Consider the following 57,671-nt stretch of genomic DNA (forward strand, 5'->3'; position numbering starts at 1 on the left):
TTCAAATAGGTTAAAGTGACGAACGTGACCCCCGCTATTAAGAGTAGTCCTATGACGATACCGCCTGATACATATGGGTTTTTGAGTTTGGCTAGAAACTGCCTCATATCCAACTTTCTTTACTGTTATTCTACCCTTACACGCTTTTGCTTATACTAGGTAAATTATACATGCCCAAATATCCGTGTCAACGATTCTAGTGCTCTTTAATAATCTTTTGGGTGTAATTTTGTCGGGTGTCGTCACTAAATCAGTTAATATTGTACGTCAAACACGAAAGCCATGTACTTGCTAAGTTGTTTTACCTACTGGAATAAAACATAAAAAAACTGTATAATATTCAGGTTATGCCAGAGGTAATACGTGTTACTGGCGCGCGTGAACACAACTTGAAGAACATCAACGTTGAAATTCCGCGCGACAAACTAGTCGTCATCACAGGGCTGTCCGGTTCGGGCAAGTCCTCGCTTGCGTTCGACACGATTTATGCCGAAGGCCAGCGACGCTATGTCGAGAGTCTTTCTAGCTATGCACGGCAATTTCTTGGCACCATGGACAAGCCCGACGTCGATCAGATTGAGGGTTTAAGTCCTGCTATTAGTATTGATCAAAAATCTACTAGTCGTAACCCTCGTTCGACCGTGGCGACCGTTACTGAAATCTATGATTACATGCGTTTATTATTTGCGCGCATCGGTGTGCCTCATTGTCCAATTGACGGTCAAGCGGTGCAGCGCAGGACTCCGCAAGATATCATCGACACAGTGCTGCAGTATGACGATGGCAAGCGTTTGATGATTATGTCACCTATCGTAAAAGATAAAAAAGGCGAATTTGCGCACATACCGGAACAATATCGTCGCCTTGGCTTTGCGCGCGCCCGAGTGGACGGCGTAGTATATGCGCTTGATGAGTTTCCGGAATTACAAAAGAATTATAAACACAACATTGAAATTGTTGTTGACCGCATAGCAATAAGCGATGACATGAAAGGCCGGGTATCGCAGTCTGTAGAGCAAGCGCTCGATATCGGTGGTGGTATTGTCGAAATATTACGAGTCGATGACGATGAAGTGGATGTGTATTCGCAACGCTATGCCTGCGTGGATCATCCTAACGAAGAGATTCCTGAGCTTGAGCCGAGACTGTTTAGTTTTAACGCGCCACAAGGTGCTTGTCCGGTTTGTACTGGACTAGGTAGTCGTCTAGAAGTCGACCCTGATCTTGTCTTTAACCCAAATTTGACCATCAGCGAGGGGGCTATCCGTCCGTATAACCGAGTAAATAGTGACGCTTGGTATATGAAACGTTTAGCGGCGGTTGCCGACAGGCACGGATTTAGTCTGAAAGTGCCAGTGCGTGAATTGTCGGACGAGGCGTTGCAAAAAATATTGTATGGCACGGGTGAAGAAACGTATACCGTTAGCATCGGCGAGGGACGTTCGTATACGTCAACATACGAGGGCGTCATCCCGAATCTAGAGCGCCGACATAAAGAAACAGACAGTGATTTTATGCGTCGTGATATTGAGCGGTTTATGCGTGAACGTGAATGTCACGCATGTCGTGGTGCTAGGTTAAAGCCTGTGGTTTTGGCAGTGACAGTACATGACAAAAACATCATGGATATCTGCCGTCTTGCCGTCGATGATGCGCTAAATTTCTTTAATAATAAATTCAAACTGACCGAGCAAGAAAAAATTATTGCAAATCAGATTCTCAAAGAAATTGTTGCCAGACTTAGCTTCATGAGCAATGTCGGTCTGACGTATCTTGAGTTGACGCGCGCGGCGAATACACTCAGTGGTGGTGAGGCCCAGCGTATTCGCTTGGCAACGCAGATCGGTAGCGGCTTGCAGGGTGTGCTATATGTACTCGACGAACCGTCAATCGGCCTGCATCAGCGTGATAATGACCGCTTGATTGAAACATTGAAGCACCTACGCGATCTTGGCAATACTGTTTTGGTCGTTGAACACGACGAAGACACGATTCGTCATGCGGATTACCTACTTGATATAGGTCCCGGCGCGGGTGTTGCGGGTGGAAATGTCGTGGCTGCTGGTACGCCAGACGAAGTTGCTAAAAATCCTGACAGTATTACTGGCCGCTATTTGGCTGGCGTCGATAAAATTGCTGTACCTAAAAAGCGTCGCGTCACGAATAAAGACAGACGGCTCATCGTAAAGGGCGCGCGCGAGAACAATCTCAAAAACATCGATGTTGTATTTCCGCTTGGCGTCATGACGGTTGTCAGTGGCGTGAGCGGTAGCGGCAAGTCGACGCTCGTTAACGATATTTTGGCAAAAGAGCTATCTGCTCGATTGCATCGTAGTCAGGAAGTGCCCGGCCATCACGATAGCATCGAAGGCATAAGTCAGCTCGACAAAGCGATTGTCATCGATCAGTCGGCCATCGGTCGCACCCCACGATCAAATCCCGCTACCTATACTGGTGTCTTTACTCCTATTCGTGAATTATTTGCCAGCACTCCCGAAGCTAATATTCGTGGCTACAAAGCTGGTCGATTCAGTTTTAACGTTAAGGGTGGCCGTTGCGAAAATTGCCAGGGTGATGGCGTTATCAAAATCGAAATGCACTTTTTGCCAGATGTTTATGTTACATGTGACGTATGCCATGGCAAGCGCTATAACCGCGAAGCGCTCGAAATCAAATACAACGGTAAGACTATTAGCGACGTACTTGAAATGACGGTCGAGCAGGCGGCGGGATTCTTTACTAACATTCCGGTAATAGCGCGAAAACTAGATACTCTTGTTGAAGTTGGTTTGGGTTATATACGTTTAGGTCAGCCGGCCACGACGTTTAGCGGTGGTGAAGCGCAGCGTATTAAGCTTGCAAGTGAACTTAGCCGACGAAGCACTGGCCGTACTATGTACATACTCGACGAACCAACGACCGGTCTTCATAGCGCTGACGTGAAGCGCTTACTGACAATTTTGCAAAAACTTGTTGAGGGCGGCAATACCATGGTTGTCATCGAACATAATCTTGATGTCATTAAGACAGCTGATTACATCATTGATATGGGGCCCGAGGGCGGTAATGGCGGTGGTCAAGTAATTGCCGCTGGTACGCCAGAAGACATAACGAAAGTAGCAAATTCGTTCACTGGCGAATACTTGAAGTCACTCGTAAAATAATTGTCTGTTAATTTTTGCGTAGTCGAGCGAGTAGTTTTTCTCTGGTCTGTTTGTTGCTCAGAGCATGAATTGCCGGGCCGGCAAAAGAGATGATGACGACTAAGATAAAGATAGGCATGACGAGCAGTTCAATACTTATGCCATGATCTTCGAGCCATTTGCCAGCAAAATAACCGACGAGCGGCACACTCGTAGCCCAAATGAAAGCACCTATAGCGTTATAAAACATTAGATGTCGGTAGTTCATATTGGCAACGCCGGCTATGACTGGTACGAACGAGCGTACTGCCGGTACGAAACGCCCTAAGATGATGGCTTTGCCCCCGTGCTTGGCATAAAATTTCTCGGCTTTTTCTACGTATTCATGACGGAAAAGTAATTTGCTTTCTTTCTTGACGTAGCGTTTACCCAGACCTTTGCCGGTCCAGTATCCTATGGTGACACCGGCGAAGTTTGCAATGAAGATCATAGTGATGGCTAGCGAGATGGAAAATTGACCTTTAGCAGCGAAGAGTCCGGCGGCAAATAATATAGTGTCGCCTGGTAAAAAGAAGCCGAAAGGAAAGCCGCTTTCGATAAAAACTACCGTGACAATACCGGGAAGTCCGAGTGAGAGAACGATGTCACTTAATTGATGCATTGTGCTTTATTGTAGCATGACGATTGATCGTTACGGCCGTTCGGGCTGAAACCCATGGTATAATAGTTATGATAGAAGAAACGGAGGAATATGAGCGAAATTACCCTACAGCTGAGTTCCCGGGAAGTCTCCGGAAAAAAAGTTGTCAAATTACGTAAACAAGGCTTGGTGCCAAGTGTTGTCTATGGTGGAAAGTCAGAGCCTTTGAGCACGCAGTCGGGCCTCGTCGAAACAACAAAAGTTGCCCATCAGGCAGGCAAACACTCACCGGTACATCTAGTAATTGACGGCAAGAAAAAGCTGGCAATTATTAAAGACATCGATATCGACCCAGTGAAGCACCAAGTGCGTCATGTCGCTTTTCATACCATCAAGCAGAATGAAGCCATCGTTACGGAAGTACCGATTCATTTGGTGGGCGTGGGCGAAAGTGTTGCCGAAAAAGCAGGGCTTGTCGTACTACAGGCGCTGGAGCATGTAGAGATCAAGGCAAAACCGGCTGACTTGCCGGAGGCTTTGGAGCTTTCCGTTGCTGAACTGGCGACAGACGAAGACAAACTGACACTCGGGGATATTAAACTACCTGAGGGAGTTGAATTTGCTGACCATGAGCAGAATCTAGACTTGGTCATTGCGAATGTTTACGAACCAGGAGCATTGCAGGCCCAAAACGAGGCTGCAGCTGGCGACGCAGAATCAGCTGATGCTGGTGACGTGGGTGCCGATAATGGTGGCGATAGTGATCAAGAAAGCCAAGCTGGAGAGTCTATGCCTGGCGGTAAAGCTCAGGATGAGCCCAAGCAACAAAACGTTGACGCTAACAAATAAAGTCAGAACAGATGAAAATCCGCCCGAAAGGGCGGATTTTTGATTGTCGGTATGACCCGGTATGGCCTGTTATTAATACAGGCCATACCGGGTACGGGTCAGGCGGCAACGTGCTGTGGAAATCGTCCACGGTCTCGACCGGGTCGGCCATGGTATGGCCGCTGATCGAATTTTTTTCTTCTCTTCGGGCGACGTAAGTCACCGTCAGCTGCATTTGCTGGCCAGACAGTCGGGTGGACAATATGTCCATCCGATGTGAGAATTTTGCCACTGCTGTATAGCAGGTGAAAAGCTTTATAGATCATGCGACGTCGACGATGTGCTTTTCTAGATGAATGACGTGAAGTACTGCAGACCATTTGACAGTAGTAACTGTCCGTGAACACTAGGTATTCGAAAATCATGGTGAGATCTGGTCCCATTACGTTTGCAACGTCAAGTTCTTGGAGAACGAGGCGCAGACTTTGTGGCGGACGTGAAAGTCGCCAAAGTATCTTGCGTGTAACTCGTTCAAGCTCTTGTCGGTCATTTGTACATGACGTAGAAGACAATGTGTCACTTCCTGACTCGTTGGGTTATTAGGTGCTATCGCAGGGATATCCTCGCTGATCCTGAGATCATTGCGATGGCGTTATTTTAACCTAATATCTATATAATTGCAAATTAAATGAGTCGGTTCCACACGTGACGTTATGTGTGGAACCGACTCATATCGGCTATGCAGCTTGAAGCTGCCGACGAGCTTGTCTGCCGAAGATAAACAGTTCGTCTTCTGCAAAGTTTGCAGTGCAAGGTAGAGTTGAGAAGTGGTTTACGAGCCTCCTCTTTCCGTCTACCTGTGTGATTGAGATTATCTTTCGGGCTTGCGCTACGCACAGTGCTTCAGATATGAAGCTGTACTCCTTGGCTGTAGGTTCAGACCCTCGATGACGCGGCCACGACATGACGCCACGGATTGCGAGGAATCTGACCAGTTCTTTGAAGTCTTTGAACTCGCCTTCGTCGTAGAATGCGCACTCATCTGCGATTGCCTGAATGTGGCAGATGACACGGTCCATTTTGACCTGGCGGTTTGACGTTCGTTTCCTGGCGGAATCCTGCCTGCTTTCTTCGAGCATGAGGTGCTTGATGAGGCGATCTTGCCGTGCGAGACGACGTTGTTTCTCGCGACGTACGGAGCGAAGATTGCCAAACTCGGAGTCAGTACTGCGCTTTGCCACTGACGTGCCCTTCTCTCGTAATGTACTACTGCCTGGCTAGTATCAACCAGTTGCGCCATCTGGACGCAGCAAAAGTATGCCTTCTTTATACCACATAACGCATAAAATATCAATGTACACTTAAATGTATCCGTTAAATGATTAATTTTGGTCTCGGCAAAATATGGTTGCATTCTGGTTAATGTGCGGTGTTTTAAAGGGGCTGAAAGAAAAAGCCGTCTGAAAATTTAGGAAATAAGTGTTATAATATTTCCTAATGCAAAAGATATTGCTCTATTACAAATTTACGCCAATTCATGACCCAGAAGCGGTAAAGTTGTGGCAAAAAACCCTATGTGAAGGGCTTGATTTACGTGGTCGGATTCTAGTAAGTCGTCATGGTCTTAACGGTACGGTTGGCGGCGATATGGATGATTTAAAAAAGTACATCAAAGCTACTAAGCAGTATCCTGGATTTAAAGATATCGTATTTAAATGGAGCGACGGTAGCCGAGAAGACTTTCCGCGTATGAGCGTAAAAAGTCGGCGCGAGTTAGTCGGTTTCAAAAATTCAGATGATGAATTTGAAGTTGATGAAAACGGCGTAATCGGCGGTGGCAAACACTTAAAGCCTGAACAAGTTCATGAATTGATCGAAAAATATGGTGACGACGTAGTGTTCTTCGATGGTCGCAATGAGCATGAAGCAAAAATTGGTAAATTTAAAGATGCTATCGTGCCGAATACAAATACATCTCGTGATTTTATCTCTGAACTTGAAAGTAGCAAGTATGATGACATCAAAGATAAAAAAATTGTAACGTACTGCACTGGCGGTATTCGTTGCGAAGTTATTAGCGCTATGATGAAAAAACGCGGCTTTAAAGACGTATACCAAATTGATGGCGGTATCGTGAAATACGGTGAAGCATTTGGAGACGATGGCTTATGGGAGGGCTCGCTGCGAGTATTTGATGACCGTATGGTCTTAGATTTCAGCGATCACGCTAAAACAATTGGCGAATGTACTCATTGTGGCGGCCCGACGAACAACTTCGAAAATTGTGCTCGCGCCGAGTGTAACGACCTAGTGCTGATTTGCCTAAATTGTAAGCAAGATCCTGACCTGCTGTATCATACAGTTGCTTGTAGGGCTGTCGTAAAATCTTGACGAGCCGAGCGGGCGGTGCTACCATCGCTGAAGCATGAGCGAAAAGATGAAATCGCAAGAGCACGAGAGCGCGGAACAAGAGCGGCCGGTCGGCCGTTTTTTATTAGAACCTGAAAGTGAAACAGTCGCGAGTTGCTCGTATGAATATGCAGTGCTATTTGCCAATGACAACAAGGACCTGCTTAATCATAGGTGGCGTGCGTCGCGCGTGTCTACCGAAGAGATAAACGGACAGCGTGTCGAACTGGAGTTTGTAGCTAATGACAATGCAACTAATCAATATGTTTGGCATTTATGTGCCAATGACGAACAATACGACTTTTATTGTAATGAAGCTGGTGAGTGCCGTGCGACACATTACGAATTTACATCACAACGAGCAGTGATGAAACGACGGGAAATCACGGAGCCTACAGCACTTGAAGTTCTGCAGGACATTGTAGAATACATGACAAATACAGGTGATTTTTTTAAGAACATGTTAGCCATTCGTGAAGATCTAGAAAGGACACAGTCTGCCATAAAGGAACTTGATGCGAAAAAGAGCGTTAAGACGATTTCGCATGGCGAAGAAAAGAATTTGGCGGCTTTGAAAAGTCATTTATTTATCGCAGGTTTTCCGGTTGGCTCTCGCGACATTAGTAAACGAGGGCCGTTGATTCAATAGATGCTTTGCGCGTCAAAAAGGGCCACCCATTGATCAAGGGTCAATTGGGACGGTTTTGTACCGGAAGTGATTCCGACAGCGCTTTGTGGCATCTTGGCAAAAATCTTGGGTGCTTCGTAACAATGGGCCGTAAATTGACGATAGGCCGGCATGCGATCTGGCACTATGAGCGGTTCGTCTCGTAGTAATAATTCTATGAGTACCGTGTCGACGGCGGGATGCGGCCAATAGTCGGTTCGCTCTAAACGCATGCGGATTCGGGTAGTGTAGAGCGGAGCTATCTGTGCACCAAGCAGGCCCGTAAAACGCTCGTCGTCAATCAGCAATTTATGTGCGAATTGTTTTTGTACAATTAAGTAAATTGCAGTTGGTCTGTTGTCTGATTCGGTCAATTTTCGCAAAATTGGCGAGCTGAGATGAAATGGGATGTTCGAAAATACTTTGTATGGCGTGTTGGGGAGATCTGACTTCAAAAAGTCTTGTTCTATTACTGTAACATTAGAAAATTGCCCGACATTTTCGCGTAGCTTCGCCACTATGCGTGAGTCGTTCTCGTAGGCTATTACCTGCGAGGAGCGCGTAGCTAAAATAGACGATATCACTCCACTGCCAGCGCCGATATCATAAACCGTGTCGGATGATTTGATGTTAGAGTGACCAATCATCTCCTTCATACGTCTAGGACTTCGTAGGAAATATTGAGATTTGTGAGCAATTCGCTTCATACATTGATTATAACCAATTAGGGGCTTTTTACAGCAATCGGAATGGTATACTATTTATAGTTATGGAACAAAAAATTACTCATGCTAGTGAATTGTTAGCTAGGCGTGCTCTACAGGTTCAAAGGGGCGGTGCTAGGGCTGCCGTATTAGGTGTCAACGACGGACTTGTTAGTACACTTTGTCTGGTAATTGGTGTTGCAGCGACTGGTGCCGAGGCTAAGGCTGTGTTAATAGCGGGCTTTGCTGGATTGCTCGCGGGTGCAATCTCTATGGCGGCAGGTGAATGGATATCGGTTAAAGCTCAGGTTGAACTTTTTGAAGGCGTACTGCAAGACCTAAAAGGCATTATGGAAACCGATGGTGATCTTTTGGCAAAAAATTTGGCAAAGAATTTTGAAGATCACGGTATTGATGCGAAATCCGCAAAAAGTGCCGCCGCAGACGTATCTCGAGACAAGAAGTTGTTTACATCTATGTACTCGTCGCAAGTTATAGGTATTAATGACGACGAGCTTGGTTCGCCATGGGTTGCTGCCGTGTCGTCGTTCTTGCTGTTTACCGCGGGTTCTATCGCGCCACTCTTTCCTTGGATGATTGGTCTTCATGGGGTCGCGGGTATTATGTGGGCGGTTGGACTAACGGTGGTTGGCGGCTTATTAGTTGGCGGGTACACCGCACGATCAAGTGGTAAAAGTGTCGTTTATGGCGCTATCCGTCAGTTACTTATTGTTGTATTTGCTTCTATCGTGACATATGGCATCGGTCATCTCTTCGGTGTCGCAATCTCATAGCGGTATAATAGATACGATGAACAAAAAACTTGAGGCCAAGTTAAAAACGCTCCCATTAAGTCCGGGTGTATATTTTCATAAAAGCGCTAATGGCGAGATTATTTATGTTGGCAAGGCGGCGGTCCTGAAAAACCGTGTGCGCCAGTATTTCCAATCGCAACGAGATATGGATGTAAAAACTCGAGCATTAGTAGCGGAAATCGATGATACGGACTGGACAGAAACTGAGTCAGAAATCGATGCGCTATTTTTGGAATCAGAGATGGTGAAACGATACATGCCGCGTTTCAATATACTTTTGCGCGACGACAAGTCTCAAATATACGTGCGTATCGATATGAAAAGTGAATGGCCGACGGTTAGCTTTACTCGTAATCCAGCCGATGACGAAGCGGAGTACTTTGGTCCGTACTACAATGGTTTCGCTATAAAAAAAGCATTACGATATTTACGCCGCGTGTTTCCGTATTACACGAAAGTGCCAAAAACCGGCCAGCGTGAAGACCTAGACACGCACATAGGCCTAAGTCCAGCTCCTAGTACAACGAGCGGCGAATATAAAGCGACGCTTCGCAAGCTTATTCGTTATTTCGAGGGTGGCCGCAAGACTTTGGCAAAGGAAATAGAGAAGGATATGCGTCTTGCTGCCAAAATGCATGATTTTGAAAATGCAGCTCGACTACGTAACCGTTTGAATGATTTGGCGGAACTTCAGCGCAAGATTATGTTTGGTGACAGAGAGTTTTTGGATATAAGTAAGGATCGCGCTCTCGGTGACCTGACTAGCTTGTTGGCACTTCCAAAGGTTCCGGCGCGTATCGAAGGTTACGACATCAGCCATATGGGGGGCGTTAACGTAGTTGCTAGCATGGTGGTGTTTACGAATGGTGTCAGTAATCGCAGTGAGTATCGTAAGTTTAAGATGAGAATCGAGCAAAATAACGACACGGCCAATATGCACGAAACAATCTTGCGGCGATTTAGCCCAAAGAACGTTAAAGAGTGGGGCACGCCTGACTTGATACTGATTGACGGCGGCAAAGGACAGTTGGACGCTGCTATTAAGGCCTTGGAATCTCGTGAACTTCACGTGCCGATTATCAGTATTGCAAAGCGCGAGGAAGAAATCATTGTTCACCAGACACGGTCGAACATTGACACGAAGGTGCTTGAGAGTCTCATAAAAAACCCGACTACGCATGAATATGTAGAAAGATCGGGTGCATACTATGTCGTAAATCTACACCCAGGTCAGCTTAATGCCGGTGCGCATTCGCGTAATTTACGAGGGGGTTCACTTACTAATGCTCATTCCGATGTCGTGAAACTATTCCAACGCATTCGTGATGAGTCACATCGCTTTGCTGTTAGCTACCATACGGTACTTAAACGTCAAAAGCAGACTGCTAGTGATTTAGAAGAGATACCTGGCATAGGTCCAGCCACACGACGTAAACTCATCCGCACGTTTGGTAGTCTACGCGCAGTCAAGTCTGCAACTCCTGAGCAAATCGCCAGTGCAATAGGTGAGTCGAAAGCCAAAAAAATTCAACCATATCTATGATATGCTGGGTCTATGACTGCATTGGACAAGTCTTTTTTTACAGGAAATCGCGAACGGGTTTACGATGAACTGAAGGGCGGCATACTAGCCGTACCTGCGTATACTCAGATGCAGCGCGGCAACGATGCAGCAGCGCATTTTGAGCAAGAAGGCAATTTTTGGTATCTTACGGGCGTCGAACACCCTGACTGGTGGTTACTTATGGATGCAAAGCGACGTCGTTCGTGGCTGGTTGCACCAACCGTAGAGCAGCATCATGAGATTTTTGATGGAAGCTTATCACCTGAAGATGCTAAAAAAATCAGTGGTGTTGATGAAATAATTGATCGACAGGAAGCCGATAGTTGGTTGCGTCAGGTGGCTCGTTCTCATAGGCTTGTTCATACTGTTGATGCGCCTTCCGGTGCCGATAGGTTTGGCTTTACTTTAAATCCGGCGGCGCATGAAATGCATGACAAATTAGAGCGAATTTTCACTAGCGTCAGCGATTTTCGTTTGGAGCTTGCTCGTCTGCGTGCCGTTAAGCAGCTGGTCGAAATAGCTGTTATGCAATCCGCTATCGACCTGACCGTCAAAAGTTTTGCCGACGTTAAGAAAAAAATCGACAGTTATAAATATGAATATGAAGTAGAAGCCGACTTTACATATGATTTTCGTAAATCGGGGGCGCAGGGTCATGCATACGACCCAATTGTTGCTTTTGGTAAAAATGCCTGCACGCTGCACTACATACATAACAATGACAAGTTGAACAAAGGTAAGCTGCTGCTGATTGATATCGGTGCTCGACAAAATGGCTACGCGGCAGACATTACACGCACTTATGCCGTCGGCAAGCCAACAAAGCGCCAACAAGCAGTACACGACGCTGTTCGAGAAGCACAGAAGCAAATTATCGAGCTCATCGAACCCGGGCTTCAGGCGGAAGCCTACTTTAATAAAGTAGACAACATTATGCAGGAAGCTCTGATAAGTCTTGGCTTAATTAGAGATGCTAGCGATCCTGACTATCGCAAATATTTCCCACATTCAATCGGTCACGGTCTTGGTATAGACGTGCATGATGCTCTTGGGCGGCCCGACGCATTTAAGCCGGGTATGGTCATGACGGTGGAGCCCGGTATATACATACCCGAAGAAGGCATTGGCGTTCGGATAGAGGATGACATCTTGATTACCGACAATGGGTATAAAAATCTGAGCGCAAAGCTGTCAACCGACTTATAAACATGCGCTCGACATGCTACAATAACGACAGTTATGCGTAAACAATTCGCAGTATTTCTAGTCCGCTGGCTACTGAATTCATTCGGACTTTGGCTGGCTGTCCGATTATTAGGCACCGGCTATAGCGACGTACAAGTTAATGCTACTCTCAGCGCCTTTTTGCTAGCCGGATTGATTTTTTCTCTGGTCAACACCATCTTGCGACCAATCATTGTCATACTCTCATTACCGGCAATTCTATTGACGCTCGGTTTGTTTATGTTGGTAGTTAATGGCATTTTGGTTTACGTATCGCTCAAACTGGCACCGGGGTTGCAAATGTCATTCTTTAACTCAATTCTTACCGGTATGATACTAAGTCTGATAAACTATATAGTGAGTAGCGTACTAGAGATGAGTACGCATCGAAGGGAGACAACATGACAATCGACGGAATTCTACAATATGTAATGATCGGATCTGGGGTGCTGATGATAGCAAGTATCTTACTACAGCAGCGAGGTGCATCTCTTGGCGCCGGTTTCGGCAGCTCCGGTGAACTCTACACCACAAGGCGTGGGCTCGACAAAAACTTATTTGAAGCAACCATTGTGCTGGCAGTGATTTTTATATTATCAATACTGGCAGGACTGCTGATCCCAGCTTAATTTATTGGTGGAATTTATTGTATGGACAGCAAACGGGCATTGAAGCGGTTCAAACTTAAGAGGCATTCTAAAAAGCTTAAAAAGCATGCTCAAAATATCGAGGAAGCGACTACTCGTCATGCTCATCGGTTCTTAATTAGTCGCTGGGACAAAATTCGCGAAGTTCGCCTACATATCATCATATGGATGGCCGGTGTCGGAGCGTTAATTGCTCTCGTCGGCGTGCAGATGGTGTGGTTTCAACAGAGCTACATTACAAATGCTGCAATAAGCGGCGGTACGTACGCTGAGGCAGTAAAGGGGCCGATTCAGACGCTTAACCCTCTTTTTGCAACAACATCAGCAGAGGTGTCGGCGAGTCATCTGATCTTTTCATCACTCTACGCAAATGACACGACAGGTCATTTAAAAGGCGACCTCGCAGCGAAAATGACCAACAAGTCTGATAAGGTATTCACGGTTAGCATGAAGCCAGGCGTAAAATGGAGCGATGGTAAGCCACTCACTGCCGACGACGTTATTTATACGGTCGAACTTATGAAAAATCCGTCAACTCGTTCGGTACAGGGTGTCAGTTGGCAGGGTATAGGCGTAGTTGCACTTAATAAATATACTGTGCAATTCACGCTGCCGGCAGCGTATGCCGCCTTTCCGCAAGCACTGACATTTGCAGTATTGCCTAAGCACGTACTCAGTAAGATTGACGTGGTGCAAATGAGAGAATCGAAATTTAGCACGGCCCCTGTCGGCAGTGGACCGTTTATTGTGACTTTAGTGCAAACTGTCAGTCAGACAACTGGCGAAAAAATCGTTCAATTGGACACTAATCCCTACTACTATGGCGGCAGACCGCGACTTGACCATTTTCAGCTACACGCATACCCTGACAATCAAAGCATTGCTACCGCCCTCAAAACCGGTGCCGTGACCGGAGCTGGCTCTGTGACAAGCGATATTACTTCCGGTTTGAACGAAAAGGCATACGACACGGTACTTCGTCCGGTGGACGACGGCGTATATGTCATGTTTAATCTTTCACAGCCTTCGTTGAAAGACTCGGTTGTCCGTCGTGCGTTACAACTTGCAACTGACACTAACGCTATTCGTAATCAGGTTTACGGACACCCAGGCGCGCTATATTTACCGTTTATACCAAATCAAGTCATGGGAGCCGACAAAATTACTGCGCCTAAAGTAGACGTTGCCGCTGCTTCTAAGCTGCTGGATGATGACGGCTGGAAAATGCAAAATGGTGTACGTGTAAAGAACGGAACGCAGCTACGTCTCCGCGTGGTTATTCGTGAAAATCCGGACTATGAAGCAGCCTTGCAGCAACTTGCCTCGCAGTGGCAGAAAGTCGGCGTGCAGGTAGACTCGCAGATATTTAACACGTCTGATCCTAGCCAAAACTTTACTACTGATATCTTGCAGCAGCGTAATTACGACGTGCTCATCGACGATCTTGTTATAGGAGGGGATCCGGACGTCTTTGCTTACTGGCACTCGCAGGGTTTGCTGAACTTCTCGGGTTATAACAACAAGAATAGTGACGATGATTTGTCGAGTGCGCGTACAACGTCCGATCAGACGCTGCGCTCGCTTAAATATGTAGCGTTTGCCAAGCAGTGGTTAGCGGATGTCCCAGCTATCGGACTATATCAGCCAAATCTTATATATGTTCATAGTAAAAATACCCAAGCCGTTCAGCCGGAGAATACGGTTGTTAGTGCCGACGACCACTATGCAAACATATTGTACTGGACGGCGTTGCAGGGCTTGGTATATAAAACGCCATAACGACATGGCGGAGATTCGCGATTTTTCACATTTGACTGACCGTCCTGAAATAGAGGACAGGTTGTTTCGTAGTGAAGTAGTAGAGGAAGCTATCGAGGACGTATCGATACGAATTCACGACAAAGAACTTCGACGAATGTTTCGGCAGTGCCTGCCAAATACGCTAGACACAACTACAAGCTATCGTGAGGATGCTGACGGCAAACCAGATACCTTTATTGTAACGGGTGACATACCGGCCATGTGGTTGCGAGATTCAACTAATCAGGTGTGGCCTTATTTACGATTTGCCAAGAGTGAACCTAAGCTTCAGAAAATGTTCACCGGACTAATATTTCGACAAGCAAAATGTGTGTTGATTGACCCATATGCCAATGCGTTTGTCGATCCGCACCTAAAGAATCCACCTGAAACTCCTCACTGGCCACACGGTGACAATTGGCATCCCGGTGTGTGGGAACGAAAATACGAGCTTGATAGTTTGGCGGCTTTTATGCGACTCGTCGTCGGCTACTGTAGAGAAACTGGTGACGAAACGGTTTTGACCGACGAAGTTTTAGAGGCGATTAGATCAGCGGAAGAGGTTATAAGATCCGAACAAAAGCCCGTTACGCCAAAGAACCTTTCCGGCCTTCACAGAGCGATCATGCCAAACGGAGAACCTTTTCGTGTTGGGCGCGGTGAGTTGTTTGGCTATGGTGAACCAGGGTGGGGCGATGGCTTGAGTCGTAATCTTTTCCGTCCGTCGGACGACGAAGCTGAACTGCCGTATCTTATACCAGCAAATGCCATGGCGACCGTTGCCCTAAACGGTATTTCCAGGGTACTTAAGTCGGTAACAAATGAAAGCGAATTGGCGTACGAAAGCGGCTTGCTCGCTCGAAATGTATACGAGGGCATAAAAAAGCATGGCTTTACTAATCATCCCAAATACGGCAGAATCTTTCGGTATGAAACCGACGGATTTGAATCGCAACGGTTGATGGACGATCCAAACGTACCGAGTTTGTTGAGCTTATCATATCTTAATTTTTGCGAATCGACAGATCCGACGTATCTAGCCACTCGAAGTTTTATTTTGAGCCGCGACAACCCGTATTACGCAAGGGGCAAGTACGAAGGGCTTGCTAGTCCGCACACCGGTTTGGGTCGTTTTTGGCCGATCGCGACCATTATGCAAATCATGACAAGTAATGACGATGCAGAAATCAGGTCGTGTTTGAAAACATTGAAAGAAACGCACGATGGTACACACTTTATGCACGAAGCAATTAATGTGAATGATCCGAGTGATTATAGCCGTCCATGGTTTGGTTGGGCGAACTCATTGTTTGGTGAGATGATTTTGGATTTAGCTGAGCGGAAGCCAGAGGTTTTAGTGGGAGAGATTTAGGCAAAATTTTCGTGGAGGTTCGAGGCAATCGAGTCGACCAACGAAAAGACCGACCACTAGGGTCGGTTTCTTCGTTGGTGCGCGCGAGAGGACTTGAACCTCCACGCCCTTGCGAGCACTAGCACCTCAAGCTAGCCTGTCTACCAATTCCAGCACGCGCGCGCATCAATCTCGATAAATTATACACAATATTGCCGGATATTACCATATCTGTTATAATCACACACAAGAGGAGCGCCCGTATGGGCACTATTTTTATGAAAGATCCAAAATTTATACGAAATGTTGCGATTATTGCTCACGTCGACCATGGCAAGACGACGCTTGTTGATGGTCTTTTGAAACAATCCAACACTTTCCGCGACAACCAGGCTGAAATGTCACAAACTCTCATCATGGACAGTGGCGATCAGGAACACGAACGTGGCATCACGATTACTGCAAAGCAGACGTCTATTTACCATGGTGATTATAAAATTAATATTATCGACACACCCGGCCACGCCGATTTTAGTGGCGAAGTAGAGCGGACGCTCAACATGGCTGATGGCGTGCTATTGATCGTTGACGCACAGGAAGGTCCTATGCCACAGACGAAGTTCGTGCTCAGTAAGGCTTTGGAACTTGGCCTCAAGCCTGCGGTTGTCATAAATAAAATCGACAAACCGTCACGTCGCATAGCTGAAGTTGAAGACGAAGTAGCCGACTTGTTTTTGGAGCTAGCTGTAGACGACTCACAGCTGCACTACCCAACATACTTTGCAATTGCCCGTGAAGGCAAAGCGTGGAATGAATTTCCTGAAAATCCTAGTGAAGATGCTGACCTAAATCCTATTTTTGATGCGATTGTTAGCGACATACCCGCACCTGACGTCGACACGGCAGGCACGCTGCAGCTTTTAGTAACATCCCTACAATATGATTCATTTCTAGGTAAATACGCCATAGGCCGCATATCACGCGGCTCTATAAAGCCTCGTCAGCAGGTGACGCTTGTTAAGCGTGACGGCGCACACGTGTCTGCGCAAGTCGATAAACTTTTTGGTTATCGTGGCTTATTGCGTGAAGAAATCGAAGGCGCTAGCGCTGGCGACATTGTGGCGCTCACGGGTATCGCCGCTGCGCACATAGGTGAGACGATTGCTGATAAAGACAATCCTGAGGCATTGCCAGTTCTTGAAGTTGAAGCTCCGACATTGAGTATGTATCTAGGTCCTAACACTAGTCCTATGAAAGGCCGCGAAGGTGAATTTTCGACAAGTCGTCAGATTGGTGATCGTCTGCGACAAGAGCTTGAAACGAACGTAGCTCTACGTGTCGAAGACGACGGTATCGGTTTTGTCGTAAGCGGTCGTGGTGAATTGCACCTAAGCGTACTTATTGAAACGCTGCGCCGCGAAGGTTACGAGTTTGAAGTTGGTCGTCCGCAAGTTGTGACTATTGAAAAAGACGGCAAGACTCAAGAGCCTGTCGAGGAATTGGTCATAGAAGTCGGCAACGAGTTTGTCGGTACTATCAGCCAAGAAATGGGCACGCGCCGCGGTGAATTGACGCATCAAGAGACGACGTCGAGTGGGGCTATACGTCAGACATACATCATCACCACTCGTGCCATGATCGGTTTGCGTAATCAGTTACTGACTGCAACTAAAGGGACGGTTATTATGAATAGCCTGCCTCATGGCTACCAGCCGCTCGGAGCTAAGCTAGCTGGTACGCGTAACGGCGCATTGATAGCATTTGAAGCAGGTACGACAACGCCGTATGCGTTGCAGACGGCTGAGTCGCGTGGCGAGCTATATGTTGGCCCGGGGACTGATGTGTACGCTGGTATGATCATCGGTTTGAATCGACGTTACGAAGATATGGAGATTAACGTATGCAAAGCGAAGCATCTGACTAACATGCGCTCTAGTAGTAGTGACGGTGTAGTACAGCTAACTCCATTTACGGAGCTAAGTCTGGAACAGTGTATCGACTTTTTGAATGACGATGAATTACTTGAAGTGACACCAAAAAATCTACGACTTCGTAAACGAGAACTTGATCCAAACAAGCGTAAACGCGCTGCAAAACAATAATAAAATCTCCGCATTAAGCGGAGATTTTATTATTGATGCAAATTACTTAACTAGTGTTTTCTTGACACGGACTGACTGCTTGAAGTAGAGCGCCCATGCGGCGTATATAGCAGGACCAGTTACAAATCCTATGAACCTTAAGCCGTTATCGACACCGTCGCCAGCAACAATGTTGTTAATTATTCCAGCTACGGCCATTGTACCGAGAGTGATATACACAACCTGTAGGGCGGACTTTTTCATCGAAAAAATCAGCGATGCTGATACGAATAATTCAAGTGCTAGTAGGGGTGCGAATAGCAACTGCATCAATTCCTGAGTGTTATTGGCTCCGCCGCTAAGCGTACTAAAGAATAAGTAGACTTCACCGACGCCAGATAGAAGAAAAACAATGGCGAAAAATAATAACCATCCTCCGACTTTGTTGGATTTAGATTTCGATTTAACCATGAGACATGTCTCCTCTTATTTCTATACTGATGTCACAAGTTTAGTATAAGCTTTTTAATTTGTCCAATATACATTAAGCATAAGCTTTACAATACGTCAATATCTTAATCATATTTTAATTGATTAGTCCAGACATAACCTCTATAATGGAGCCACGAATGGCAAAAAAGATTTCAAAAATACCGATAAGGATCCCTAAAGAAGAGGCGCTTAAGTCGGCACTCGTAAATACCGCCGGAGCTCTCATGCTAACTAAGCACAGTCCAGACGAAGCGCTGGGCGACTTATTTACTGATGTCCAGAGCAGGCAAGTGTACGACGATGGTATGACGTTCGTGGATCTTATACCACGTGAACGAATGCAGCATATCAGAAAGCAATACCACATCGCTAAAAGTGATCCTGACTTTGATTTGCACGAATTTGTAACCAGGCATTTCTATGCGTACGAAAATTCAAACGGCGAGTATCACACTAACTCCAGTCATACACCGCGTGAGCACATACGCGAGCTATGGAAGGTGCTCGAACGACGTAATCGTGTAGACAGGGGATCGCTCATAGCTATACCGTACACATATGTCGTGCCGGGTGGCAGATTCAGCGCTCAATTTTATTGGGACAGTTACTTTACTATGCTTGGTCTTGCCGCGGATGGTCGCTGGGATATGGTCGAAAACATGATCAAGAATGCTACGTACATGATTCGTAAGTTTGGTTTTGTTCCGACGGCAAATAGGACGTATTTTCTCTCTCGCAGTCAGCCGCCGTTTCTTTCGCACATGGTGCGTTTACTCGCTAGGCATCAAAATCGCACTTTGACACTGCTTGAACACCTGCCTTATTTACTGGGTGAGTATCGTTTTTGGATGAATGGACGAAAGATGCTTGGTAAACTCGATGAATCTGCAGCTGTACGTCGAGTTGTGTTGATGCCAGACGGTACTATGCTTAATCGTTACTATGACAACAAGCGAACGCCACGGCCGGAATCGTTGCGAGAAGACGTTGAAACGGCTCGAAGTAAGGATACTGAAAAGGCAGAAAAGCTTTATCTTGACTTACGTGCTGCAGCTGAAAGCGGCTGGGACTTTAGTAGTCGATGGTTCTCTGACTCTCACGAGCTTGGCTCTATCCATACTACCGACATCGTTCCGGTTGACTTGAATTGTTTGATGTACCATTTGGAAATGACGATTTCTGAAACGTATCAACTAATGTATCAACCTCTGCTAGCGCGTAAATACAGAAAGCTTGCAGAAAAGCGTCAGGCAGCGATTAGTCGATACATGTGGGACGAAAACGAGCAGTTTTTCGTTGACTATGATTTTCGTACCGGCAAAAAGACAGGAAGATTAACGATAGCTGGAGTGTTCCCGTTGTTTACAAAAGTTGCTACGCCGGCTCAAGCTAAAGCTGTGGCGAAACGCTTAGAAAAAGACTTTTTGAAAGATGGTGGGTTAGTCACGACACTTATAGAAAGTGGTCAGCAGTGGGATTGGCCAAACGGCTGGGCGCCCATGCAGTGGGTGGCAATACAAGGACTACGCGAATACGGGTACTATACACTTGCCGATAAAATAAAAAAGGCATGGGTTGAAGCTTGCCTATATACCTATAAAGAAAAGCAGAAAATGGTCGAGAAATATAACGTCGTGCATCCACGTAAATTAAGCGGCGGAGGAGAATATTCACTGCAAGATGGCTTTGGTTGGACGAACGGAGTATTAGCCGCGTTGCTTGCAGAGGATGACAAGCCTGAAGCTAGGAATTGAGCAGCCGTTTAGATATACGGATGACTTTTTGGCTAATTCTAGCGGGAGTACCCTGGTCGGGCTGAGGTTTTTTTGGTTTAGCATTTTCGCTTACTATTCGCGTAAGCACTTCTTCGTAGCCGTCAATCATAGTGGTTAATGAGAAGTTTTTGACTACATGATCTCGGCAATCTTTGCGTTTAATTGTCGGAAGTTTTTCAATCGCTAGTATCATTTCAGCGCTGTTGTTGACTATGAACCCAGTTTTTTCATCCTTAACAACCTCTTGTACCGATCCTCGGTTGAAAGCGATTACTGGTGTGCCGCAGGCTCCCGCCTCGACCATCGCCAGGCCGAACGGTTCTTGCCATTGGATAGGCATAAGTAGTCCGCCGGAATTTTGGTAGTATTTAACCAGTTGGGCACGTTCCAGCATGCCGAGGAATAATATTTTGTTGCTCAAATATGGTTTTACATGCTCATCAAAGTACCATTGGTCAGATTTAGAAACCGATCCAGATATCAATAGTTTGCGATCAGTCTGCATGGCTATTTGAACTGCTTCTTTGACGCCTTTGTCGGGCGTGACGCGGCCAGAAATCATCAGATAATCTTCTGGTTCACCGTCAGTTGTAAATAAATCAGTATCTATGCCGTTATATACAGTTGCGGCATAGTTTATGTCGGGCGCGTCTCGGCGCTGACTATCGGAAATAGAGATGAAATGCTGGTTTGGCGTGCTGTGCATTTCTATGGCTTCGCGACGATCGCTGTCTATGAAGTCATGAACGATGTAGACGACGGGAACTTTAGGGAATAGGCCGGCTATCGGTAGTGCGGATTCAAAGTGGTGGAACAGTACGCAATCGAATTCCCCGCTTGCTGCTCGTTCTAAGATTTTCTTTACGAAACTTGCGTCATAAAGTGCCGGTCGGTAATCGCTAAAGAGTTCAGTCGTGCCCACAAAGTCATCAAGCTCCGCCTGATCTTTAGCTACGGAGTGCATGCCGTACGTTTCGATGGTATCAACATCAAGCTTTGTACCCTCGGGTCCAAAAAACGTCACTGTGTGGCCTCGTTGCTGTAGTCCTTCTGCAAGGGTTTGAGCAATAATTGCTGGAGAATAAGCAACGTTGCCTGGTGGGGGGGTCTCGAGAAACGCTCGGACCATCATTGCAATTTTCATAAATTGTGATGCATCTCTGCAATATATTGAGTATAACACGAATAAAGGATATTGTAAATTTTACACCCTTTTTCTAGCTGAGGATTTGTAGTGCTTTTACTGCCAGTATGAACTTCGCGTGCGACCAAGCAAGAGGCAGAACCCCCTTACCTTGTCGCTCATCGTCAGGGTAAATTTGCTCCGGCAATATGTTTTCGGGCAGTAGACCGCGTTGATATTCGCGATCAAGTCGTTCGATTGTGTCATGAAACATATCTCGCGCTTCGTCAGGTGCGCCTATTGCGTCGAGGGCAATTGATTGCCAGAAGGTTAGCAGGGGCCAGGCGCCGGCGGTTGATTCACGAGATCCTTCGCGGACGATGCCGTCGTATGTATCGCCTCGGTAGCGATAAACACCAAGGCCAGGTCGATAGAGTTCATCGCTGATGGCAGTAATTGTGGATGTTGTTCTGAGACCATTTTTTTCAAATGGGTAGGCAAGGCTAGATAAGCTGGCGTCAAGTGTATTGTCTGAATTGAAATGCGCTGAGTTTTGATAAATTTTCCTTAAGAAAAATCGCGTATCTACAGAATCGATGACACCTTGCATTTCGGTTTGAGCTTGCTGCCAACTGCTTGTGTCGAGGTGTTCGAAGCGCTTGATTGCTCGTCCGAGGCCGTGAGCTACCGAGGCGATAGTGTAGGTAAATACGTCATTGTCGCGCTGGGTCGTTTCGCGGTTTTCCCATAAGTCTTGAGTTGGTCCAAAGCTTTGCCCGTTCCATTTGCCAACTAGTCCATTAGCCATTTTATTGATGGCAGTGTCGACTTTTTCATTTGCTTCCGGTACAACCACGTCAAGAGCCCCCATGAGAGACCCTGCTTGATCTGGTTGGTGTTGTTCGCCGTAACGCACGTCCAGAGCGCCGTTTGTTCCGTAGCGTTTGATATATAGACCCGTTCGAGCGAAGCCCTGGACGTTATTTAGCCAGCCCGCGTAGTTAATGGCTCGCTCTGCTGCTTTGTCGGGGTTGATCGCATGTGCGGCTAGTAATTGATATGCTGCGTCACGCGCCCAGGAAAATCGATAGTTTTCAGCTGTCGATGGATAAATCGGCAGGTCTGAGTTGGCTGCCACCAGTGCGCCATTCGGCAAGGCGCATGCATCAAGCTGGTTCTCACTCTGCGTATACAGCTGCTCTATACGTCCTTTCAAACTCTTCATAAGTCCATTATGCGCCGGTTTGTGTGTGGAGGCAAGGTGGTATAATGGTTATGTAACAGTATAGCTAGGGATAAAATAAACATATGTCCGAAGAAGATTCATCATTCAGCCAAACCACTGCAAGCCAAACTTCTTCGCAGATTCTTGACGAGCAGAATGAGCCCCAACTACAGTCCAAGCACTTATCGATTGAGGAGATTATTAAGAACGTACCCAAGCGTAAGACGCACTGGAAACAGTCTGTCGTGTATCAAATTTATCCGTGGACGTTCAACGAAGACAAAGGCCGAAATCCACAAAGGGGTCATGGATCGATTCTGGGTATAGCCGAAAAGATGCCGTATCTGAAGGACGATCTTGGCGTTGATGCTATTTGGCTGTCGCCGTTTTATCCGTCACCAATGAAAGATGGTGGCTATGACGTTAGTAATCTTACGGACGTGCACCCAGATTTAGGCACGCTTGATGATTTTGATGAAATGATGAAAGCGGCGCACCGTCATGGCATTCGCGTGATGGTCGACTTTGTACCAAATCACACGTCAGACCAGCATGAATGGTTTCAGAAATCTCGCAATCGCGAAGAAGGTTTTGAAGATTGGTATATATGGCATCCCGGACACACAGGAGAGAACGGCGAACACTACCCGCCAAATAATTGGGCGTGCGTATTTTCAATCCCCAATCGTCAAGCCCGCAACCGCGGTGAGATGTCTTGGTTGCAGCCCCATGAATGGACGCCGCCGATTTCTGCATGGCAGTGGGACGACGTTCGTGGCGAATATTACATGCACAGCTTTGCAGTAGAGCAGCCTGACCTCAACTGGAGCAACCCCTATGTTCGCGAAGCCATGAAAGACGCTATGCGTTTTTGGATCGACAAAGGTGTCGATGGTTTTCGCGTTGACGCAGTCAATCATATCGGTAAAAACATGGACTTTCCAGACGAAGGGGTCAACACCGCCTATGACGAAGCATGGTGCGACAATCCTTACGATCAGGTGCTGCGCCACAATAGCGCGGATTATCCCGAAGCACTCGACAAATACGTGTGGGAAATGGGGCAGGTACTGAAGGACGACAGATACATTGGTCGTGACCTGCGAATGGTACTCGAGGCCTACATAGGCGAGTCGCAGCTTCGTGATCTCGATGCAATTGCACCGTCATATGCTAATACGTTCAATTTTGGTCGTATGCTACTTGATTGGAACGTGCAGAATCATAAGATCCAACTAGACTATTACTACTCCCGACTTAATCAAAACGCCATCGGTAATCAAGTTAACGGCAACCACGACAAGCCTCGACTAGCTACTCGCATGGGCGATGAGCGCGCACGAACAGCGATTGTGATCAACATGTTTTTGCCCGGCATGACGTTTATATATAACGGCGAAGAACTTGGTTTGCACGACGCAGAAATACCAGAAGATCGTATACAAGATCCGAACGGTCTGCGCGATCCGGCGCGAACACCTATCATATGGAACGACGAAGAGCCGAACGGCGGTTTCAGCAATGCCGATCCAAACAACCTATGGTTACCGACAAATTTGTCGGACATGCACTTGTCGTTGACAAAACAAAAGCAAGACAATAAGTCGTCATACTCACTTTACCGAGCGGCAAATATCTTGCACCATGAGCTGCCCGTCATCCAGCGCGGTATGTACAGTAGTCATCATACAGATAACGATCAAGTGCTAGCCTATGGGCGTAGCTACGATGAAAACTATGCGGCGGTTCTAGCAAACTTTTCTGAACACGAACAGTTCGTAAAAGTTTTAGACAGCCCGTTTGTCATTGGTACCGCAGTGCTTTCAAGTATCTCAGTTGTTGAAAATCAAAGAAATGTTGACCTCCGTGCTGGCGTTAAGCTTGCGCCGCATGAGGCACTCGTAATACTCTCTGCGTAGTATGATACTGACATGACACATTTTAAACCCTGGAATCAAACTATCCTTTACCAGCTCTACCCATGGAGCTTCAACGAAGACAAGCAACGACAACCACAGAGGGGTGTCGGTTCAATCCGAGGTATTATCGAAAAAATTTCTTATCTGGCGGATGTTGGCATTTCGGCTGTATGGCTTTGCCCTCCGTATCCTGGCCCCATGTATGACAACGGCTATGACATTGCAGATTTTATAGATATCCACCCAGAGCTCGGAACTATGGATGATTTTGACGAACTTGTGAAAGCCTGTCACGAAAAAGGCATTCGTCTTATGTTGGACTTTATCCCGAATCATTCGTCGGAAACGCATGAATGGTTCCAAAAATCACGTCGTCGATTAGACGGTTACGAAGACTGGTATATTTGGCACCCTGGCAAAAAAGATGACGAGGGCAATACAATTCCGCCAAACAATTGGCCTGCAATATTTTCGGCACCAAATCGTCAGGCGCGAGATGAAGGAAAGATGCCGTGGTTAAAGGAAGACGAACCAACTCCGGCAGTTTCTGCCTGGAGGTGGGACGAATTACGCGGTGAGTATTATCTTGGTTCTTTCTCGAAAGAGCAGCCGGATCTCAACTGGGAAAATCCAAAAGTACGCGAAGCGATGAAAAACAATATGCGTTTTTGGATTGATCGCGGCGTTGATGGATTTCGTATGGACGCAGTTAATCACATGGCGAAAAATCGTAGTTTCGAAGACGAAGAACGAGACCCAACATTTAACGAAAAAGAAGGCAGCAAGCACTCACGCAATCCGTACTATCAATTCAAACATGTAAATAGTAGTAATTATCCAGAGCGACTATTCTTTTATGTCAGGGAATTTTGTTCTGTTGTTCGAGATGAGAAATACAAAGACAGAGATTTGCAGATGGTTCTTGAGTCGTACCTTGACGACGAACAACTTGCTGAAATAAATAACATTGATCCTGAAAAGACCTTTACGTTTAACTTCGGTCCGTTTTATATGTCATGGGATGCTCAGACTCGTCAAAAGCAAATGGATGAATATTATGCGAACTTTCCTGAAAACGGAATTCCAAATCAGGTGTTTGGCAATCACGACAATCCCAGGCTTGCGACGCGCTTCGGCGACGGTGTTGCGCGTGCGATGGCGGTTATGGGCATGTTTGCGCCAGGTATGAATATTATTTATAGCAGCGAAGAGCTTGGGCTCCACAACGTCGATATACCGCCAGAAAAATGCATGGACCAGCTTGCGTATCGTGATGGCCAAAGAACCCCTATCGTATGGGACGATACTCAGCCAAATGCAGGCTTTTCCAACGCTGCGCCCGAAGAACTATGGCTGCCGATAAATGAAAAAGATCTGCCAATTGCAGTAAATCGACAGCAGAATGATCCAAAGTCGTTTTATGCGCTGTATAAAACGTCCATCAAAATGCGATGGGATTTGCCTGTATTCCGAGATGGTAAATATAACTCTGTGAAAACATCAAATGCAGATGTGCTAGCATACGCAAGAAAATCTCAGGACGGAGATGCCGTTGTGTATGTGAACTTTACTGATCGCCCACAAAGAGTTGAGGCATCGGATACGTTTAATAGCGGCAAAGTTATTTTATCGAGTATTGATGTAGCCGAAGAGCCTCGCGAGGTTAGCGTCGCCGAAGGCATTGACTTGCGTCCGAACGAAGCCGTTGTTATCGTTGCCAATTAAAGTTTCACGTCTTCGGGCAAGAAGCCTTTGGTGTGTTTGAAATCGGCCTCCCATTTGTAATCTTTGTTGTAGCCAAGATCTTTCATGAGTTTAGTGGGTGCGTTACGCAGATGAAGTGGCACTTGGGCGTCTGGGTAACGCTTTGCTAAGCCTTGCGCGGTATGCATAAGTTCGGTTACTTCACGTGATTTTTTGCTACGAGCGAGGGCAGTCGCTACGTGATAGAGTATATAGTTGCTTTCCGGCATACCTACTCGCTCAACGGCTTCAAACGCATTGAGCGCTAGACCTAGAGCGCCGTTTCCGGCCAGTCCGATGTCTTCGCTGGCAAAAATCACCATGCGGCGTGCTATAAATTTGGGATCCTCTCCAGCATCTATCATCCGCGACAAATAATACAAAGTCGCATCGACGTCGCTACCTCGCATGCTCTTGATAAATGCCGATATGACGTTGTAATGCATGTCGCCTTTTTTGTCATAACCGGGCACTCTTTTTTGTGCAGCCATTTTAACGACATCCGGGGTTACTTTCGCTTCGCTCATGCCCAGAGCGAGTTCGAGATTTCCGAGAGCCACGCGTGCGTCACCACCAGACAATTCTGCTAGGTAATCGATTGCTTTGGGCGTGACGAACTTGGTTTTCTTTAATTCTTTAAGCGCATGTTTGATTATGTCGGTAACTTCTTCTTTGCTAAGTGGTTGCAACACGAGTACACGACTGCGGCTTAGCAATGGCGTGATAACTTCGAAGCTAGGGTTTTCGGTAGTTGCACCGATGAGTGTGATGAGGCCGGATTCAACATGTGGCAAAAAGGCATCTTGTTGCGCTTTGTTGAAACGGTGAATCTCGTCGACGAACAATACGGTTCGTACCTGTAGGTTCCAATTTTGACGTGCGTGCTCCACAACGCGTTCGATGTCTTTCTTTCCGGAAGTTACGGCCGACAACTCAACAAACTCTGCATCAGTCTCTTTGGCTATGATTCGTGCCAGTGTCGTTTTGCCGCTGCCGGGTGGGCCCCATAATATCAGGCTGACAGGTTCTTTGTTTTTTACAATCTGTCGTAATATTTCGCCATCACCTAGCAAATGGGTCTGCCCAATTACTTCGTCCAATGTTTGTGGACGCATTCGTTCTGCTAGGGGTACTCTCTCCATATCTATAATTATAGCCGAGGATGGTACAATAAACACATGAACCGCAAGCAAGTGCTACTGCTCTTCGGCGGCGAGTCATCAGAACATGATGTCTCGATTTCTTCAGCTCGCAATGTATATGCGGCGATTGACGACGAACTTTATGATATACATCTAGGCTATATTGATTCGCATGGGAAGTGGTGGTTGCTCGATAGTTTTGATATGCAGATAGATACCAGTGACGCACCGCAGTTGCTGCCAGTGCTTGGAAGTAGTGGATTTGTGACGATGCCAGAAGGCAAGGCAGTCAGACCTGATGTGATCATGCCGATTCTGCATGGCCGCAATGGCGAGGACGGTAGCGTCCAAGGCCTCGCTCAACTGCTTCATGTTCCAATCGTTGGTTGCGACGTGACGGCCAGTGGCATCGCTATGAATAAACTTGCTTTTAAAGAAATTTTGCAGGCAAATGACATACCCGTCATCCCTTACGTAGCGCATCGTACATATGAAGATGCTCCTGATTTTGGCAAGTTAACCATGCGACTGGGTAACCCGTTATTTGTTAAGCCTGCTCGTGCCGGTAGTTCAGTTGGTGTAAGCAAGGTTCATAACGAAAGCGAATTCAGGGACGCTCTGGCCGAGGCGCACAAGCATGACTCGATCGTGTTGATTGAAAAGGCGATTAGCGGTCATGAGTTGGAGTGCGCCGTACTTGGAACGCCGCCAAATCATCGCGTGAGCGGTGTGGGCGAAGTTATTCCAGGCGATGATTTTTATACGTACGAAGACAAGTATGCGTCGGACAGCAAGGCGCAAATCAATATAGATGCCGAGATTGATCCTGAGGTAAAGGAGCGCATTCGCGACATCGCGTCGAAAATTTTTGAGGCGCTGGGATGCAGCGGTTTGTCGCGCATAGATTATATGCTTGGTAGTGAAGGCAACTTGTATGTCATGGAAGTAAACACGATGCCGGGCTTTACTAACATCAGCATGTACCCGAAATTATGGCGACAACAAGGTATCAGTTACTCGCAATTAATAAAACTGCTGATTGACGACGCACTCGAAAACGGTACAATGAGAAGTACACAAACATAGGAGGGAATTTATGGAATTTACAGTGTTTTTAACCGTATTGGCTGTTGCCTTTGTGTTGAGCGGAATCAAGATCGTTAATCAATACGAGCGTGGCGTCGTTCTGACACTTGGTAAATTTTCAGGCATGCGCGATCCTGGTCTGCGTATCGTCGTGCCGATTTTTCAGCAGATGATCAAAGTCGATATCCGAACCAATACAATCGACATCCCAAAGCAAGAAGTGATTACGAGCGACAACGTAACGGTTAATGTCGACGCCGTCGTGTATTTTCGAGTAGCCGATGCACAAAAGGCCGTGCTCGAAGTGACGAACTACATTTATGCTAGCAGCCAATTCGCACAAGCCGCCCTTCGCGATGTAACTGGCAACGTAGAACTAGACTCGCTCCTAGGTAAGCGTGACGAAGTCAGCAAGCAAATTATGGAAATAGTCGATGTCCAGACCGAAAAATGGGGTATAGATGTAGAAAGTGTGAAAATCCAAAACATCGAACTGCCACAGGACATGAAGCGAGCAATGGCTAAGCAAGCCGAGGCAGAGCGTGAGCGCCGAGCCGTCATCATTACGGCCGAAGGCGAAAAGGCGGCTGCTCAAGCAGTGGCAGATGCTGCCGGTATGCTGACTAAAGTTCCTGGAGGCATCAACATCCGTACGCTCCAGACACTCGAGAAGATTGCAGTTGAGCCAAGCCAAAAGACGTTGTTTGTCTTGCCTGCAGATTTAACAGATGCAATTTCCCGCGTAGTCAACAAGTAACACCTTGGCAAAAACCCCTGTTTCTAGTAAAATATTGTATGTAGTTAAAACTGCGATTTACCCAATTTATCAAACCAAGCTTTAGCTGTTTGATGAATTGAGAGGAAGAAGCGACTAGAGGGTGAAAGCGAGGTCAATTTATTGACATCGTGGAAGCCGACCGTCGATTCTGACGTGGCTCTTTAGCTCAGTTGGTAGAGCAGAGGCCTGAAGAGCCTTGTGTCACTAGTTCGAGTCTAGTAGGAGCCACCAAAGAAAGTACCCCATCATCACGTTGGGGTGTTTTCTTTTTGAAGGAGTGACACAAGGCTCTTCAGGCCTAGGCCTTCAGAGCGCATGATTGTCGCTGAGGGCTCTGTCACTAGTTCGGCGCAGTGAACGAAGCGAAAGAAAGCGCGAAGCATTTTCTTGAGCAAGTGAGCGGAGGAGCGGAACGAAGTGGAGCGATGTCTAGTAGGTGAATGACACACGTTTCCACATTGACTTTATCTATATAGGTGCGGTAAAACTAAGACACATTTGTCTCAAGTGGGGGTAAATGAGTTCTTTGCGGAAGGAGATGATATGTTCGCGAAGCTGCGGCTTACATGCCGTGATGCAGTAGGCTGGCTGGTCTACAAGATTGTGCGGTTTCTCCTTCTGGCTATAGTCAAGGTGAAACGTGTCAATCTGCAGGTTGTCGGAACGGAGCGTCTGCCCAAACGCGGCGCATACGTACTGGCGCTCGTGCCACACACGTCGTTTGTTGACGGTCCGCTTATCATAATGGCTGTCCGGCGTCGATTCATTGGCATGGGTATGGCTGAGCTTTTGGACTGGAAAGAGTGGCATGTCATTAGCCTGCTTTTTAGGCTGATGGGCCACATTCCTGTCCAGCGCGACAATCCAAAGTCGCGCAAAGAAGCGTTTGAAGCCGGCATTGCTACTATACGGCGAGGCGTCCCTGTATTTATCAGTCCACCAGGTAGAATCAGGAACCCCGAAGAGCGTGACGTCTGGCGCAATGGCTATGCAAGGATGTCTATAGAAACGGGCACTCCAATGGCTCTAGTGAGGGTATTCGGTGCCAAGGCGTTCATGGACGAAGGTCCGGAAGGCGAATGGATTTTCGACTGGAGCCAGCCCATGGCTGTTATCATCGGCGCCGTGCTTGATCCAAATGACTTCACGTCGGCAGATGAACTCGATGCGGAAGCTCAGCGAATCTACGAAACAATTCGGCCACCCGACTAAGTCGACCACCCTGTGCGTACAAGCGTACAGGGTTTTTATATGTATTTGCTGATAAAACTTATGCTACACTGTAGGAAATGGTGGACATACTCTATATCATAATCATCATAGTTTTGGCGGTTTTGCTTTCTAAAAAGCCTAAAGACGAATCTGATGGAGAGCAGTACTATAGGGGGTATCGAGACGGCTGGAAGGCCCTAGGTAGTCGCGTAAAAGACTTGGTAGAAAAGGGCGATGTAAGTAAGGCCGCGCTGAAATCAGTCATAGCGGGTGATACTGGCGAAAATGTAGCTAGTGACTCGGTAGTGCACGCAACTAAGAAGCACGCGGCGGCGCATGTGTCGACCAAGAAACAGCTTGTTGACGACGAAAAGCGCTCGATTCGAAATACGAATATCGTGTTGTATTTGGCGAGCTTTTTGTTTGTTGCTGCAGGAGCGGCGTTTATAGCGGCGGCCGTAGACGACACGGTGAAGTTATTTGGTGTATGGTTACTTGTGGCTGCGTTTTACGGCGTCGGACTAGTTATGTACGAAGGTACTCCGAAGCTCAAACCGGCTGCCATTGCCTTTGTTGGGACGGGTATGGCACTTTTGCCTTTTGCTGGCGTAGCCTTGCACCGATACGGTGGCATGAGTAGTGAGGCATCATGGATGGTGACGTCTTTAGTCGGGGTGGTGGCATATTACTGGGCTGCTATACGACTTAAAAGTTTAGTCGTGTCGTACCTTACGATGGCGTTTGTCATTTCTCTTGTCAGCAGCTCTGTCGCGACGGCGTCGCTGCCGATAGTATGGGGTTTTACGTCGATTATTGTCGTTTCACTTTTAGCTAGCCTGGCCTCATACGTTCGTCCGTCGTGGCTTCCAGCAGTATTTAACGAACCCGTTGAACGTACTGGTCAAATAGTGACGCCAGTTGCGTTGGTCGCGAGTTTGTTTGTTTACAGCGACCTGTCGCTTCGTGGGTACGAAATTGTGTTCGGCGTGGCAACCGCGCATTACATAGTGGCATGGTTGCAAGCGCGTCAGGACATTTATGAAAACGCAGCCCGCGCAGTAGGGCATATTGCATTGTTGCTTGTCGCTTGGGATGTAACTGACAGTGATCATGTTGCGTTCGGATTTTGGTTCCTAGGTTTAGCAACGGTGCAATTAGTCTATTCGCTATTGCGCAGACGACTCGGCTACGAAATATGGCTATGGGTTGCCATGAGTTTGCAGTTTGTGGCGAATTTATACTGGACTGGATCGGAGCATCCGATGGTGTTGTTTTCATACGGACTGGCAGTTTTGGGCGTGTCGAGTTTTGCTGTCGCCTATCTATTGCGCTCGGTCAAATTAGCGCTACCTGGTCTTGGTGTTACGGTCTTTTTGCCATTGGTTGTCATGAGAGGTGCTATCGAACCGCATCTTGAATGGGGCTGGCTTGTGAGTTGGTATTTGTGTGCGGCTGTCTTTGCTCTCTATGCCTACATGGAATGGACGCGCAAACGGTCGGGTGATTTCAAGTTGTTTGTTGCGGCTGCTTTTGTGCTGTATGTTTCTATGGCAGCTATATTTTCTGCACTGCTTAGCAATGGTAGTGGCGCTTCCGCTATGGTGGCGGTCACGGCTCTGCTATTTGTAGCTAGCTATGTCATCAATGTGCCATGGGTGGTGTTTGCTGCCGCCTTTACTGCAGTTGTAGCTATGACGCGATTGTGGATTTTTTATGACTGGGACCATGAATGGCTTGCCGTTGGCGTGTCGTCTGTAGTGAGTGTTATGTTGTTTGCTGCTAGTTGGGTCATGCTTGCCCTATACGACGAGCGTCGTCGTCCACTCGTACTTTATTCGGCATGGGTAATCGGGACTTTTGGTGCCCTTGGTTCATTCTTTAGCGGTACTGATCCGATCGTGTTGACGGCGTCGTTGCTGGTAGTAGCCGTGGCAACTTCGGTTATACTCGAAGGCCGTCGTTCTGGTCGCGTGGGCATGGTAGAAGCCGGCGCATATATAGCAACGATTGGCGCTCAGCGGATGTTTAGCGTTTGGTTCCCTGATTTAAACATGGTCTTTTATGCACATTGGTGGGCACTTGTTATAGCTGCGGTTGCAGTGGCGCGAAATCAATACATCCCTAGGATTATGGTAGCTATGGGATTCATCACGTTCTTTACCGGTATATTTGCATTAAACGACGGCGGCAACTATACACTGCTGTTTCTACTAGAGCATGTCGTACTGGTTGTGGCAGGCGTTTCCACGAATAAAAGCTGGGCAATATGGTGGGGTATTACTGCTTCCTCGTTGGCTGTTCTTTACTTCTTGCGCGACATTGCCTTTTTGGCATTCGGTTTCTTAGGGCTGCTGCTAATCGGTTTTGTCATATGGCGACTCCTGAAATCTGGCAATAACAGTAACGGTAGTTGAAATTTCACCACCGTTACTGTACAATATTTTGAGTAAATGCGCGGGTGTAGCTCAGTTGTTAGAGCGCTTCCTTGCCAAGGAAGAGGTCGAGAGTTAGAGTCTCTTCACCCGCACCATTTTAGACTTAGAGCCTCTTCGGAGGCTTTTTGTATCTGTTGAGGCAAGGTTCTAACCATTTCTAGCTCGGTACGTATGCTTTTAGCGTTCTTAGCCACCGGAATTAGCCACTTATTTGCCTCTATCTCCAGTACACCGTTATTCAATACAGGATTTTGTCCGATTGCCAGCAACACCTCTCTTTTAATGGCAATGTCACCATCCCTAAACTTGTCGCTAGCATAGGTTAGCTTATCGAATGTTTGCTCGACTATCTCGTACCAATTCTTTATGCGGTGACTGACATCTGCCTGTTCTTCTTGTAGGCGTACCAGGTCGGTCTTAAGAGCGGCGCTTTTGGTTTTATACTCTTCATCGTCAATTAGCGCTCTAGTTGCCATGTCTAGCAGCTTATCTAGCTGTGACTGAGTACTAGCAATGGCTTTATTCTGCGCATCCTGTACACCGTTGCGCTCATCAATTTCTTTACTGGCGAATTCGCGTAGGGCATCCATAGTCCACTCGTACATCTTTGGATGCAATTCGTAGCTATCCATTAACTCAAGTAGCATTGCCCATAACTTTTCTTCGCGCACGTTGATAGACTTTTGCGTACAATCTTTGTTTTTGCCGGTACAATGATAATAAATATACTCGTGACGGTTACCATTTTTCTGTATCTTTATTTTGTGTTCCGCAGTAATACTTAGGCCGCAGGCGGCGCATCGTATAAATCCTCTTAATGCAAACTGCTTGGTTGATGCTAAACGCGGGAAGCCTTTGTCGCCTAGTAGCACCTGCACCCTGTCATACTCCTCTTGTGTAATCATTGCGGGGAAATCTGCATCATAAAACTTTTCGGGGGCATATGGGTCGGGCACAAGTCCGGCATACCGCACATTGCGCAGTATGTTATACAAGCTGCTACGTGATATGGTGCGGTTGCCTTTGCGTCGGGTGTTTGGCGTTTGGTAGCCCCATTCCTCATTCATAATCTTACGAATAGACTGCACGCTATATTCACCGGTCAAGAATAAATCGAACGCCTTGCGGATAAGGTCAAATCGCTCGGGGTCTTTTACGACTATGGCTTGGCCTCTGCCGCCACCCGAAACCTTGATACGCTCATTTAGGTAACCGGCCGGAGCTATGCCGGTCAGCCCACCCTGCTGCCGTTTCGTGGCATTGCCGCGTTTTACATCCTTGCTTAGCTTGGCGGAGAAGTATTGTGACTGACTCATGGTCATTTGTAGCATCATCATGCTCTCTGGAGTGTTATCAAAACTAAAGCCAGAGGCAAACCTGAGGTCTTTAATCTTACCTTGCCGTATGCGCCATGTTATTGAACTTGCATCTACTTCATTGCGGCTCAGTCGGTCAGGGTGCCACGCAATAATTCCATCAATTTTGCCCGCATCCACCATAGCGAGCAGCTCTTTGAACAGTGGACGCTTATCCGGCTCGAAAGCACTTTTACTCTCCGGTTCAATCCAGGCAACAATATTAAGGTCACCGAAACGCTCTTTAATTTTGTCCCGCTGGCTATCCAGTGAAAGTACTTGTCGCTCGGCTTCCTCGGTTGATTTACGCGTGTATACCGCATATCGTAGATTTTCCATTTATCTCCTTGAACCAAAATGGACGGCAGGTTGTTGACACAGGCCACAGCGCAAAGCTATCTCCTGATACCTGCCGCCCATAAATGGTCGGGAAATAAAAACACCTTGCGCGTTTTTTGTAGCTTGTGTCAACGCTACTATTATACCACTTATTAAGGCGGGTGGGCGACTTACCATTTGCCGCCCAGATTTATGCGTGTTCCACCCACACCACCATCCCCTATATTGTCTGTAATAAGGTTGTTTTGTTCGTCCAAGAACACCTTAATATAGATATGCATACTACGTTTGTCACCGATTTCGGGCTGTTTCTGAACGATAAAGCCACTATTTTCTAGCAATGGCAGTATCTGCTTACGCAAACGCTCATCGTCCATCAGAGCATTTTCGGTGCGCAAATAGTAGTTACTCAAGTCCTGGCGACTTAGACCGATAAAACCTCTGTCCATATTAGCCTGCTCGCGCCGGTGCTTATCGTTCCATGCTGGCAATATGTATTTCTTGTAGAAGTGCAGAACGGCCGGAGGCACGTTGAGGTTTTGGCTCGTTGCGATAGCGCCCCATAGTCTAAAAGCCTGGTCTATGTCTGACTGACTGGCGACAATCATTCCGTCGGGCTGTTTGCGAAACCATACGTTTAGCAGTGCGATTGCTTTAATTAGCTCCATCAGGTGTCGGATATCGCGTGCATGACGCGGCTTTAGCCTCGGAAAAGAATTCCTGAAACGCCTCTCGATGGCTTCCTTGCTAGGCACTACAATGCTATCAACGTGCTCAAAGCGTATAGCAATAATACGCTGCATCAGTTCTGCGCGCGCGGGCTGTTCGTCTAGCCACTGCTTAAATGCCTTGCGGTCAGCGCCGCGCTGCACCTCCAAGTGAACCGCGCTGCTTAACTTAGCTTCGGTAACTTCTGGGCTAAGCAGTAAAAACCGTGTAGCTTCTTGCTCATCTAGTAGCATATTTGCCGAACAAAAAACTGTTGCCGGAAAGCCACGCAGTATGATGTGCTCGGTGCGGTTGGCGCCCTTGTTCTTATTGGTCATTTTGTAATGCAAGTCACGGTCATCTTTGGATAGCAGCGCCCGTAGCTTCTCTTGTAGTAGCGGGTTGGGCTGTTCATATAGGAGTAAAATCTTGCGCTCAAGCGACACAACTTTAGCGCCACGCTCAACATCGTCCACGCCGCGACTATAGAAGAATGAAGTCGGTGACGCCCCGCTCAGCGGTACTTTATCTACTTCGGGGAATAGCTTGGCAATTTCACTCGTTAGATAAGTTTTGCCGGAGCTGCTTTGAGCATTAAAACTGATGTTAATTTGGTCTTCCGAAGTGTAAGCGCTCAGCATACCCAAAAAGCCAATAGCTTTATTCTCGTTATCGTCTTTGATGGTAAGTGATAACACTTCCATCACATCATCAACCGTCATCTCGCTAAATTGCGCAACATCTATGGCGGCGTTAATCTCGGCAAGTTCTGCCTCTAGCTCACGCTCCCGCGCTATTACTGGGTCTTCTTTTTGCTCTACTTTTTTGGATTTTAGCTGTTCGTATTTTGGCACCGGTGCCGGTGCATTCGCGATTTCACTCACTGGTTTTAATCTCCTCGTCATTACTTAATTGCTGTTGAATATGAGCCTTAGCAAGTACGAACCGCATAATTGACAGGCCAGCCTCTTGAGCTTGTTCGTCGGTGACATCTAGCCCATGTAGCTCAAGCAGGAGTGCCCGCAATTCTTGTATCCGTTCATTACTAAGGCGCATTTTTAGGCCTATTTATTCGGTAGCAGATTACTAGTCCGCTTTAGCATTTCTAGGTTTTTGTAGTATGTGCGTGCTCGCACAGTAAGAGTGTTTTGTTGGTACCTTTTGACACACCTCGTCATGCGCTCGGTACTTCCGAATAGAAAATATGCCCGCCCATTACTGTGCTGTATTTCATGTAACCGGATGCGATGATTTAACAACGCCGCAGCCAGCCCTATATCATTAACTTTTCTAATTTTGGTAGCCAGTTTATTGCCCTCCTTGATGGGTGTAAAAATACCCGCTTAGTTTGTGCGGGTATTTGTATCACTAGGGGCAATCTGAAAACTTTTCAGACGGATTTCAGATAGGATTTGTCTATGTAGTATTTAACCTCGTCATAAATTATCAGCTTTGGCACGCCAGTCACCTCATTTATCTTGCGATTTATTTCATTCAGATGATTTTTTGCCAGCTTACGCTGTCGGGCATCGAATTTATCCGCCCTAACAGATGTAATTGAACGCAGCAGCACACCATCGCGCAGGGTATTGACAGATTTGAAGAGCTTACGCATTGCACCACCCTGAGTAGGCTCTTTGGCTGCTTTACCACGTCTATTTTTTTGCCCAATAATCACTATCTCGCACCCGCCAAAGTACAGTGTGCCCGTATCCGCATCATAGCTTCGTATAGTAATTGAATGCGGCTCAGCGCCTAGCTCTATGACTGGCGGTGCTGCCGCAACAATGTCGGTCGCGGCGGTGGGGGTCACGCTTTCATCGTGCCTAGCTAGCTGTTCTTTGAGCTTCTCGTCGGTTGCGACAAATTCCGCATATGGTATCTTCCTCACAGTGCTCACTCCAGCGGCAATTTCCTGCTTCTCATAATGCACGCTCACTAATTCGACAGCGTGCTCCACTAGCGCCATGCTAAGTATCACCTCAAAGAACTTCGGAACGCCATCAATTTCGCCCCTCACCGCTTGGTGATAGCCGAAGCCATCTGCGTACAGTTGTTTCATGACTGCCACTAGACGGTCACGTTGAACTTCGTAACTAGGCACAGCCTCTGGCGTGCCCGTAGTTAATCTGCCCTGCACGAACGCATTAAGATATTCCGCCAATTCCTTGTCGGTTGTTTTGCTAGCTATCGCGCGCTGCGTCGCCGCAAATACATCATCAATATTTCGGTATGTTTGCATTTAGCTCCTGTGTCCACACCCAATCCCTATATTTTCTGCTAACCGATGTGCAACGGCAAGCACAAGAGGTTACATAACCATAGACACTATGCATGTAACAGGGGTGGTGTTATAATTAGCGAGTCTTACTATCAAAACAAGTCAGAACGCATTTCATTGCGGTTCGCCACGAAAAGCGGCACCGCATAAGCATTTTGGCGAAAGCTGACTTGTGAATGGTAGTAAGACACCTTGCGGTGTCGCTTTTTATTTTCGCCGCAATTTACGGAAAGGAGCAGGAATGACAACCTGTTACATAATGGACTGCGGCAGAAAGTTTGACGACGGCGACAAGCATCTTGAGCATGACGTCTGGCAAGTGGGCTACTATAACGAAGGTCGCTGGTACTGTTCGCAAAAGCACCTCAAACAAGCCACCAGGCGCAACGGCTGGCTAATGTTTTTCATGGCAATTTGCGCAATGGTCGGTTTATTTTTCTTGCAATTCCTTATTTATCCGTTCCTTGACAAACATTACTTCGAGCTAGCTAGTAATACATGGGCATTCTATGCGGCACTGGCCATATGCCCGCTGAGTGCTTGGGTTTTCTACAAACTAGAAAAGTTTGGTTAAGTTGACGGCTATTATCGGTGGTGAATTACTTGAAAAACCTGTTACAATAGGTTCTGTAATCTTTACAATAAAAAAACAAAAACGGGTTGGGTAAAAAATAGCCAACCAACCATTATGAATGATACGAAAAAAGAACAAGAGCGCGCTAAATTGCACGCAACCATATGGAAAATTGCCAACGACTTACGAGGCAGTGTAGATGGCTGGGACTTCAAGCAGTATGTGCTGGGCATGTTGCTATATCGTTTTATTTCCGAAAACTTGACCAACTACATCAATGTACAAGAGCTACGTGACCCGAGTAATCCTCGCGACTTTAATTACGCATCACTAAGTGACGACTTCGCAGAACGCGGCCGCACAGAAACTGTTAAAGACAAGGGCTTTTTCATACTACCTAGTGAACTTTTCGAGAACGTCCGCAAGCGCGCAAAGACCGACGACAATCTCAACGAAACTCTGTCTGGCATTTTCCGTAACATAGAAAATTCCGCCAAGGGTGCTGATAGCGAAGACGACATAAAGGGTTTGTTTGATGACATTGACGTCAATAGCAACAAACTCGGCTCATCTGTAGACAGGCGCAATAAGCAGCTCATTCGTTTACTGGATGCAGTTGGCGATTTGCAGTTAGGCAGCTACAAAGATAATACAATCGATGCCTTTGGCGACGCGTATGAGTTCCTAATGGGGATGTACGCTAGTAATGCCGGTAAGTCCGGCGGTGAATACTACACGCCCCAGGAGGTTAGTGAGTTACTGGCGCGTATCACTGTTGTTGGCAAAAAAGAGGTTAATAAAGTCTACGACCCCGCTGTGGGTTCCGGCTCATTGCTTCTTCAGTTTGCGAAGATACTGGGCAAAGATAATGTCCGCAAAGGTTTCTACGGCCAAGAGATTAACCTAACCACCTACAACCTATGTCGTATTAACATGATTTTGCACGACATCAACTATACCGAATTCAACATCGCGCACGGCGACACCCTTGTAGAACCAAGCGAGGAACATTGGCAGGAAGAGCCGTTCGAGGCAATTGTATCTAATCCGCCATATTCAATTCACTGGGCAGGTGACAGCGACCCACTACTTATTAACGACCCACGCTTTAGTCCAGCGGGCGTCCTAGCACCAAAGAGCAAGGCAGACCTCGCATTTACTATGCATATGCTTAAATGGCTAGCGACTACTGGCACGGCAGCTATCGTTGAATTTCCTGGTGTTCTCTACCGAGGTGGTGCAGAAGCTAAAATTCGTAAATACCTCATAGATAACAACTTTGTTGATGCTGTCATACAGCTTCCTCCTGACTTATTCTTTGGAACTGGCATAGCTACCTGCATTCTAGTACTCAAAAAGAGCAAGCACGACAATGCTACGCTTTTCATTGACGCTAGCGCCGAATTTGTGCGAGGTGGTAACAAGAATAAGCTCAATGAAGCCAATCGCAATAAAATTCTGGAAGCATACACCAATCGCGTTGATGTAGACCACTTTGCAAAGCTTGTGAAAAATGGCGATATTGCCACGAACGATTACAATATTGCGGTCAGTAGTTATGTTGAACGAGAAGATACACGAGAAATTGTGAATATCGCTGAACTCAACAATGACATAAGCCAGATTGTCGCCAGGCAAAGCAAGCTACGCGCAGAGATTGATGCGATTGTGTCAGACATTGAGGGTGGTCATGAGTAAGATTGACGACCTCATTAAGCAGTTTTGTCCTGACGGTGTGGACTTTATGGAACTAGGTGAGCTACTTGACTATGAACAGCCTGGCAGATACATAGTCAGTAGCACAAATTATAGTGATGAGCATTCCACGCCGGTTCTTACAGCTGGTCAGAGTTTTATACTGGGTTACACCAACGAAGAGCACGGTATTTACATGGCCAGTTCGGAAAATCCTGTGATTATATTTGATGATTTTACTACCTCATTCCACTGGGTAGATTTTAACTTCAAGGTGAAATCATCGGCAATGAAAATGCTACGCCTAAAACCTGACAATCCTATTGATTTTCGTTTTGCATACTACGCAATGCGATGCATAAACTATAGCCCCACCGACCATGCGCGTCATTGGATTTCTCAATACTCAAAGTTTACGATACCTGCACCTCCTCGCGAAGTGCAGCAAGAAATAGTGAAAACACTGGACAAGTTCACACAATTAGAAGCGGAGCTAGAAGCGGAGCTAGAAGCGGAGCTAGAAGCGGAGCTAGAAGCGAGAAAGAAGCAATACCAATACTATCGCAATCAACTTTTGACATTTGATTCATCGGGGGGGGGCGAAGTGGAAGACCCTTGGCGAGGTGGCGATGTACTCTAAAGCTAGAATTGAAGCCGAACACCTCAACGATGATAATTACGTTGGGGTTGATAACATTTTGCAAAACCGACAAGGTAAAACCGCGTCCAGCCATGTACCTAGCTCTGGAAATCTTACACGATTTGATAGAGGTGATGTACTTCTTGGAAACATTCGACCATACTTGAAAAAGATATGGCACGCTGACAAAACTGGCGGTACAAACGGTGATGTTTTGGTAATAAAGTTGACAGATGATAGCGTCACGCCAAGATACCTGTACCAAGTTCTATCAGATGACAGATTTTTCGACTCCGAAATGAAGTATGCAAAAGGCGCAAAGATGCCACGTGGCGACAAGAATTCGATTATGAAATATCCTGTACCCGTGCCGTCAATTCCAAAGCAAAATCATATAGTTTCAGTTTTAGATAAATTTGACGCTTTAGTGCATGATATCACTGAGGGCTTGCCTGCCGAGATAACCGCGCGAAGAAAACAGTATGAGCATTATCGTAACAAGCTACTGTCATTTACGGAGCTACCTGCATGAACAAGTACAGCATGGTGGCGGAAAACCCGCATAGTACAGTTGTTGCCGAGTTTATACCCGCCGCGCGCCGCGCTAGCGATTATCAAAGTGAAGCTGAGCTAGAGCAGGCATTGATTGAACAGCTGCAAAGGCAAGCATACGAGTACCTGCGTATCTCCAGCGAAACCGACCTCATTACTAATCTGCGCGCTCAATTAGAAAAACTCAACGATTACCAATTTACCGACACTGAGTGGGAACAGTTCTTCAAGCAAAACCTCGCCAATCCTAGCGAAAGCATAGAGGAAAAGACTACTACTATTCAGGAAGACCATGTTAAAAACCTAACGCGCGACGATGGTACGGTTAAAAATATTAGATTGCTCGACAAGGTAAGCATCCACAATAACAGCCTGCAAGTCATCAATCAGTACGAAATTGAGGGCGCACGAGCAAATCGTTACGATGTGACAGTATTAGTTAATGGACTACCTCTAGTTCATATAGAACTAAAACGGCGTGGCGTGGACATCAAAGAGGCGTTTAACCAAATAAACCGTTACCAGCGCGATAGCTTCTGGGCAGGTAGTGGGCTATTCGAGTACGTGCAGTTATTTGTCATTAGCAACGGAACGTACACAAAGTATTACAGCAACACCACTCGTAACCAGCACGTTAAAGACGGTGGCAATATCAATAAAAAAGGCAAAAAGACCAGCAACAGCTATGAGTTTACAAGTTGGTGGGCAGACGCTCGCAACAAGCCAATTACTGATTTGACCGATTTTGTTGCAACGTTTTTTGCAAAACATTCACTACTGAATGTGATTACTAAATACTGCGTATTTACAAGCGACCGTTTACTGCTGGCGATGCGGCCATACCAGATTGTAGCAACCGAGCGTATTCTTAACCGCGTAGAGGTTAGTACTAACTATAAAAAGTTAGGCACCATAGAGGCGGGTGGCTACGTTTGGCACACCACCGGTTCAGGTAAAACGCTGACCAGTTTCAAGACCGCTCAGCTAGCAAGCAAGCTAGAAGACGTAGAAAAAGTACTATTCGTGGTAGACCGCAAAGACTTGGACTACCAGACAATGAAAGAGTACGACAAGTTCGAAAAAGGCGCCGCGAACAGCAACACAAGCACCGCGAAACTCAAAAAACAGTTGGAAGACCCGAACGCTCGCATCATTATCACGACTATCCAAAAGCTAGATAAGTTCATCAAAAAGAATGAGGGGCACCGCATTTTTGACGGACACATCGTTTTAATTTTTGACGAATGTCACCGCAGTCAGTTTGGCGATATGCATCACTCCATTACCAAGAGCTTCAAGAATTACCACCTTTTTGGTTTTACGGGCACTCCTATTTTTCCGCAGAATATATCAAGTGGTGGACGCGCCGACCTTAAGACCACCGAGCAAGCCTTTGGCGAAAAGTTGCACACATACACCATTGTTGACGCCATTACCGATAAGAACGTTTTGCCATTCCGCATTGACTACATCAGTACTGTACGTGAAGCAGAAGATATAGACGACGAACAGGTGCGTAGCATTGATACTGAGGCAATCTTAGGAGCGCCGGAACGCATTAGCAAGGTCGTGCAATATATTCGCGACCACTTCGACCAGAAGACTAAGCGGAACAGCACCTACATGTTTACCGGTGCGCTGCAAAACATTCACGAGGTTGCCACCGCGCGCGACAGGCACGCCATCGAAGAAATAAAGCAGCGTATTCGACTTAGCGGCTTTAACTCTATTTTCGCTGTCAGTTCTATAGAAACGGCAAAAAAGTACTACGCCGAATTCAAGCGCCAGCAAGCAGAGGCTCCAGAGGCGTTACGGCTCAAAGTGGCTATTATTTATAGCTACGGCGCCAACGAAGACGAAGAACTTTTTGACGGGCTAGAAGACGAGAACAGTGAGGGTACCGAGGGGCTAGATAGTAGTTCACGCGACTTTCTTGATAACGCAATTCGCGATTACAACCAGATGTTTGCAACTAGCTATGATACATCAGCCGACAACTTCCAGAATTATTACAAGGACGTGTCGCTACGTATGAAAAACCGCGAAATCGACCTGCTTATTGTGGTTAACATGTTCCTTACTGGCTTTGATGCAACGACCCTCAATACGCTGTGGGTGGACAAAAAGTTGCGGTCACACGGTTTGCTGCAAGCATATTCTCGCACCAATCGTATCCTAAACTCAGTTAAAACTTTTGGTAATATCGTGAGTTTCCGTAACCTTGAAAAAGCCACCAATGACGCCTTGGCATTGTTTGGTGACAAAGAAGCCGGTGGCATTGTGCTGCTCAAGAGCTATAACGATTACTACAATGGCTACGACGACAACGGTAAACATCAGCGCGGATACGTGGAGCTGGTTACCGAGCTAATGGAGCGGTTCCCTGTAGGTCAACAAATCATTGGTGAGCAGGCTCAGAAAGAGTTTATTAAGCTATACGGGGGCATCCTGCGCGTGCGTAACATCCTGAGTACGTTCGACGATTTTGAGGGCAATGAAATTCTTTCTGCCCGTGATGTTCAAGACTACCACAGTATGTATATCAATTTGTATAACGAGTTCCGCAAGGGTACCGATGCCGACAAAGAAAACGTCAATGACGATGTTGTGTTTGAGATGGAGCTGATTAAGCAGGTAGAAATAAACATTGATTATATCCTTGAACTGATACGCAAGTACCACGCCGGAAACCAAGAAGACAAAGAACTACTCGTTGACATCAATAAGGCTGTTGATAGTAGCGTTGAGCTACGCAACAAGAAAGACTTGATAGAACAATTCATTACCTCACTCAACGTCAATTCATCGGTAGATGAAGACTGGCGTAAATTCGTCGATACTAAAAAGGTAGAAGAACTTAACCGCATTATCCAGGAAGAGGGATTAGACCACGATGAAACCTATCGCTTTGTAGACAATGCATTCCGCGATGGCTCGCTGCAATCCACCGGCACGGCAATTGCTAAAATTCTGCCGCCCGTATCACGCTTTTCAGCAGATAACTCACGCGGCAAAAAGCGCGAAACGGTGCTCGACAAGCTGACCAACTTCTTTAATAAATTCTTTGATATATCTAGCGGCAAAATGGAGGACTAGCAAATATGTCAAAAGGAATAATCTACTTAATGTCCACCGCCGTATCTGGCCTGGTGAAGATTGGCAAAACTGGCACGGTCAATTATCCAGAACGAATGCGCTTCCTGGAGGCTAATGGATACTACAACGTTGCGGGCTTACGACGCTATTTCGCTATCGAGCTTGAAGATTATGACGATAAAGAAAGTCTACTGCACGAAATTTTTAGCAAACACCAAGTTGGTACCAGCGAGCTTTTTGCGTTAGACCAAGACCTAGTACGTCAATTGTTGCTATCATTTGATGGTAAAGTTATCTATCCTGAAAAAATCAACAAGGAAAAAGAGTTCGACGAAGTGGCGACCGCCCGCAAGCAAGGTGCGTTATTCAGCTTTTACCGTAAAGGTTTGCAAGACGGTGACGAAATCAACTTTATATCTGATAAATCTATTATCGCAACCGTCAGCGGAGAGCGAGAAGTTGAGTACGGCGGTCAAGTATGGAAGTTGTCACCACTAACATACAAGATTTTCGAGGATAAGGGGCAGCTAAACAGTAGCGGCGCCTATCAGGGTGCAAACTATTGGCAATTCAATAATCACAAACTAAAAGATTTGCCTGATAAGTAGTCGGTTCTAACCTATATTTCAAATTTTCCGAAAAATTTTTGGCAACGACATATCGACACATGTGGTGAGGGTGTCACTGCCTACCCCCCCGCCCCTTGTCAACTATGTAGGCAACGGTGGTGGGAGTGCGCGAACCGCCACGCCGGAGGCCAGTTACCTCTGTTCAGTCTATTGATGTAATCTGTTTTAAGCTATAGAATAAGTGAGTAGCGCGGTTCTGACTTCTGCCAGAACGGTGCACCAATTAAAATATCGAGGCTTGCCCTCGGTTTTTTAATTGGTTTGTGTCTATGTGTTCTAACTCTCGACCTCGACCCGAAAACTATAGTCGAGCATTTTGGGCTTATGCACTTACAAATATACGAATGTTTGCATTTTTGCGAATGGTTGTGTATACTCAAAAATATGAAAATGACAGACTTGCTACTTCACCCCGTACGAATCCGTATCCTCCAAGCTTTTTTAGGGGAGCGTGAGCTAACGACTGCTCAGCTTGCGGCAGAAATGGGTGATATTCCTCCGGGCAGGATTTATCGACATGTAACTTTGCTAGCCGATGCGGGAGTTTTGGAAGTTAAGTCCGAACGGCGAGTGCGTGGCGCAGTTGAGCGTTCATATGGCTTGGGGATCAAGACCAAACCTGATGTAGCAGAAATAAAAAAAATGACCCGTGATGAACATCTGCAGGCTTTTACGGCATATGTAACCGGACTGCTAGCAAGTTATGAACGGTATCTTGATAGTGACAAGCCGGATCTGGTACGTGATGGCGTTGGTTATTCTATGAATGCATTGTGGCTGAGTGATGACGAGTATGCTGATTTCGTAAAAGATATCGCAGCCGTCGTAACGAAACGGACAAAAAATAAACCAACAGCAGAGCGAAAGCGTCGCCTGATAGCGAGCGCATTTATGCCACTGCTTAACAACAAGGAGGGATCGAATGACTGAGCGTCAGATCGAATTTACGTCAGACAACTACAAATTAGCGGGTACTTTCGTGACACCGGATGAATCCAAGCCTCTACCAGCAGTGTTGATGCTACCGGGGTCGGGCCAGACGGACCGCGACGATAATGCCAAGAAGCTTGCCATAAATGTATTTCCGCAGGTGGCGGAGGCGATGAGCAGCATTGGCGTTGCTAGTTTACGATATGATAAGCGTGGCGTCGGTGAGAGCGAAGGTGATTATTGGCGCAGTGATTTAGATGATCGCATAGCCGATGCGGGCGCGGCGATCGAATGGCTAAAGGCTCAAGATGACGTAGACTCTGATAACGTATATGTTCTTGGCCATAGCGAGGGTGCGCTTGTAGCTACAAGTCTTGCTGCGGGACGTGCGGCGGTTGCGGGTGCAATTCTGCTGGCCGGATCGGCAAAGACAGGCGAAGAGACGCTAATCTGGCAAGGCGAACAAATTGTTGGCAGTCTGACGGGATTTTCAAAATGGCTTGTTGACCATCTGCATATTGATGCTAAGAAAAAGCAGCAACAAGCCATTGATAAGATAAAGAAAAGCACCAAAGACACGTATAAAGTTCAGTTCATACAGAGGATAAATGCCAAGTGGATGCGTGAATTGCTCGCTTACGAACCAGAACAAGATTTGGCGAAGATTAATGTCCCAGTTCTTGCGATTACCGGTTCGAAGGATATACAGGTTGACCCTGCGGATCTTGAGCGTATGAAGCAGCTGGTCAAGGGTCCATTTGAGGCGCACTGTGTGCCAGACGTAACGCACCTATTGCGCGCAGACGCAGGCGCTCCTGGTATCAAAACATACAAGGAGCAGGCGCGGCGGCCAGTTGACGAGCGCGTTATAAATTACATAGAAAACTGGTTGAAGGATAAAATAAAACGGTAAATAGTACTAGGCGTGGAGCACTGCTCGGTAGGTCTATAAGAGCGCATGATTAGCTTGCGATCAATGATGAAAAAATCCAGTCCCAGCGGCTGGATTTTCATAACATGACTGACGAGATTCTAATCTTCAATATCTTTATGGAAAATCTAGTCGGCTATCTAAACGATATCCACGTATGCTTTTAATTTTATAAAATATGTGGTATTATATGCAAATCGCTCCTATGTTATCTACACAAGGAGGTGGTGAGCGATGTCAGACACAGAGAAGTTCATCTGCAGCTTGATCGTAACCCAAGCACCGATGCTGCAAGACGTGATTGACTCCAAGAAATGGGGCGTCATTACACTCTCGGTCGCGACATTCAGTGCTTCGCTCGACGATGATTTATCTGTCGTGCCGACGTGCAAGTTGAGCGAATTACAACTTCGCAACATCAGAAACATCCAGCTCGATGACAACGACCAACAGTTTTCATTCGAAGGCGACTATCGGTTTAGCTACGAGCATAACTCGCACAGCCAGTCGTATGTACGAACTGAAACAACTAGCTATCGAGTAATCGTACGCTGGTCTAGTCGGTTCGAGCAAGATCTAACTGCGTACCTTTTGCAACTCGATTAGCCCGTTTGGGGTCGAGCAAATGCCCGTTCTTTTGGACGGGCATTTTACATTTAAAACACCTTTAATGACAGGGTTTCTGGAAGCCTGTTATTTCAGTGATGTGTGATGGATTAGTACTCGCATGCTTTGTGAAAGCCGTCTATTTAAAGGTCTATTTTAGTGAAACGTAATGTCATCATTTACCTCTGTTAAGCAAACTCTAAAATGTACTTGATGCATTGTAAATTAAACAATGTAATATATTTATCTTATATGACGAAGTATATTGTGGTACTTTCCGTTATTTCGTTGACCCATGGTGCTGCAAATTGATACGATTGTACGCGTGTTCTGCGCAAAGCATGACACACAACCCTCCGTGTCAACACAGACATTCCGAAAATTCAATAAATTGAATCAAACGCGACACGGAGTAAAGATCCTGTTCCAGATCTATAAGGAGAAATTTCATGACAATCAAACCATATATAGCGGCGGTTGCCGCAGTCTCTTCGCTTGCGCTTTTTTTCGGCCAGACCGCTCATGCGCAGGCGCCTAACTTCATTGGTAGTCCGTCTAACTTTAATCCTGGCAATCAGTTGCCTGCGCCCGGTTCGAGAGTTCAGCCACGAGGCGGGTTTCCGCCGCAGCAGGTTCAATATCGAGTTAGGGTCAATGAAAGGATTCAGTACAGCGAAAGGCATAGCTGGACATATAGCGAACGTCGTACGGACGACACTCAGCGTCAGCACAGGGCGGCTAGGCCGGCGGCTCCTAGGTCTAGTAATTTGTATATAAATGGCCAGTGTACTTGGTACGCAAAAAAGCGTCGACCTGATTTGCCGAATGGGCTCGGAAATGCAAATACTTGGTATGCGCGGGCGGCAGCCAAAGGCTATAAAGTCGGTTCGTCTCCTCGTGTAGGTGCAATAGGGGCGACGTCACAAGGAGCACTTGGACATGTCGTATATGTCGAGTCGGTCCATAGAAACGGTACGATTACTGTTTCTGAAATGAATTACAACGGAGGCGTTGGCAAGGTCCACACACGCACCGTCGCGGCAACTCAGTTTAAGTATATCTACAGAAGCGTCGCCTAGAGTTATAATACCAACCCTGTGTGCTCCGCAGGATTCCTCAGAATGTTTGTCTGTTGGTGTGTTTTTTCGGATAAGTTTTCCGTGCCCAGCACGTGATCAACGACGAGCTCTGCTATGCCTTGACCGCCCATGACGCCGGAATGGTGAGAGCCAGCTGCTAAAGTGACGTTTGTGTCGCCGATTTTGCCGACAATCGGCAAGTCATCGCGATAGGCTGAGTAGTATCCGGCGCTATGGCCGAATGGTTCGATGGCTAGATTGTGCCGAGCAGGGTCACGATAGTCGGCGTCCCAACGTGACGAACATTCGCTAAACATTGCATAGGTGCGGCCAACGAATAGGCTTTTGTGGTCGATTTGTAAGTCGGCCTCGTAGGAATTATTAGGGCGTGGATCTGTACTGGGTTCGGTAATTAACAAATCATCCGTAGCGGCATAGCCGTAGCTAGCGTGACCTTCGCGGGTAGATATACGGCCAATCGCCATGTCCGGAGTAATGACAAAAAAGTTTGTGTTGTCTGGTACTCCAGGTGTGTTAGCAAAAAACAGTTCGCGCTGCGTGATGGTAAAGTTGCGTGCTAGTCGTTCGGATTCGTCGCCCGATAGTAGCTGCGGTAGCTTGATGGCAAATGCACCGAGCGCCAGGATGATTTTGTCGCTATATATTTTTTCGTTGCCAAAATCGACGCCTATTGCTTCGCCGTTTTTTCCGAGCAAGATTTTCCGCGCGATAGTCCTGGTGCGGTAAGTGACGCCGTGACCGTTGCTATCTGCCCGACTGCAATCCATAAGCCAGCTTCGCATTACGTCGAAATGTAGTCGGCCGGCGTTATCAACAATCATAGCCCCCTCTATGCCGTCACCGTCTAGCAGTGGAAATTGCTGTCGTAATTCTTCTGCACTAACTTCCCGAGCTTGGGGATTAAACCCCCATGCTTCAGTGTCATTTTTGATACTTCGGTAATAGTCCATATCCGGCCTACCAAGTGTGCCCGGAGGAAGCAATTCCTGAATATGACTTGGTCGCTCTTTTGCTCCGACGGTAAAGATATACGGAAATTGTTCATATGCTCGCTCGGTAGCGTTGCTGTTTTTGTCACGTTCGCGTAGTTCTTCGTCAACACGGCTATACAGTTTCATGCCCTTGTCGACTATTTCTGCTAAAGCAAATGAGTCGTTAAACATGCGATATTGCTCAAGTGAACGCCCAGCAATGCCGCCCCATTCACTTTCTTGAGTTACGGCTAGAATGTTCGAATTCTTGCCCATGGCATCGTACATGGCGTTTGCCGTGTGTAGCCCGACTGCTCCACCACCAACAATTATCGCGTCGGCTGTGTTTTTAGAGTTCTCCATACTATGAGCCAATATCCTTCTTGTTTTTATAACTATATGCTGTTATTGGCTTTTGTCAAATACTTGAAAATGGTAGTCGTCATTTTTGTAGTTTAAGTACAGACAGTTGGAGTCTCGTTGCGCTATAGCTGTTATACTATGAACAACTATGAACAAATACATTGAATCTACGAAGGCCTTTATTTCGGATAATCAAAAAACTATAAAGACCGTTTCGGGAATTGCGTTCGGGTTGTTAGCTCTTGCAGTTCTTGTTGCGCTATTTATATATAACGTTAATGAGGGCAAGCCAAACATCGTGTATCAGCCCGTCAAAGCGTGTGAGTTGCTGACACCAGTGAAGGCAGAAGACTTGCTGGGTGACAAGGTATATAGCACTGACGCAAACAAGCCTGTTATTTCGGGCAATACTGCTACTAGCAAGTGTGGCTATACTGACAGGAACCCTGATCAGACGAAAATGCTGCTTGCGGCTGTATCGGTACGCTCGGCTATAAACAATAAGGGCACAAAGCAAAATAAAACTGATTTTGAAGCGTATAAAAAGGGTAGTTCTAGTGAAGCGGTGAAAGACGTAGGGGACAGTGCGTATTTCGATAAGTCAGTTGGTCAGCTCAATGTTCTTAGTGGTCGGATGTGGCTTAAATTCTTCTACGGCGTCGGTTCGGCACCCGAAGCAAATACGCTGGAAAATGCCGTAAAACTTGCGCAAAAAGTCTTGCAATAGTTGCCTACACACAAAGCTCTTGGCCTTGTCATGACGCGCGTGTGATTATTTTTTCTCCGTAGTCTGCATATTGCGCAAGTTACGATTGACGAGAAGCTGTGTTTTTAAGTGGGTTTCGAATTGCTCAGGGAAGGGTACGCCTCGTAGTTTGACGGGCTTGGTTGTTGATTGCAAACGAAGTGTAACTGTGCCATATTCGAACAAGTGACCGGCGAAAGTTTGACGCACTTCAGTCGTTTTTATGTCGCGTAGATCAATCTGTTTGTTAGATCGCTTCATGAGACATTTTATAGAAATTTTATGAGATGACAACTTGTATTCCAGAGAGCGCCATGCGAAAAAAACAATGAATGATACGATGAAATTTAAAATTACTCCAAGCAAGATTATGTCTATGACATACGTTCCTATGTGAAGTCCTAATTGTAGACGTTCACCTCGTCTCGTTGGTCCTGTCAAAATTACGAATGCACTAAAAAACAATATGAAAATTCGGAACACTAAAAGGCGAGCAAATATATATCCGGCGCTTTGCTTGATCGTACGATCTTGTTCTGAGAGGTAGCTGGCATACATTTATGACTGTACACCCATAAAAAATTTTACGTCGTAATCTTTGCTACAAATATAAGATTATTACTTGCTAGTCTTAGCAATATGAAGCTTTCGGTTTGCTAGCATTCTCGTTTCTAGTTGTGTTTTGAATTGTTTGGGGTGAGTAATACCTTTTAGGCTTACTGGTTTTTCACCATGTTGTAATGTAACTTTTATGGTTGCGTAATTAAAGTAATTTCCTAAGATATTGCGGTTAATCTTGCAGCCCTCGATGTCTGCGAGATTAATGTATTTATCTCTTGATGCCGTAAACCCTCGCCTAATGATAAGGCTATGGATGGATATTCGATATTCAACTGATTGCCATGCTGCAAAAATTAACAAGAATAGTATGAAATTACTTGGTATGCAGACAAGTATTATTTTAATGTCTAACGTGCTTATGTGAAAACCCGGAATCGTAGGTATTGACGATGCTTCGTCGCCAATAAATGCTAAGAAAGAATAAAAAGTCATGAAAACAACTTCCGCTATAAGGAGTCGGGCAAACATGAATCCGGCGCTTTGATTAGCTATGTAATCGATATCGATTAGCGCATCAGTCCTCATATATATATTGTACATTGTTGGTGTTAATTAATCTGTGAGGGCGAGATTCGCAATTTACTTGCTCGTCGTGCTACAATCGGCGCACAAGGAGTATCTGTGGAGAGACCAACTGCGCCCGACAGCGACAAGATACCGAACGGCTGGAATGAACAGGCGGCGAATGACTATGACCTGTATAGGCCGCGGGATTACTCTGAATTTCACTACGATACCATTACTGCCGCCGACGTAAAATTTATCGTCAATGACGGGCTACAGCGAGTCAAAGACTATTACGAACGCGTCATCGAGACCGACGAGCTGACATGGAATACCGTAATGGCTCCGCTTGATGACGCCGCTGATCAGATGGCGCATGTACACGGAAGGGCTTTGATACTTGGTGAAGTGCACCCGGATCAAGAAGTCCGAGATGTCGTAGCGGAGCTCGAGACAGACTTTATGCTGGAGGCGTCTGCCGTATGGTATCGAAAAGATTTATTGTCAAAAATTAAGGCATATTCAAAGACTCGTGAAGCAAAGAAGTTAAAGGGCGAAAAGGCTAGGTGTCTAGAAGCGACACTCTATATGTATAGTCAGCTCGGTTTTAACCTGCCCCCGAAAAAGCAGGCTCGATTGAGGGAGATTGATGAAAAGTTGACCGTATATGCGGCTGAATTTGCGTTGAACTTAAAAAACGATAATACGGTCGTGATGTTGACTCAGGAAGAGCTGGCAGGTATGCCGGAGCGCTATATAAATGACCTGGAGCGAACTGATGACGGGGAATATGTGGTAACTATGAAGTATCCACATGTTGATCCTATTTTCATGCAGGCCGAAAATCGCGAAACGAGGCGAAAAATAAGTGAGGCATTTCATTCTGTTGGCGTGGAAGGAAATCGACAAATCTTAGAGGAATCGCTTTCACTGCGTCATGAATATGCGAAGATTTTAGGATATTCCTCGTGGATGCACTACAGTACGGATACTCATATGGTAGAAACGCCAGAGAAATTGATTGAGTTTTATAACGAACTATATGATCCGCTCATGGAGCGTGCCGCGCCAGAGTATGCAATCATGCAGGAGATGCTGGAAATTGACGGCCACGAGGGTCCGCTCATGATTTATGACCGTGATTATTACGTGGCGAGATTGCAAGAATACAAGTATAAGATTGACCACGGAAAAATAAACGAATATTTGCCAGTCGAAGCCTGCTTAGATGGGCTTCACGAGCTGTCGGGGGAACTGTTTGGCATAAAGATTAAGCAGGTTGATTTGCCGGTTTGGCACGAAGACGTAATGGCATATTCGGTTGAGGACGCCAAGACGGGTGAGCTCAAAGCTACATTTTATTTGGACTTGTTTTCAAGGCCGGGTAAGTACACGCACGCAGCGACTATACCACTGCAACATGGTCGTAGGCTTGCGGATGGTACTTACCAAAAGCCTAGTGCAGTTATAGTTGCGAACTATTCACGACCTTGCTTTACGTACGAAGATTTAATTACACAGGCACATGAGGATGGGCATTTGTGGCAAATGCTTTTGACCAAGGCTGAGCTTATGGACTTTTCTGGCTGTAGTGTTGAGCATGACATTTGCGAAGCGCCGTCGCAAATGATGGAGAACTTTATAAAGGAACCGGAAATACTGCGGCGCATTATGAAACATTATCAAACAGGTGAGCAGCTTGATGATGAATCTATAAAAGCTTTGGTGGAGTCGCAGCAGATTTATGATCTGTTTGAGTATTTGCGGCGGATGCATCTGGGTGACATAGACCTGACGCTGCATGGCGATTCGGAACAGTGGGATATCGCACAGGTTAATCACAATAGCTCATCGATTGCTATGTTTTTACAGCCAGAAGGTACTTTTTTACCAGGAAAGTTTGGACATATCATGGGCGGCTATGAGGGCGGTTACCATACGTATGCGTATTCGAAAGTAAAGGCCGATGATCACTATAGTGTGTTTGAGCAAAGCTCATCGGCTTATCGTGAAATCGGTATGAGGTACCGGCGAATATTTCAAGAGCGCGGTGGTACGATTTCGTCTGCCGAAAACGAGTTGGAATTTTTAGGTCGTGAGCCAAATCACGAAGCATTTCTGCGGCGTATGGGTATCGTAGCTACAAAAGCTACGCTACAAACGCCCGAACCAGGCTCTTAAGCTGCGTCGTCGTTTTTAGGATTGGCGTGTCGAGGTGATTGATTGAGATTGTCACGAATAAGTGTGTGAATCTTGCGGCAGGTGTTTTCTCGTTTCTCCGCTTCCGCCCTTGAGTGGGTCGGCTCTATGCCTTTGCATAGAAGTCGTATGACAGGTTTACCGTCTCGGTCATTTTCAATTTGTTGCCGTAGTGCGCATTTGCCCATTTCACCTAACATGTTACAGCCATAAGCAATTTTAGGAGCGTCGTCATGTTGCGGTCTTTCTTCGACCGAAGTAGGGTCGTCTTCATCAGAGCAGTCGGTTTGACTATAGGTACTACGTTCATGATCTGATATGGGTGTCCTAGATTCGTACGAGACGTAATATATAGGTTCCCTATGTATAGCCATGTTGAAGGTTCCTTTGTAGCTCCATTATACATAATGTTTACGGTTTTAAATTTTACTTAGTATATTTTCTTTGGTTTAAGCTTACGGTGTACATAAAATGCCTGATTATGCCGAAACATAAATCAAACGAAACATAAAAGCAACCTTTTTTTGCGTATAACGCTTGCGCTTCATGCAATTTCGATTATACTTATGCTCATGAAGAAACATATCCTTGGATTCACATTAGTCGAAATTATATTAGCAATATCCGTTTTAGGAATTTTGGGCGCTATTGCTGCCGTAAACTTATCTGGCTTTGAGACATCATCAAGCAACAAAGTTCGTTCCACGGAGGTCAAGCAATGGGCTTCTACCTTTGATTTGTACAAGAGTCGATTTGGGGTTTGGCCAGTGTTGCCTAAAAGTGACGGCACTTCAACTGTCTGTCTGGGCGACTTTACGACAGTTGGAGGCAAGTGCGGTAACTTAGCTACGCAGTCGTATAGTGGTGCAGTAGACAATAGCTTGCTAAAGGCTGTAGAGACGGTCGGCAATCAACCTAAAGACACTGCACCAGCGGTTGGCGATAAGATTGCCGGGCCGGTTGCATATATGACACAGACGACCGATCAAAATACTGGCATCGCTACTGTAACGATTAAGTACGTAGGTTTCTTTAAAGGCAATACTTGCCCAGAAGGCTTTGATCCATACAGCACGAACATACCCCAGGAACTTAATGCAGTTTCATGTTCACTCCATGATGGTGGCAGTAGCTTTGCGTATGATTCTGGAAACCCACCAGTGCCACCTACGTCTACAACCGCGACACCAGTACCGACTCCAGTCGCGACTCCAATTGCAACTCCAGTCGCAACACCAACTCCTACTCCAAGACCAACTCCTACTCCAAGACCAGCTGCTACTCCTATTGCGTTACCGATCCCCGTGCCAAGTACTTCAACAACCGCTCAGCAGAAATGCCCTAACAATACAAATACTTTCACAAAAGGTTTCAGCGTCGGATTCTGCACAGGCCTCTTCCTGACTGGCGTGGCAACGGCAACGACTCTAGCGGTCGGCGGTACCCTTGCAGTAGCTGCAACGTTAGTGGGTGGTCCTCTTGCAGGTGCCGCAGTGATTGGAGCTACTTTGGCTGTCGCAGCAGTTGGTGTCGTAGCGGGTGTGGCACAAAGTGTGGTTGCTGGTGTGGTTACCGGTACGATTGCCGTAGTAGTTGAAGCGACAGTCAATGTAGTGACATCGATATTCAAGGGCATCGGCCATCTGTTCGGCTTCTAAATACGTACCTACTACCACTTGATCTTACCTTCGAGTAATAAATAACACACGACGACTGTCGTGTGTTATTTTGTCGGGGAATTATGATTATTAACGGGCGTCTTTAAGAGCACTCGTGTACCACAGGAGACTTTCAAGTTGTGTTTCTAAGGCAGCTTGAGGGCCGTGGGGACGTTCTGCAATCTCTTTCTTTAGTTTGCCGGTATCATCAAGGGATTCAGACAGACGATCGCTAAAAAATAGTGCTTGCGGGATGGTAACCGCACCCACGCCTGGCAATATCATACGTAGTGTTGCGATGGCTTGCGCACCTCCGCTACTGCCGTGTCCGACTAGTGCGACAGGTTTATCATCAATCTCGTGCCCTATGACATCGATGGCATTTTTAAGAACCGCCGATGTCGCTCGATTGTATTCGGGCGTTACAATGACGTAGCTGTCAAACTCGGCAATTTTACTAAGCCATTTTGCGGTTTCGGTGTCTGGTTTTCGGTTTGGGTCATAGCGCGGACTTGTCGGTTCATTGAGAAACGGCATCGGGTAGTCGCGCAAATCAAGCAGCTCAGCATCCGCCATGTTGTCTAGGTTGCTTGCAACCCATTTTGCTAGTTTGTCTGTATGTCGACCTTGGCGCGTGCTGCCTATGATCACTGCAATTTTTAGGCTCATATATCCCTCCTTTGAGACGTGTTTCGTTACTTTCGAGTATAGACGTGTTGCTATACTTTGTAAAGCATATATATGAAATCATGTATGAAAAGCGGCAACTAGTCACTTGTTATAAGATGCTTGCGATGATAGCATAAGCGAATGGAATTCATTAAGAAACATGCTAAATTTATACCACTTGTAGGCGTAGTAATGGTGATAGGCATTATGTTCGTCACCCTGTATGTTACTGCTCAGCAGGTGTTGCGAACGAATGCAAATTGGCCGCAGATACAGATAGCCGAGGATGTTGCTGCGCAGCTAAATAATAATAATCTTACGCCTCAATCTCTCATTGGTAATTCAGTGGATATGTCTAAGAGCTTGGCATCTTTTACAAGTATCTATGATGTAACTGGACGTACTGTTACCGGCTCGGGGTACCTAGATGGGCAAGTAGCAGTGCCGCCAAAAGGAATTCTGACATCTGCTGAGGGCCAGCCATATAACGCCGTTACGTGGCAGCCAAAGTCTGGAGTGCGTATAGCTGCAGTTGTAGTAAAGGCAAAAAATTACTATGTACTCAGTGGCCGTTCTCTGGTGGAAGTAGAAAAAAATGAAGGTCAAATTCTTACTATCACACTCGTTGGCGGGCTATTGAGTTTAGTGATAGTTGGCGGAATTGTGTGGTTAAAACTGCGCATCGGTCTGTTGGACCATAGTTCACGCAAGTAGATGATTACATAACGGTGTGATTGATTAGTGTAGGCTAGTGTGGTTTAATCAAGCCCACTATGGGCTATACAGTTGAAGACAATGGCAATCGCCGTTACAAAATTAATAAAAATAGAGAAATAGTTAGGCCATCTACTGGTCAGGATTTTTGCGTTGATCGTGTAAAGGCAGGGCTTGGTCGAACGGCTGTCATGCGAGGTCGTATTTTTCATCCGGAAGGCGGAGCTGACGAACCGCTTAATGTTGTAGCTATGAACGGCTGGTCTGCTCCAGCAGCGTCATACTATGAAGGTGCTGGCAAAATGGCAAGTATGGGTATCGCCACTGCGGTTTATGACACTATACATCTACCTAGCATCAAAGATTTTAAGGATTCACTTCGTGCTGCCGAGATGGGTGGCATAGCTATGATTGACATTATGGGAGAAGTTGTCGGCGACAATGAGACTGCGCTAATTGGGCATTCTACGGGAGCGATTACTGCATGGAGGGTCGCGCAAAATGACGATAGGCCTAGTTATGTTGTAGGTGAAGCTCCCGCCGGGATTGAGCACCGTAACATGGGAAGAGTCTATCTGAAAGAAAACCTGAAAGACATAGTGCAAAATGAGTTTATGAAGTATTTCAAACATTTGTTTACTGATAAATTCGGCTTGCAGGTAGCGGGTGAATTTTTAGTACTTAATACGACTGAACCAACTCGACTTATACGACAAGCCTGGATGCTTTCTAAGGGGCCGGACTTGGCGCCAATGATGGCAACAGCTCATGAAAAGGGTATGCTGAACGGCGTTATCCTTCATGGAAACGATAAATTTTTCCATATGGACAAGCAGATCGAAATCATTGATCGTAAAAAACACCTTTTTGATCTAGTGCGAATAGAAGAAGACTCCACGCATCTTCACCCAAATATGTACCCTACTAGAAACGCGGAAATAAGGGTGGAGGTTCTAAATACGCTACGGGGTATCAGAAAGCTTGGTAG

50 protein-coding genes, 3 tRNA genes and 1 pseudogene (2 of these 54 only partly in view) are annotated in these 57,671 nt (G+C 46.4%); 35 read left to right on the top strand and 19 right to left on the bottom strand.

All coding sequences use genetic code 11. The features are described 5' to 3' along the window. A protein-coding gene (locus tag H6797_01665; protein ID USN96886.1) for a hypothetical protein crosses the window boundary here: on the bottom strand, positions 1 to 107 show its 5' portion. It extends 151 nt beyond the left edge of the window; the window shows 107 of its 258 coding nt (coding positions 1-107); the start codon lies at positions 105 to 107; its stop codon lies off the left edge, out of view. A gap of 240 nt (positions 108 to 347) precedes the next feature. Here H6797_01665 and uvrA point away from each other — a divergent pair, with 240 nt between their 5' ends. After that, entirely contained in the window at positions 348 to 3,164 is a 2,817-nt protein-coding gene (uvrA, locus tag H6797_01670) for an excinuclease ABC subunit UvrA (protein ID USN96887.1), read from the top strand. Between the two features lie 7 nt (positions 3,165 to 3,171). Here uvrA and H6797_01675 read toward each other — a convergent pair whose 3' ends face one another. Next, positions 3,172 to 3,804 (bottom strand): DedA family protein, encoded by a 633-nt coding sequence (locus H6797_01675; GenBank protein ID USN96888.1) that lies wholly within the window; start codon positions 3,802 to 3,804, stop codon positions 3,172 to 3,174. Between the two features lie 90 nt (positions 3,805 to 3,894). Between H6797_01675 and H6797_01680 the strand changes: the two genes are divergently transcribed. Continuing rightward, positions 3,895 to 4,632, top strand: a complete 738-nt coding sequence (locus H6797_01680) for a 50S ribosomal protein L25 (protein ID USN96889.1) — start codon at positions 3,895 to 3,897, stop codon at positions 4,630 to 4,632. A 98-nt stretch (positions 4,633 to 4,730) separates the two neighbouring features. Here H6797_01680 and H6797_01685 read toward each other — a convergent pair whose 3' ends face one another. Together H6797_01685 and H6797_01690 are read right to left on the bottom strand one after the other, a co-directional pair. After that, positions 4,731 to 5,183 (bottom strand): hypothetical protein, encoded by a 453-nt coding sequence (locus H6797_01685; protein ID USN96890.1) that lies wholly within the window; start codon positions 5,181 to 5,183, stop codon positions 4,731 to 4,733. A gap of 165 nt (positions 5,184 to 5,348) precedes the next feature. Beyond that, complete coding sequence (locus tag H6797_01690; protein ID USN96891.1) at positions 5,349 to 5,852, bottom strand: hypothetical protein; 504 nt, start codon at positions 5,850 to 5,852, stop codon at positions 5,349 to 5,351. A gap of 256 nt (positions 5,853 to 6,108) precedes the next feature. Here H6797_01690 and H6797_01695 point away from each other — a divergent pair, with 256 nt between their 5' ends. Together H6797_01695 and H6797_01700 are read left to right on the top strand one after the other, a co-directional pair. Then, positions 6,109 to 7,002: a rhodanese-related sulfurtransferase gene (locus H6797_01695; GenBank protein ID USN96892.1), complete on the top strand. Its 894-nt coding sequence runs from the start codon at positions 6,109 to 6,111 to the stop codon at positions 7,000 to 7,002. Positions 7,003 to 7,036: 34 nt separating this feature from the next. Beyond that, positions 7,037 to 7,669, top strand: coding sequence for a hypothetical protein (locus tag H6797_01700; GenBank protein USN96893.1), 633 nt, complete (start codon positions 7,037 to 7,039; stop codon positions 7,667 to 7,669). Here the strand turns inward: H6797_01700 and H6797_01705 are convergent. Further along, on the bottom strand, positions 7,663 to 8,394 hold the full coding sequence (locus tag H6797_01705; protein ID USN96894.1) for an rRNA adenine N(6)-methyltransferase family protein: 732 nt from the start codon (positions 8,392 to 8,394) through the stop codon (positions 7,663 to 7,665). The two genes, H6797_01700 and H6797_01705, sit on opposite strands and share 7 nt — an antisense overlap. A gap of 62 nt (positions 8,395 to 8,456) precedes the next feature. Here H6797_01705 and H6797_01710 point away from each other — a divergent pair, with 62 nt between their 5' ends. From H6797_01710 to H6797_01740, 7 genes are read left to right on the top strand one after another with little or no spacing between them, the layout of a single operon-like run. Further along, entirely contained in the window at positions 8,457 to 9,185 is a 729-nt protein-coding gene (locus H6797_01710) for a VIT1/CCC1 transporter family protein (GenBank protein ID USN96895.1), read from the top strand. Positions 9,186 to 9,201: 16 nt separating this feature from the next. Further along, positions 9,202 to 10,749, top strand: coding sequence for an excinuclease ABC subunit UvrC (locus H6797_01715; GenBank protein ID USN96896.1), 1,548 nt, complete (start codon positions 9,202 to 9,204; stop codon positions 10,747 to 10,749). A gap of 12 nt (positions 10,750 to 10,761) precedes the next feature. Beyond that, positions 10,762 to 11,976 carry an aminopeptidase P N-terminal domain-containing protein gene (locus tag H6797_01720; GenBank protein ID USN96897.1) on the top strand — a complete coding sequence of 405 codons (1,215 nt, stop codon included), beginning with the start codon at positions 10,762 to 10,764 and terminating at the stop codon, positions 11,974 to 11,976. A gap of 33 nt (positions 11,977 to 12,009) precedes the next feature. After that, positions 12,010 to 12,399: a phage holin family protein gene (locus H6797_01725; GenBank protein USN96898.1), complete on the top strand. Its 390-nt coding sequence runs from the start codon at positions 12,010 to 12,012 to the stop codon at positions 12,397 to 12,399. Beyond that, positions 12,396 to 12,623, top strand: a complete 228-nt coding sequence (secG, locus tag H6797_01730; GenBank protein ID USN96899.1) for a preprotein translocase subunit SecG — start codon at positions 12,396 to 12,398, stop codon at positions 12,621 to 12,623. The genes H6797_01725 and secG overlap by 4 nt, the downstream gene beginning before the upstream one ends. Positions 12,624 to 12,644: 21 nt before the next feature. Then, positions 12,645 to 14,420 carry a peptide ABC transporter substrate-binding protein gene (locus H6797_01735; protein USN96900.1) on the top strand — a complete coding sequence of 592 codons (1,776 nt, stop codon included), beginning with the start codon at positions 12,645 to 12,647 and terminating at the stop codon, positions 14,418 to 14,420. 4 nt (positions 14,421 to 14,424) lie between these two features. Continuing rightward, positions 14,425 to 15,813: a glycoside hydrolase family 125 protein gene (locus H6797_01740; GenBank protein ID USN96901.1), complete on the top strand. Its 1,389-nt coding sequence runs from the start codon at positions 14,425 to 14,427 to the stop codon at positions 15,811 to 15,813. A gap of 75 nt (positions 15,814 to 15,888) precedes the next feature. Here H6797_01740 and H6797_01745 read toward each other — a convergent pair. Then, positions 15,889 to 15,975, bottom strand: a tRNA-Leu gene (locus H6797_01745). A gap of 95 nt (positions 15,976 to 16,070) precedes the next feature. Between H6797_01745 and typA the strand changes: the two genes are divergently transcribed. Then, a complete protein-coding gene (typA, locus tag H6797_01750) occupies positions 16,071 to 17,894 on the top strand; it encodes a translational GTPase TypA (GenBank protein ID USN97097.1) in 1,824 nt (607 codons plus the stop codon). A 42-nt stretch (positions 17,895 to 17,936) separates the two neighbouring features. Here the strand turns inward: typA and H6797_01755 are convergent, their stop codons facing one another. Then, complete coding sequence (locus H6797_01755) at positions 17,937 to 18,344, bottom strand: hypothetical protein (GenBank protein USN96902.1); 408 nt, start codon at positions 18,342 to 18,344, stop codon at positions 17,937 to 17,939. A gap of 245 nt (positions 18,345 to 18,589) precedes the next feature. On the opposite strand from H6797_01755, the gene treF reads away from it, so the two are divergent. Continuing rightward, positions 18,590 to 20,119, top strand: coding sequence for an alpha,alpha-trehalase TreF (treF, locus tag H6797_01760; GenBank protein ID USN97098.1), 1,530 nt, complete (start codon positions 18,590 to 18,592; stop codon positions 20,117 to 20,119). Here treF and H6797_01765 read toward each other — a convergent pair. Together H6797_01765 and H6797_01770 are read right to left on the bottom strand one after the other, a co-directional pair. After that, positions 20,109 to 21,284, bottom strand: coding sequence for a glycosyltransferase family 4 protein (locus H6797_01765; GenBank protein ID USN96903.1), 1,176 nt, complete (start codon positions 21,282 to 21,284; stop codon positions 20,109 to 20,111). The genes treF and H6797_01765 overlap by 11 nt on opposite strands. Before the next feature lie 73 nt (positions 21,285 to 21,357). Next, complete coding sequence (locus H6797_01770; protein ID USN96904.1) at positions 21,358 to 22,488, bottom strand: hypothetical protein; 1,131 nt, start codon at positions 22,486 to 22,488, stop codon at positions 21,358 to 21,360. 83 nt (positions 22,489 to 22,571) lie between these two features. Here H6797_01770 and H6797_01775 point away from each other — a divergent pair, with 83 nt between their 5' ends. Both H6797_01775 and H6797_01780 read left to right on the top strand, forming a co-directional pair. Further along, complete coding sequence (locus H6797_01775) at positions 22,572 to 24,407, top strand: hypothetical protein (protein USN96905.1); 1,836 nt, start codon at positions 22,572 to 22,574, stop codon at positions 24,405 to 24,407. Positions 24,408 to 24,419: 12 nt separating this feature from the next. Further along, positions 24,420 to 26,132 carry a DUF3459 domain-containing protein gene (locus H6797_01780; GenBank protein USN96906.1) on the top strand — a complete coding sequence of 571 codons (1,713 nt, stop codon included), beginning with the start codon at positions 24,420 to 24,422 and terminating at the stop codon, positions 26,130 to 26,132. Here H6797_01780 and H6797_01785 read toward each other — a convergent pair. Beyond that, complete coding sequence (locus tag H6797_01785) at positions 26,129 to 27,292, bottom strand: replication-associated recombination protein A (GenBank protein ID USN96907.1); 1,164 nt, start codon at positions 27,290 to 27,292, stop codon at positions 26,129 to 26,131. The two genes, H6797_01780 and H6797_01785, sit on opposite strands and share 4 nt — an antisense overlap. Positions 27,293 to 27,328: 36 nt before the next feature. On the opposite strand from H6797_01785, the gene H6797_01790 reads away from it, so the two are divergent. The 6 genes from H6797_01790 to H6797_01815 all read left to right on the top strand — a co-directional run bounded on the left by H6797_01790 (position 27,329) and on the right by H6797_01815 (position 32,898). After that, a complete protein-coding gene (locus H6797_01790) occupies positions 27,329 to 28,378 on the top strand; it encodes a D-alanine--D-alanine ligase (protein USN96908.1) in 1,050 nt (349 codons plus the stop codon). A gap of 10 nt (positions 28,379 to 28,388) precedes the next feature. Further along, complete coding sequence (locus tag H6797_01795; protein USN96909.1) at positions 28,389 to 29,135, top strand: SPFH domain-containing protein; 747 nt, start codon at positions 28,389 to 28,391, stop codon at positions 29,133 to 29,135. A gap of 176 nt (positions 29,136 to 29,311) precedes the next feature. Then, a tRNA-Phe gene (locus H6797_01800) sits at positions 29,312 to 29,387 on the top strand. A 312-nt stretch (positions 29,388 to 29,699) separates the two neighbouring features. Beyond that, the gene (locus H6797_01805) at positions 29,700 to 30,368 is read left to right on the top strand and encodes a 1-acyl-sn-glycerol-3-phosphate acyltransferase (GenBank protein ID USN96910.1); all 669 of its coding nucleotides are present in this window, start codon (positions 29,700 to 29,702) and stop codon (positions 30,366 to 30,368) included. Between the two features lie 77 nt (positions 30,369 to 30,445). After that, positions 30,446 to 32,782 (top strand): hypothetical protein, encoded by a 2,337-nt coding sequence (locus tag H6797_01810; protein ID USN96911.1) that lies wholly within the window; start codon positions 30,446 to 30,448, stop codon positions 32,780 to 32,782. Positions 32,783 to 32,822: 40 nt separating this feature from the next. After that, a tRNA-Gly gene (locus tag H6797_01815) sits at positions 32,823 to 32,898 on the top strand. On the opposite strand, the gene H6797_01820 is transcribed toward H6797_01815, so the two are convergent. The 4 genes from H6797_01820 to H6797_01835 form a co-directional block, all read right to left on the bottom strand. Further along, complete coding sequence (locus H6797_01820; protein USN96912.1) at positions 32,887 to 34,497, bottom strand: recombinase family protein; 1,611 nt, start codon at positions 34,495 to 34,497, stop codon at positions 32,887 to 32,889. The genes H6797_01815 and H6797_01820 overlap by 12 nt on opposite strands. A gap of 170 nt (positions 34,498 to 34,667) precedes the next feature. Further along, positions 34,668 to 36,089 carry a hypothetical protein gene (locus H6797_01825; GenBank protein USN96913.1) on the bottom strand — a complete coding sequence of 474 codons (1,422 nt, stop codon included), beginning with the start codon at positions 36,087 to 36,089 and terminating at the stop codon, positions 34,668 to 34,670. Continuing rightward, positions 36,082 to 36,261, bottom strand: coding sequence for a hypothetical protein (locus tag H6797_01830; GenBank protein USN96914.1), 180 nt, complete (start codon positions 36,259 to 36,261; stop codon positions 36,082 to 36,084). Before H6797_01830 ends, H6797_01825 begins: the two co-directional genes overlap by 8 nt. A gap of 334 nt (positions 36,262 to 36,595) precedes the next feature. Continuing rightward, the gene (locus H6797_01835) at positions 36,596 to 37,447 is read right to left on the bottom strand and encodes a hypothetical protein (GenBank protein USN96915.1); all 852 of its coding nucleotides are present in this window, start codon (positions 37,445 to 37,447) and stop codon (positions 36,596 to 36,598) included. A gap of 280 nt (positions 37,448 to 37,727) precedes the next feature. Here H6797_01835 and H6797_01840 point away from each other — a divergent pair, with 280 nt between their 5' ends. The 9 genes and pseudogenes from H6797_01840 (at position 37,728) to H6797_01880 (ending at position 48,218) form a co-directional block, all read left to right on the top strand. Continuing rightward, positions 37,728 to 38,060 carry a hypothetical protein gene (locus tag H6797_01840; protein ID USN96916.1) on the top strand — a complete coding sequence of 111 codons (333 nt, stop codon included), beginning with the start codon at positions 37,728 to 37,730 and terminating at the stop codon, positions 38,058 to 38,060. Between the two features lie 114 nt (positions 38,061 to 38,174). Continuing rightward, entirely contained in the window at positions 38,175 to 39,758 is a 1,584-nt protein-coding gene (locus H6797_01845; GenBank protein USN96917.1) for a type I restriction-modification system subunit M, read from the top strand. Beyond that, positions 39,751 to 40,927 (top strand): annotated as a pseudogene (locus H6797_01850) (restriction endonuclease subunit S). Before H6797_01845 ends, H6797_01850 begins: the two are co-directional and overlap by 8 nt. After that, the gene (locus H6797_01855; GenBank protein ID USN96918.1) at positions 40,924 to 44,043 is read left to right on the top strand and encodes a type I restriction endonuclease subunit R; all 3,120 of its coding nucleotides are present in this window, start codon (positions 40,924 to 40,926) and stop codon (positions 44,041 to 44,043) included. Before H6797_01850 ends, H6797_01855 begins: the two are co-directional and overlap by 4 nt. 5 nt (positions 44,044 to 44,048) lie before the next feature. Beyond that, a complete protein-coding gene (locus tag H6797_01860) occupies positions 44,049 to 44,651 on the top strand; it encodes a GIY-YIG nuclease family protein (GenBank protein USN96919.1) in 603 nt (200 codons plus the stop codon). Positions 44,652 to 45,056: 405 nt separating this feature from the next. Beyond that, positions 45,057 to 45,602 carry a helix-turn-helix domain-containing protein gene (locus H6797_01865; protein ID USN96920.1) on the top strand — a complete coding sequence of 182 codons (546 nt, stop codon included), beginning with the start codon at positions 45,057 to 45,059 and terminating at the stop codon, positions 45,600 to 45,602. Next, a complete protein-coding gene (locus H6797_01870; GenBank protein ID USN96921.1) occupies positions 45,595 to 46,515 on the top strand; it encodes an alpha/beta fold hydrolase in 921 nt (306 codons plus the stop codon). Before H6797_01865 ends, H6797_01870 begins: the two co-directional genes overlap by 8 nt. 252 nt (positions 46,516 to 46,767) lie before the next feature. Further along, positions 46,768 to 47,139, top strand: coding sequence for a hypothetical protein (locus tag H6797_01875; protein ID USN96922.1), 372 nt, complete (start codon positions 46,768 to 46,770; stop codon positions 47,137 to 47,139). A 449-nt stretch (positions 47,140 to 47,588) separates the two neighbouring features. Further along, a complete protein-coding gene (locus tag H6797_01880; GenBank protein ID USN96923.1) occupies positions 47,589 to 48,218 on the top strand; it encodes a CHAP domain-containing protein in 630 nt (209 codons plus the stop codon). Positions 48,219 to 48,220: 2 nt separating this feature from the next. Here the strand turns inward: H6797_01880 and H6797_01885 are convergent, their stop codons facing one another. Next, positions 48,221 to 49,573, bottom strand: coding sequence for an FAD-binding oxidoreductase (locus H6797_01885; GenBank protein USN96924.1), 1,353 nt, complete (start codon positions 49,571 to 49,573; stop codon positions 48,221 to 48,223). A gap of 148 nt (positions 49,574 to 49,721) precedes the next feature. Here H6797_01885 and H6797_01890 point away from each other — a divergent pair, with 148 nt between their 5' ends. Further along, positions 49,722 to 50,300 carry a hypothetical protein gene (locus H6797_01890; GenBank protein USN96925.1) on the top strand — a complete coding sequence of 193 codons (579 nt, stop codon included), beginning with the start codon at positions 49,722 to 49,724 and terminating at the stop codon, positions 50,298 to 50,300. Positions 50,301 to 50,345: 45 nt separating this feature from the next. Here H6797_01890 and H6797_01895 read toward each other — a convergent pair whose 3' ends face one another. Then, a complete protein-coding gene (locus tag H6797_01895; GenBank protein USN96926.1) occupies positions 50,346 to 50,876 on the bottom strand; it encodes a PH domain-containing protein in 531 nt (176 codons plus the stop codon). 60 nt (positions 50,877 to 50,936) lie between these two features. Further along, positions 50,937 to 51,464 carry a PH domain-containing protein gene (locus H6797_01900; protein ID USN96927.1) on the bottom strand — a complete coding sequence of 176 codons (528 nt, stop codon included), beginning with the start codon at positions 51,462 to 51,464 and terminating at the stop codon, positions 50,937 to 50,939. Between the two features lie 96 nt (positions 51,465 to 51,560). On the opposite strand from H6797_01900, the gene H6797_01905 reads away from it, so the two are divergent. Further along, a complete protein-coding gene (locus H6797_01905; GenBank protein USN96928.1) occupies positions 51,561 to 53,624 on the top strand; it encodes a Zn-dependent oligopeptidase in 2,064 nt (687 codons plus the stop codon). Here H6797_01905 and H6797_01910 read toward each other — a convergent pair. Beyond that, a complete protein-coding gene (locus H6797_01910; GenBank protein USN96929.1) occupies positions 53,621 to 54,016 on the bottom strand; it encodes a hypothetical protein in 396 nt (131 codons plus the stop codon). The genes H6797_01905 and H6797_01910 overlap by 4 nt on opposite strands. 198 nt (positions 54,017 to 54,214) lie before the next feature. On the opposite strand from H6797_01910, the gene H6797_01915 reads away from it, so the two are divergent. Next, positions 54,215 to 55,300: a prepilin-type N-terminal cleavage/methylation domain-containing protein gene (locus H6797_01915; GenBank protein USN96930.1), complete on the top strand. Its 1,086-nt coding sequence runs from the start codon at positions 54,215 to 54,217 to the stop codon at positions 55,298 to 55,300. A 90-nt stretch (positions 55,301 to 55,390) separates the two neighbouring features. Here H6797_01915 and H6797_01920 read toward each other — a convergent pair whose 3' ends face one another. Further along, complete coding sequence (locus H6797_01920) at positions 55,391 to 55,969, bottom strand: NAD(P)H-dependent oxidoreductase (GenBank protein ID USN96931.1); 579 nt, start codon at positions 55,967 to 55,969, stop codon at positions 55,391 to 55,393. Between the two features lie 141 nt (positions 55,970 to 56,110). On the opposite strand from H6797_01920, the gene H6797_01925 reads away from it, so the two are divergent. Next, positions 56,111 to 56,683, top strand: a complete 573-nt coding sequence (locus H6797_01925) for a hypothetical protein (protein USN96932.1) — start codon at positions 56,111 to 56,113, stop codon at positions 56,681 to 56,683. A 59-nt stretch (positions 56,684 to 56,742) separates the two neighbouring features. Then, positions 56,743 to 57,671, top strand: partial view of a hypothetical protein gene (locus H6797_01930; protein USN96933.1) — the 5' portion only. Its footprint extends 19 nt past the window's final position; only the first 929 of its 948 coding nucleotides appear in the window; its start codon is at positions 56,743 to 56,745; its stop codon lies beyond the right edge, outside the window.

Source organism: Candidatus Nomurabacteria bacterium (assembly GCA_023898645.1).
Classification (GTDB): domain Bacteria; phylum Patescibacteriota; class Saccharimonadia; order Saccharimonadales; family Saccharimonadaceae; genus UBA2112.

What these genes read in the sequence shown, in the direction of transcription:
- H6797_01765 (USN96903.1), bottom strand. Translation starts at nt 21,284, where the DNA reads ATGAAAATTGCAATGATGGTCCGAGCGTTTCTCGAGACCCCCCCACCA.
- secG (USN96899.1), top strand. Translation starts at nt 12,396, where the DNA reads ATGACAATCGACGGAATTCTACAATATGTAATGATCGGATCTGGGGTG.
- H6797_01720 (USN96897.1), top strand. Translation starts at nt 10,762, where the DNA reads ATGACTGCATTGGACAAGTCTTTTTTTACAGGAAATCGCGAACGGGTT.
- H6797_01925 (USN96932.1), top strand. Translation starts at nt 56,111, where the DNA reads ATGGAATTCATTAAGAAACATGCTAAATTTATACCACTTGTAGGCGTA.
- H6797_01875 (USN96922.1), top strand. Translation starts at nt 46,768, where the DNA reads ATGTCAGACACAGAGAAGTTCATCTGCAGCTTGATCGTAACCCAAGCA.
- H6797_01885 (USN96924.1), bottom strand. Translation starts at nt 49,573, where the DNA reads ATGGAGAACTCTAAAAACACAGCCGACGCGATAATTGTTGGTGGTGGA.
- H6797_01895 (USN96926.1), bottom strand. Translation starts at nt 50,876, where the DNA reads ATGTATGCCAGCTACCTCTCAGAACAAGATCGTACGATCAAGCAAAGC.
- H6797_01770 (USN96904.1), bottom strand. Translation starts at nt 22,488, where the DNA reads ATGAAGAGTTTGAAAGGACGTATAGAGCAGCTGTATACGCAGAGTGAG.
- H6797_01710 (USN96895.1), top strand. Translation starts at nt 8,457, where the DNA reads ATGGAACAAAAAATTACTCATGCTAGTGAATTGTTAGCTAGGCGTGCT.
- H6797_01795 (USN96909.1), top strand. Translation starts at nt 28,389, where the DNA reads ATGGAATTTACAGTGTTTTTAACCGTATTGGCTGTTGCCTTTGTGTTG.
- H6797_01820 (USN96912.1), bottom strand. Translation starts at nt 34,497, where the DNA reads ATGGAAAATCTACGATATGCGGTATACACGCGTAAATCAACCGAGGAA.
- H6797_01805 (USN96910.1), top strand. Translation starts at nt 29,700, where the DNA reads ATGTTCGCGAAGCTGCGGCTTACATGCCGTGATGCAGTAGGCTGGCTG.
- H6797_01700 (USN96893.1), top strand. Translation starts at nt 7,037, where the DNA reads ATGAGCGAAAAGATGAAATCGCAAGAGCACGAGAGCGCGGAACAAGAG.
- H6797_01755 (USN96902.1), bottom strand. Translation starts at nt 18,344, where the DNA reads ATGGTTAAATCGAAATCTAAATCCAACAAAGTCGGAGGATGGTTATTA.
- treF (USN97098.1), top strand. Translation starts at nt 18,590, where the DNA reads ATGCTAACTAAGCACAGTCCAGACGAAGCGCTGGGCGACTTATTTACT.
- H6797_01890 (USN96925.1), top strand. Translation starts at nt 49,722, where the DNA reads ATGAACAAATACATTGAATCTACGAAGGCCTTTATTTCGGATAATCAA.
- H6797_01810 (USN96911.1), top strand. Translation starts at nt 30,446, where the DNA reads ATGGTGGACATACTCTATATCATAATCATCATAGTTTTGGCGGTTTTG.
- H6797_01920 (USN96931.1), bottom strand. Translation starts at nt 55,969, where the DNA reads ATGAGCCTAAAAATTGCAGTGATCATAGGCAGCACGCGCCAAGGTCGA.
- H6797_01725 (USN96898.1), top strand. Translation starts at nt 12,010, where the DNA reads ATGCGTAAACAATTCGCAGTATTTCTAGTCCGCTGGCTACTGAATTCA.
- H6797_01840 (USN96916.1), top strand. Translation starts at nt 37,728, where the DNA reads ATGACAACCTGTTACATAATGGACTGCGGCAGAAAGTTTGACGACGGC.
- H6797_01910 (USN96929.1), bottom strand. Translation starts at nt 54,016, where the DNA reads ATGGCTATACATAGGGAACCTATATATTACGTCTCGTACGAATCTAGG.
- H6797_01870 (USN96921.1), top strand. Translation starts at nt 45,595, where the DNA reads ATGACTGAGCGTCAGATCGAATTTACGTCAGACAACTACAAATTAGCG.
- H6797_01855 (USN96918.1), top strand. Translation starts at nt 40,924, where the DNA reads ATGAACAAGTACAGCATGGTGGCGGAAAACCCGCATAGTACAGTTGTT.
- H6797_01865 (USN96920.1), top strand. Translation starts at nt 45,057, where the DNA reads ATGAAAATGACAGACTTGCTACTTCACCCCGTACGAATCCGTATCCTC.
- H6797_01695 (USN96892.1), top strand. Translation starts at nt 6,109, where the DNA reads ATGCAAAAGATATTGCTCTATTACAAATTTACGCCAATTCATGACCCA.
- H6797_01860 (USN96919.1), top strand. Translation starts at nt 44,049, where the DNA reads ATGTCAAAAGGAATAATCTACTTAATGTCCACCGCCGTATCTGGCCTG.
- H6797_01900 (USN96927.1), bottom strand. Translation starts at nt 51,464, where the DNA reads ATGAGGACTGATGCGCTAATCGATATCGATTACATAGCTAATCAAAGC.
- H6797_01835 (USN96915.1), bottom strand. Translation starts at nt 37,447, where the DNA reads ATGCAAACATACCGAAATATTGATGATGTATTTGCGGCGACGCAGCGC.
- H6797_01775 (USN96905.1), top strand. Translation starts at nt 22,572, where the DNA reads ATGTCCGAAGAAGATTCATCATTCAGCCAAACCACTGCAAGCCAAACT.
- H6797_01790 (USN96908.1), top strand. Translation starts at nt 27,329, where the DNA reads ATGAACCGCAAGCAAGTGCTACTGCTCTTCGGCGGCGAGTCATCAGAA.
- H6797_01705 (USN96894.1), bottom strand. Translation starts at nt 8,394, where the DNA reads ATGAAGCGAATTGCTCACAAATCTCAATATTTCCTACGAAGTCCTAGA.
- H6797_01715 (USN96896.1), top strand. Translation starts at nt 9,202, where the DNA reads ATGAACAAAAAACTTGAGGCCAAGTTAAAAACGCTCCCATTAAGTCCG.
- H6797_01880 (USN96923.1), top strand. Translation starts at nt 47,589, where the DNA reads ATGACAATCAAACCATATATAGCGGCGGTTGCCGCAGTCTCTTCGCTT.
- H6797_01675 (USN96888.1), bottom strand. Translation starts at nt 3,804, where the DNA reads ATGCATCAATTAAGTGACATCGTTCTCTCACTCGGACTTCCCGGTATT.
- H6797_01830 (USN96914.1), bottom strand. Translation starts at nt 36,261, where the DNA reads ATGCGCCTTAGTAATGAACGGATACAAGAATTGCGGGCACTCCTGCTT.
- H6797_01785 (USN96907.1), bottom strand. Translation starts at nt 27,292, where the DNA reads ATGGAGAGAGTACCCCTAGCAGAACGAATGCGTCCACAAACATTGGAC.
- H6797_01740 (USN96901.1), top strand. Translation starts at nt 14,425, where the DNA reads ATGGCGGAGATTCGCGATTTTTCACATTTGACTGACCGTCCTGAAATA.
- H6797_01845 (USN96917.1), top strand. Translation starts at nt 38,175, where the DNA reads ATGAATGATACGAAAAAAGAACAAGAGCGCGCTAAATTGCACGCAACC.
- H6797_01680 (USN96889.1), top strand. Translation starts at nt 3,895, where the DNA reads ATGAGCGAAATTACCCTACAGCTGAGTTCCCGGGAAGTCTCCGGAAAA.
- typA (USN97097.1), top strand. Translation starts at nt 16,071, where the DNA reads ATGAAAGATCCAAAATTTATACGAAATGTTGCGATTATTGCTCACGTC.
- H6797_01915 (USN96930.1), top strand. Translation starts at nt 54,215, where the DNA reads ATGAAGAAACATATCCTTGGATTCACATTAGTCGAAATTATATTAGCA.
- H6797_01735 (USN96900.1), top strand. Translation starts at nt 12,645, where the DNA reads ATGGACAGCAAACGGGCATTGAAGCGGTTCAAACTTAAGAGGCATTCT.
- H6797_01780 (USN96906.1), top strand. Translation starts at nt 24,420, where the DNA reads ATGACACATTTTAAACCCTGGAATCAAACTATCCTTTACCAGCTCTAC.
- uvrA (USN96887.1), top strand. Translation starts at nt 348, where the DNA reads ATGCCAGAGGTAATACGTGTTACTGGCGCGCGTGAACACAACTTGAAG.